Consider the following 42,234-nt stretch of genomic DNA (forward strand, 5'->3'; position numbering starts at 1 on the left):
ACTGACAGAATAACCCTTTTTTAATAATTCACTGACGATTTCACGCGGCTTTAGATAAGTCCACCTAATAGATGAATTCATTGGATTGCCTGCTGTATGCTGTTGAAGAATATCTAAAAAGTCTTGATCTATTCCACTGTATTCAGGGGTAGAGGTCTTTTTTTTCGACCGCCTCCAGGTTGTCTGATTCCTGTTATATCCAGTTCTAATTCGGTGAGTTCTTTTTTTCCTTGGCGGATAGTTTTTGGGTCACACTCTAATAAAGCTGAAATATAGTTAACGCCACCATGAGATAATTTTTCACTTTCAATGGCGGCATACCGTCGCTTATTTTTTTCACAAAGTGAGTCATAAAATTTCTTCATCGACTTTTCGATATTTTTTTTATAAGGAAATGACATAAGACAACCACTGAGTAATAAATTAAGATAACCTTAATTTAGGGGAGATATTTCATTATTCAAGCTTGGCTGCTTCAGGATGTTATTTCGTGCACATTCCTTAGTAAGCAAAAGTAATTGTTCATCTTATGACTGTGAATTTGTTGCTTTAGCTCAGCACCTTAACATTCAGCTTATTACACAAGACAAAAAGGTTTTACGAGAATTCTCATCTGTTGCAATTTCTGCAGTAGATTTTATTGGATTGAAATAGTCCACTACAATATACAGCCACCTTATGCAAAGTTGCATGGCAATATTGGTCATGTAAATAATTTAATTGATCAGGGCGTTATAAGGCAATTCTGGCAACAAGACTATATTGCCTGTTTTTTTTGTCGTATGATGTGTAAAGCCCTTGTTTTCCAAATATGTTTTCATGGATTCGATCCATCGAAGGGTTACCACATAAAATTACGGATGTATTTTCCGTGCTATACATTGAAAAATACTGGTAGTATCCTGCATTTCTTATTTCTGTCGCCAATAGCTAGCGATAGTTGAGCCTGATATATTATGCCAGATACTAAACATTGCACCTGGCAGTGCAGCAGCAACAGAAAAATATTTCATTGCTAAAGCAACGCTTAAACCTGAATTCTGCATACCCACTTCAATACTGACGGTACGACAGATAGCAGTGTCATATTTTAATAAGCGAGGTATAAAATACCCTACCCCCATCCCGAGCATATTATGCAACACAACAGCAGCCAAAACAGCCCAGCTTAAACTAGCAAAATTATGCTGATTTAATGCCACAATAATCGCAATGATCAAGGCTATCGCTACACTGGAAAATAGCGGAAATAATCCTTGTACCCGTATTAAATATCGTCCTAAAAATGAATTAATTGCCGTTCCTGTTACCACAGGCAGAAAGACTATCAATAAAATACTACGCATCATATCGGTGACTGGTACAGCAACACTCTGACTCAGATAAATATAGCTTAATAAAGGCATGGCAATAACAGCACACAAGGTTGATGCCATAGTCATTAATATAGATAAGGCAACATTGCCCTTAGCTAAATAACAGATGACATTTGAAGCCGCTCCTCCGGCACTACAACCGACAAGTACCAGGCCGATTGTATGCGCTTCAGACAATTGCAAAGCATTAGCCAGTAGGTATGCAAACAAAGGCATAAAGATAAATTGTATGCTGATGGTTAATAAAATAATCAGCGGTTGCTTAAGTGCCTGTTTAAAGTGTTGCCAGGTTAAGGTCATGCCCATGAAAAACATGACCAATGCCAATAAGGGAATTATCGTTCCTTTGACATGAGTAAATGGTGCAGGATTGAAGTAAGCTATCAATGATAATAGCAATGCACCGATAGGGAAAAAAATAACGCCCCTGTTGCTCATTTATAACTACCAGGGCATGGATGTGCCATCATATTTTATGAAACTTCCAGTTTGAGATAGATCGAATCGCTCAATCTGCTGACGCATACCGCTAATACTTTCATCAACCTCAATCAAACCATTGGGACCACCCATATCAGTTCTAACCCAGCCTGGGTGGAAAATGAGCACTCCCGTTCCCTGCTTTGCAAAATCAAAAGCAAGGCTTTTCATAACGGCATTTAAAGCAGCCTTACTGGAACGATATAAATAGCTACCGCCACTACCATTATCAGCCATACTACCCATTAAACTGCTAATGGCAACAAATATTCCTCGTTGACTTGAGGCTAGATGATCAGCAAACACTTCAGCGAGCTTTATAGCACTTAATACATTTGTATCCAGCGTTTCTTGCCAAACTTGATAATCTAATTCGCCGAAAGCATGACGGTCCCCATAAATACCTGCATTTGACACTAATACATCAATTGTCACTTGCTGTAATTCTGCGGCTACAGCTTCAATTTGCTGATGATTGCGCACATCCAGAGTAAGTATGCGCATTGATGCATATTGATTGGCAAGCGTATTTAATTCTTCTGCATTTTCTGGCTGAAGACAACAGGCAAGCACTTGCCAGCCTGCCTGCGCATATTGTTGGCTAAATTCTAAACCCAGGCCACGGTTAGCTCCGGTGATTAATACTGTTTTCATTTGTGATTAAAAAGTTGATGTGTCTATAAATAATGATTTCTGGGGGAACGGGCGGCTCGCCCGTTACATGGGCAAGCTGCCCATGCCCCCACTATTTCTTCTAGGCCGGAGTATCAAGTCGGCAATACTGCTAACTTAAAACTGTGAGCCAAAGCTAAATTGAAATGCTTGTAAATCGTCGCCCTCTTTATCATTCAGAGGAATCGCATAACTGATCTGTAAAGCACCAAAGGGTGATAACCATTTGGCAGCTATCCCAGTTGAATACCTGAAATCGGAAAATGAAAAACTAGGGTTAACATCTGTAAAAATATCGTTACCATCAGCATCAGTAGTTTTTTCTATATAATTTCCTTGCACCGTTCCTATGTCAAAAAATGCCATTATACGAATTGACTCGACATCACTCATAAATGGTACAGGAAAAATCAGCTCGGTATTACCTAAGATCTTGATGTTACCACCATAGGGCCGTGGTTCATTACCATCAAGACAAGTGTTATTACAATGATCGCGTGGACCCAGCGTATTATCACGCCATCCTCGCACTGAATTCACACCACCTGCGAAATAGTTTTCAAAGAAAGGCAAATTCTCAGTGTCACCAAAGCCATCCCCATAAGCGCCCGAAACCATAAGCTTTAAAACTAGATCTTTTGCCACACTAAAGTAATGTTGATCTTTGGCGCTAATTTTATAGTAGGTTAAATCACTACCTGGAATAGTTACTAAAGCAGAAAGTCGCTGCTGACTCCCTTCAGTTGGAAAAATTGCTTTATCTAAGGTATCGCGTACCCAGCCGATAGCAAAAGGAAAGGTTAGAAATTCATCCCCATTTCGTTCTATCCAGACGGGTAATTCAGGCGGGGCAAAATCGCCTTGTTTTAGAGTTGTATGTTTTACATCGAAACCAAAATTAAAGCGCTGGTTTTCATTAATTGGGAAACCAAAATTGATACCACCACTAATCACATCGGTTAAATAGTTTGAAATATTCGCAGCTTGAGCATCCGTTTTCTTATATAAAAAGTTATAGCCGAGACTTACTCCATCACGAGTGAAATATGGATTGGTAAACCCCAGGCTATAAAGTGTAGATACATCACTTTTATTGAAGTTAACACTAACTCGTTTACCCGATCCAAAAATATTATCCTGAGTAACACTGGCATTGTAGATTACCCCCTGCGTTTGTGAATAACCGATACCTGCCATCAAGTTACCTGACGATTTTTCCGTTACCGAAAAATTCAAGTCCAGTTGATCACGGGTTCCCGGAACTTTAGGCGTTTCTATGCCAATATTCTCAAAATAGCCAAGGCGATTCAAGCGTGCTTTAGAGCGTTCAATATTAACAGATGATGCCCATGCCCCTTCCATTTGTCTCATCTCACGACGTAAAACTGCATCTCGTGTTTTGGTATTACCCTGCATAGTAATTCGCCTGACATAGGCACGATTAGCGGGGTCAATAAAAAATGTCATATCGACTATTTTAGTATCAGTATGGATTTCAGGCACCATATTCACATTGGCAAATGCATAGCCCTCTTCACCTAAACGATCTGAAATTGCTTTGGAGGTGAGTGTTGCATTTTTACGTGAAAAGATTTCTGTTGGACCGACTTTCAGTAAAGCAATAAGCTCTTCAGGGTTGACCACTAAATTACCGCTGAGCTTAACACTACCTAAAGTAAATAAATGGCCTTCTTCAATATTTACCACAAGGTAGATATCTTTTTTATCAGGTGTAATTGATACCTGAGTAGATTTAATTGTAAAGTTTATATATCCGCGATCCAGATAATAAGAACGTAACCGTTCCAGATCAGCTGATAGTTTTTGCTTAGAATATTGATCGTCTTTGGTATAAAAAGACAACCAGCCTGAAGTACTTAACTCAAAATTCTTAACTAAATCTTTTTCAGAATAAACATTGTTACCAATAATATTTATGGATTTTATTTTCGCGACCTCACCTTCAGAGATTTTAATAGTCAGGCTGACTCTATTTCTCTCTAGCGGCAAAACACTGGTATCTATTTTTAAGCTATATTTACCCTGGCTAAAGTACTGACGCATTAATTCCTGCTCAACTTTATCAAGGATTTGTCGATTAAATACCTTACCTTTTGCCAGTCCAATACTGGTCAAGGCAGTTAACAAATCTTCGGTACTTAAATCATCATTTCCTTCTATCTCAATTTCTGCAATTGAAGGACGTTCCTGAACATCAATCAATAAAATATCACCTTCACGGCTCATTGAAATATCCTGGAAGAAACCTGTTTTGAATAAAGCTCTAATAGCAGGTGCTATATTTTTATTGAGAAGTTTTTCACCAATATTAACCGGTAAGTAATTAAAAACCGTTCCAACTGATATACGCTGTAATCCCGTTACACGTATGTCTTGCACAATAAACCCTTGTTCTTCACTGTGTACAACAGAAGAAATTGGCAACAAAAGCAAAAATAAAGGGAGTAAAATTTTAAATTTCATGTACTAGTTAATAGCAGAAGTAAATCTGTAAAAAACAAAAATCTGGCTCAATTCAAAGAGCGTGAACAAAGTATCAACATAATCCCCCTTCTTAGCTAAGGAGGGGTTAGGGGAGATTTGGTATATTAAAACTAATCACGCAATATCAATGACTATGTTTTTATACGATCCCCCCTCAATCCCCCCTTCTCAAGGGGGGAGGCTAAAAGCAGAGCCTCTTAGTCTGCTTTTAAATTGCAGGCTGAAGAGACTATGAAAGTATTCAACAAAATCCCCCTCCTTAGTTAAGGAGGGGTTAGGGGAGGTTTGGTATATTAAAACTAATCACACAATATCAATGACTATGTTTTTATACGATCCCCCCTCAATCCCCCCTTCTCAAGGGGGGAAGCTAAGAGCAGGTACTTTCACAGCCTCTTTAGTCTCTTTTAAATATGCAGGCTGAAGACCTGCGCCCCATCTGTATTTCGCAACCATCACTACACGAAGTACACTAATGTAAAATTATTTTATGTACGTTGCTAAGCATTTTTAATGGGAAATGCTAAAACATCGTCTATCTTATCGGTTTCACTGATGATCATTAATATCCTGTCTAAACCGATGGCAATACCTGAACAATCAGGCAGGCCGCTATGCAAAGCCGCTAAAAACCGCTCATCTGCTGAAACTTTTTCAGCACCAATCTTCTGCCTTAATTTGATTTCCTGATCAAAGCGCTTTTTTTGCTGTTGCATATCCGTTAATTCATAATAGCCATTACCTAACTCAATTCCTTGAATAAACACCTCAACTCTTTCAGTAACCAACGGATTTTCAAGATTCAAACGAGCTAACGAAGGCAGACAGGCTGGGTATTCATAAACCATGCATATACCAGCTATACCTAAATGTTGCTGAACAATATGGCTAAATAAAAAATCCAGCCAGGTTGTATGATTATCACCACACACCTCTTCGGCTTCTGGGAAACCAAGCCTTACAGCAGCTGTCTGATATTTTCTGCGCTCAAACTGTAATGCATTTAAACCTGTATATTGATGAAAAACATCAACATAGCAAATACGCTGGGCTTTTTCTGAAAAAAATTTGGCAGGTAAAATATGACTGAACAGTAATTCTACATCGTCCATTAATTGCTGCAAATTAAAATCAAGTCGATACCATTCCAGCATACTAAATTCAGGATTATGATAACGCCCTGACTCACTCTTTCTAAATGCCTTGGTGATTTGGTATATGGAACCTGTATTTGCTGCTAATAAGCGTTTCATTGCAAACTCTGGTGAAGTTTGCAGATATAAACTATCTTGGTTATCAGGTAACTGACTAGTAGAAAAAAATTCTAAATAGGGATCAGTACCAACCGCCTGGCAAAGTATAGGGGTTTCCACTTCCAGAACATTTTGCGCATAAAAAAAACTTCTAATTTCATGCAATAACTTAGCCCGCAGATGGATAAGCTCCAATGAGCAACTGGGTTGCCAGCTCGGTATCAATGTATTCGCCTCTGCAATGCAGTAGATTGATATCTAGGCTTTAGCCCGTGAGACATATTCACCTGTACGCGTATCAACCTTCACGATTTCCCCAATTTGTACAAATAAAGGTACACGTACTACTGCACCCGTCTCTAGTGTTGCTGGTTTACCACCACCGCCAGAAGTATCGCCTTTAAGTCCCGGATCAGTTTCTGAAATTTCCAGTTCTACAAAATTAGGCGGAGTTACACTAATTGGTGCATTATTCCATAAAGTCAGAATACACATCGCCTGATCTTTTAACCATTTTTTTGCTTCAGCAACTGCAGTCTCATCGGCTTGATACTGATCAAATGATTCAGGATGCATAAAATGGTAAAACTCACCATCATTGTACAAATACTGCATATCTAATTCGACTACATCAGCGGCCTCAAGAGACTCACCAGACTTGAAGGTCTTTTCTAATACACGTCCATTTTTCAGATTTCTTAACTTAACCCGGTTAAATGCCTGGCCTTTTCCGGGTTTAACAATCTCATTCTCGATAATAGAACAGGGATCGCCATCTAGCATTAACTTCATTCCCCCTTTGAATTCATTTGTACTATAACTCGCCATTTATATCTCTATTGATTGTATGATTAAAATCTTTGTTATACTTCGCACGGCCACGGCTGTAGTATTCTTGTAACCCTGCTCAAGCGAAGTATATTATACCTTGCATCTATTGATTTCTGCAGAATAATGCTTATTTAAATTATGACAACTCACTTATCTAGCTGGCAAAAAGATTTAGCATCAGCCTTCACTAATCCAGAAGATTTACTTCAGTATTTAAAGATAAATTCAAAGCAGTTTTCAAGCCCTGCCAGGCATGACTTTTCTATGCGTGTACCTTTAAGTTATGCAGCTTGCATGCAAAAATCGGATCTAGATGACCCGTTACTTAAACAAGTATTGCCCATTGCTAATGAGCTTGTTAACCCCGATGAATTTCAAAATGACCCCGTGGGTGATTTATCCGCATTAACGGAAAACTGCATTATTCATAAATATCAGGGTCGAGTTTTAATAATCATTACTGGTGGCTGTGCAATTAATTGCCGTTTTTGTTTTAGACGCAATTTTCCTTATGCTGAAGTACAATTAAACAGCCAAAAAGAGATCACTGCATTAGAGTATATACGTAAGAATAAAAGCATTAATGAGGTTATTCTTAGTGGTGGAGATCCTTTACTCATAAGTGACCACAAGCTTAAGGATTTCATTCAGAAATTATCTGATATTACACATCTTAAGCGCATACGAATTCATACACGCTTACCTATCGTCCTGCCCGCACGGATAACACCTGAACTTATTGATATTTTCAAAAGCTCATCTGTGCCCATAGTTATAGTGACCCATTGCAATCATGCTAATGAACTGAGTAAACAAGTGATGGCTGCATGTCAGGCATTAAATCAGAAAAATATTACTTTATTAAACCAATCGGTATTATTAAAAGGCGTTAATGATCATGCGCAAATATTACAATCTTTAAGTGAGCAGCTTTTTTCAGCAGGGATTTTGCCTTATTATCTGCACTTATTAGATAAAGCGAAAGGAACAGCACATTTTGAAGTTAGTGAAAACGATGCGGTAAAGATTCATCAATCACTACAGCATATTTTACCAGGCTATTTAGTACCAAAACTAGTCAAAGAACAGCCAGGAAAAGCTGCAAAAACATTGATAATCTAAAAGGAACAGCACCCGATGCTGAGATTGTAGCCCGTATGAAGCTAGCGGAATACGCGGAAGTGAGAACACCCTTTTCCTGTATTATGCAAGCTCCATAGAGGCTACATTAGAACTAGGCTAATCGTAACTGAGCTAAGGAAGCAAATGCTTTGTCATTATTGATATCAGGAGTGATAATTAATTCCAGCACTGTGACTGCAGGAAGATCAACAGTAAAATCTTGAGTTTCGCTGGTTGCACCATCAGGGCTGAAGTTCCACTGTTGACGAACGATTTCTTCAAATGACTGGCCATTGTCTGATGAACAACGCACTTTATATTCTTGTGTTCGTTCGCTGCTTGCTTCTAGGAAGCTTAGCCAGATACGGGTTAATTTCTGAGGCCGGGCAAACAATAAACGAATTATTTGAGTGCCGGGCTCAGCTGCACGCCAACCTGAAGTCTGGTCCGCTAATAATGCAAATTCAATAGGATAAGCAACATCTTCCGAGCTAATCTCTACCTCTGCGATTTCCTCAAGATTAAGCCAGTCAAACTCTGGAGATTTTGTTGCATTATTATCTGGGGTGATAATTCTCTTACGCATAAAACTTACCTTGGTAGTTGATCTATACCTCCGAAAAAGCCACTTATAATTTACTGAAAGTAACTTAGGAAAAACATAGGGAGGTTAGATAGAACGGTGTTTATATCAAACGCATGTAAATTAAGCTGTACTAGCCAAAGCCCTTAAGACATCAGTACGACTAATGATACCGACTAAATCTTGATCCCTATAAACTGGAAAACTTCGGATTGCTGAATTCTGAAATTTTTCAGCTAAATCGACAATGCTCATTTCTGCTTCTACCTTAACAACGCCAGAAGTCATGTATTCTGTCACATTACCAGCACTACTCTGGTTATAAGCAACCTCTAAGACCATTTTAAGCGCATCTTTCTCGGAAAACATACCAATTACTTTACCATGCTCATCAAAAACTGGTGCACCTGTAATTTTATGATCCAGTATTTTTTTTATTGCATCAATGCCAGTCATTTCTTTAGTTAATTTAACTAAATGCGTGGTCATATAATCCGCTACTGTAATTTTTGCTAACATAGTTTTCTCCTTAATTGTTACACTTCAATGATATCAAACATGCTACTGTCTAAATAAATCCATTTAGCCTGCTTCAGCCTCGGCTTCCATTTTCTTTCTTTTGTCACATTTTTCTACACAAATACAATCTCCAGCACCTGCTCCACCGCAAGAACCTTTAATTGCATTACGACCAAAAATAACCCCTATTGCCATCACGACAATTACAATTAGCATAAATGCGAATGTGACTAAAAAATAAATCATTGTTTTACCTTTGTCAGTTCAGAAAATAAAGGTGTTGCACGCTCTTCAAAGCCTTGATCTGTTTTGATAATAAAAAGCACAGCCAGTTCTTGTTGTTCAGCAATTTTATACCCCTCTTCCTCACCTAATACCAGTAAGGCTGTTGCCCAGGCATCGGCTTTCATCGTAGTATCGCCTAAAACAGTAACAGATGCTAGTTTATGCTTAACAGGGTAACCTGTTCTTGGGTCTATTGTATGTGAAAAGTATTTTCCATCCTGTTCAAAAAAAATTCGGTAATCACCTGAAGTTGCCATAGCTATGTCAGTGATTGGCAGAATTCTTTGCAATTCACGTGTTTCCATATTTGGCTTTTCAACAGCAATCTGCCAGTCTTTACCCTGTAAATTTTTTCCTTTTAGATACAGTTCTCCACCAATCTCTACCATATAATTGGTTAAACCCTGTGCATCCAGTAAATTGGCAACTTCATCAACAGCAAAGCCTTTAGCCAGCGAAGATAAATCTATATAGACACCTGACTGGGTTTTGCTCAGTGTTAATAAGCGTGTCGTAAGTTTTAACTTGTCATAACCTGCATTAGCCAAGGCTTGTTGAATTGCTTCATCCGTTGGCACCTGATTTTGTATCTTGTCGGGACCAAAGCCCCACAAATTGACTAATGGACCCACTGTTATGTCATAGGCTCCACCCGTTAATACACTGATTTCTTGCGCTGTTGATATAAGTTTAAATAATTCAGGCGAAATAAATTGTGATCCTGTGCTCTTTGAATTATTAATTAAAGACAGCTCAGAATCCGGAATATAAGTCGACATCCGTTGATTTATTTCAGTCAGACGTCTGTTAATCAGTTTTTCTAGTCTATATACTTTTACACCTTCAGGTAGTTGACTCGCTTTAATACTAAAACTGGTCCCCATTGTAGGGCCTGAAAAGTTAAATGGATATTTTTCAACGCTGCTATTATTTACACAGCCTGATAACAAAAAAACGAGAATTAAGGTCAAACTTAATCCTCGTTTAGGAATTTTATTTTGCATTTTAATTTGGGTTTTTAATGGTTCAACCATATAAATTCTTAGTTAAAATTACAGGGTGGGCTTAAATATCCCACCCTGTAACGACTATTTAACCACCGAAGTCATCAAGCATGATATTTTCTGGTTCTACACCATTTTCTATCAACATATTAATAACAGCAGAGTTCATCATTGGAGGTCCACACATGTAGAATTCACAATCTTCTGGCGCTGGATGGTTTTTAATAAACTCTTCCAGCAAGATGTTATGAATAAACCCTGTATAACCTTCCCAATTATCCTCTGGTAGTGGATCAGACAAGCCCACATGCCATTCAAAGTTATCATTCTCAGCCGCTAGCATATCAAAATCTTCTACATAGAACATTTCGCGCTTACTACGCGCTCCATACCAGAAAGTAATCTTACGATCAGTTTTCAAAGTACGTAACTGGTTGAATAGGTGTGAGCGCATAGGTGCCATACCTGCTCCACCACCGATAAAGACCATTTCTGCATCGGTCTTTTTCGCGTAGAACTCACCATAAGGTCCTGATATGATACATTTATCACCTGGCTTCAGGTTAAAAATATATGACGACATAATACCCGGCGGTACTGAGTCTGGCGCACCTGGTGGCGGTGTTGCAATACGCACATTGAGCATGATTTCTTTTTCTTCAGGATAAGAAGCCATTGAATACGCACGCAATGCATCTTCTTTTACATCAGAAGTATAACGCCATAAATCAAACTTATCCCAGTCACCACGGAATTCTTCTTCTATATCAAAATCAGAATATTTAGCTATATGTGGTGGACATTCAATTTGAATATATCCCCCAGCCTCATAGTCAATCGTTTCACCATTAGGCAACTCTAACACTAATTCTTTAATAAAAGTCGCAACGTTATTGTTTGATTTAACCGTACATTCCCATTTTTTAACGCCAAAGACACTGTCTTCAACTTCAATGTTCATGTCGTGTTTAATCGCAACCTGACAAGCTAAACGCTCACCTTCTGCTGCTTCACGTTTAGTAATATGCCCTAATTCAGTCGGTAAAATCTCGCCACCACCTGAATGGATTTTTACTTTACATTGCGCACAAGTACCACCCCCACCACAGGCTGAAGGTACAAATAAACCAAAATCGGCTAGTGCGGTTAATAATTTCCCACCAACTGGTACATGAATCTTTTTCTCATCATTGATAAGAATTTCAACATCCCCAGAGGCAACTAATTTACTCTTGGCACCGATGATAATAAACACCAGTGCAATCACGATCACCGTGAAAATAATAATTCCTAATGCAATCTCTAGCATTACGATACCTTCCTAAAGTTGGATTCCGGAGAAAGCCATGAAGCCAAGTGACATCAGACCCGCGCTAATAAATGTAATTCCTAGACCCTCAAGGCCTTTAGGAATATCGCTGTATTTCAGTTTTTCACGAACGCCCGCCATCACTGTGATAGCTAACATCCAGCCAAAACCACTACCAACACCGTAGACAACACTTTGGGTAAAGTCATAGTCACGTTCAATCATGAACAAACTACCACCCAGAATCGCACAGTTTACTGTGATCAATGGTAAAAATACGCCTAGTGCATGGTACAAAGCAGGAAAAAATTTATCTAAAACCATTTCCAGAATCTGTACTAATGCAGCAATCATACCGATACAGCTTAATAAGGCTAAAAAGCTTAGATCAACACCCGTAATACCCATCCACGACAATGCGTCTTCTTTTAGTAAAGTATGATAGATAAGGTTATTGACAGGGACAGTAATCACCTGCACAACCATCACCGCAATACCCAATCCTATTGCTGTCGAAACCTTTTTCGACACCGCAAGGAAAGTACACATTCCCAAAAAGAACGCTAGGGCAAGGTTTTCAATGAAAACTGCTTTTATAAATAAACTAATATATTCTTCCATTAGTGATGTCCTCCTTCACCATGAGAGATCGCCATAATTTTAAAATCAGCGGCTTCATTTTGCTCCGGTTTCCATTGACGGAAAACCCAGATAATAATACCGATAATAAAAAATGCACTCGGTGGTAATAGCATTAAACCATTAGGATCATACCAGCCACCATCTTTAGTTAAGGTAAAAACATCAATACCGAGTAATTTACCTGAACCAAATAACTCTCTAAAAAATGCAACTATGACCAAGATTAAGCTATAACCTAAACCATTACCGATACCATCTATGAAACTCGCCATTGGCGAGTTTTTCATAGCATAAGCTTCAGCACGTCCCATCACGATACAGTTAGTGATAATCAAACCTACAAAAACAGATAGTTGTTTACTGATATCATAAACAAACGCTTTTAAGACTTGATCCACTACGATAACCAGTGAAGCAATAATCGTCATTTGTACAATGATACGAATACTACCTGGAATATGGTTACGAATTGAACTAATCGCAGCACTTGAACAGGCGGTTACCGCTGTTAATGCGACAGCCATAATCAGTGATGTTGACATTTGCGATGTAACCGCTAATGCCGAACAGATCCCCAATACTTGTAAAGTAATCGGGTTATTATTGACCAGTGGATCGATCAAAGTTTTCTTTGTTTCGTTATTCATAACGGCACTCATAATAACCTCCTACCCCTTAGTTTTTACTTTATCTAAATAAGCCGAAAAACCTTCTTGACTCATCCAGAATTTAACAAGATTAGTAACACCGACACTAGTCAGTGTCGCCCCTGCCAGACCATCAACCTGGAACTCTGATCCTGCTTTCGAGTTATCAACCAGCCCTTTAATTAACCCTAAAGCAACTGTGCCATCTTCACTATAGACTTTTTTGCCTTTCCATAGTGCACGCCAGTTAGGATTTACGATCTCGGCACCTAGTCCAGGTGTTTCTCCCTGGTCGTAAAAGTTAATGCTCTGTACTGTTTGACCGTCTGCGTCTAAAGCAAGAAAGCCATACATAGTCGACCATAAACCATAGCCATGTACCGGTAAGATAATAGATTTAATAGTCTCGCTATCTTTCACCAGATAAACTTTGGCAATCTTAGCGCGTTTTTTTATGCTAGCAATATCCTGAGCTCTGCTTAACACAACATTTTGCGCTGGATCTTTTGCAGCTTTACGTTGATCATAAGCTTCTATATCACCGTCAACATAATCCCCAGTCGCAACATCCACTAACTTAGCTTCGATTTGCTCAGCGAATGCAGTATGGATATCAGTACCCTCTTGAAGCAAACCAGCAACATCAAGAATATTCTTCTTCATATCCATCGCTTTGTTTTCAATTTGCAGTGGTCTTAGTGCAACCGCTGCCAGGGAAACCAGAATCGCACAAACAAAACACAGCGATAAAGCTACTGCAATAGTTTTTTCCAGACTATCGTTACTTAAGGCTAAGACTTTATCTCTATACTTGGCAAATTTCTGATAATGTTCACAATTATCAAGCTTTTCACAAAGAGGCCCCATAAACTTACATATTTTATTTTCGTTAGGCATGACGTTTCATCCTTCTCTTAATATTTGCCTGAACGACAAAATAATCAATCACAGGCGCAAACATATTAGCGAATAGAATTGATAGCATCATACCTTCAGGGAAGGCAGGATTAACAACACGTACTAATACAACCATGACACCGATTAAAGCCCCAAATATCCAACGACCTGTATTAGTCATTGCAGCAGAGACTGGATCAGTTGCCATATACACCATACCAAAAGCAAAACCACCCAGGGTCAAATGCCAATAAAAAGGCATTGCAAACATGGGATTAGTATCACTACCAATCATGTTAAACAATAATGAAGTTACTACCATACCACCCAACACACCGCCCATAATACGGTAAGACGCAATTTTGGTATAAAGTAGGAAGCAAGCCCCTAGTAAAATAGCTAAAGTAGATGTTTCGCCAATCGATCCTGGCATAAAGCCCATGAAAGTCTGAAACCAGCCATAACCCGCTTCATGAACAGCATCTAGTCCACCTTGAGCAGCTAAACCTAATGGAGTAGCCATGGTGTAACCATCTACACCAACCCAGGCAGTATCACCTGAAATAGCAGCAGGATAAGCAAAGAAAAGAAATGCACGACCCGTTAATGCTGGGTTAAGAAAGTTTTTACCTGTACCGCCAAAAACCTCTTTACCAATCACAATACCGAATGAAATACCTAATGCAACCTGCCATAAAGGCAAATCAGGTGGCAAAATCAAGGTATATAACATAGAAGAAACCAGAAAACCTTCGTTTACTTCATGTCCACGTACCGTGGCAAATAATACTTCCCATACACCACCTACAGCCAATGTGACCAGGTAGATAGGTAAGAAAAATAAAGCACCGTAAACAAAGTTAGAAATGGGGTTCATCGGGCTATAACCAAACAGCGACATAGGAATGCTACGCCAGTCTTGCGCCTGTTCTAAACCTATTGCCTGCAATGCTAAATTCGCTTGATAACCAGAGTTATACATTGCCATTAGAATACAGAAAAATGTCGCAATAACCACAAAAGTCATGGTACGTTTCAGATCATTTCCATCACGTACGTGCGTTGTGCCTCGCGTTACATCTGCGGGTGTATAAATAAAAGTATCTACCATCTCATAGAGACCGTAATACTTCTCCAGCTTGCCGCCTTTAATAAAGATCGGCTCAATACTATCTAATACCTGTCTAGCATTCATTAGCCTTCCTTCTCGATTTTAGTTAAATTCGCGCGTAACACAGGGGCAAAATCATGCTTACCTGGATCAACAAATGTAAATAAGGAAACATCTTCTTCATCTAACTCCAGACATCCTAATAATTGCGCTTGATCTGTATCGCCTACTACCATCGCTTTTAATAATGGTGTGGCTAAAATATCAAGTGGCATCACGGATTCAAATACGCCAACAGGAACAATCGCTCTGTTCGAGCCATTCTTGTCTGTTGATAATGGAAATAAACGTCCTGAAGCACGGTCACGGCTTGAAGTATATACATTCATCGCTGAATATTTATCCTTACCAGCAACTATCCAGCCAAATAATTCACGATCACGGCCTTCGCGCAGTACAGAAACCTGATTACTATAGCAACCTAAAAATGCAGCCCAACCTGTTGCTTCACGTCCATATAATACAGAGCCAGAAATAACCCTGTTTTCATCGTCATTTAACTGATCTTGTACTAATTCATCAGTGTTAGCACCAGAACGCGTACGGATTAATCGCGGTTCTTTTACGGCAGGACCGGCTAATGAAACGACACGCTCTACATTAAGTTTACCTGTTGTAAACAATGCACCAATGGCAATAACGGCTTGATAATCCAAGTGCCAGACGGTTTTATCAACGCTAACAGGGTCGATTAAATGAATATGTGTGCTTGGTAATCCAGCCGGGTGAGCCCCGGAAAATTCAGCAACTTCAACAGATGCTGTATTACCTGCAGGAATATCCGCACCAGTAGCTTTACAAAGATAAGTTTTACCAGCGCTTAACTTAGCAATGACAGCTAAACCGTTAGTAAAATCATCGCTACGGTCATTAATGATAACTGCTGGATCAGCGGCTAATGGACGCGTATCAATAGCAGTCACAAAAAGTGAACGTGGCGTAGTATCAATAGCCGGCACTTTTCCATAAGGGCGCGTTCTGAATGATGTCCATAGTCCTGATGCAACTAGATTTGCAGTCACCTGCTCAGCTGTTAAATCAGATATTTCTGTAGCTGAGTATGACTGGAATGACTCTTGTTGCTTACCTTTTAGTTCAATCACAACGGATTGTAAAACCCGTCTCTCCCCACGATGAATTGTTTTTACTGTTCCTGCTCCAGGTGCAGTAAAAATAACGCCAGGATTCTTTTTATCTTCAAAAAGAGCCTGACCTAATTTTACTTTATCACCCTCAGCAACCAGCATCTTAGGCTTCATGCCCACATAATCCATCCCTAAGATGGCAACAGATGAAACCTGATTACCCTCTTCAATGGTCTGTTTGGGTGCTCCCGTAATCGGAAGATCCAAACTTTCTTTTATAGTAAATTGCATAGTAAATAAGCCTGTTGTCCAGACAAGTTGAGGTTCACCCCCCTTAATTTTCTACACTACCGAAAACAAGAGGCACTTCAATACGAAAAACCTCGATATTATCCCATAAAAAACAGGCTTTCTCAATCAGAGTTCGGAGCCAAAACAGGACAAATACTTATTTTTTTACCATGAAGCACATGAAGATACTGAAGCAAAGATTACACAGGGAAACAAGCGGCTCGCCCGTTTACATGAGCAAGCTGCCCACGCCCCCAAAACATTACTCAGAAAAAACCTCCTGCAAATCAATTTTTAAATCGGAAAAAACCTGGGGGCTTGCATAATCTTCTTCTGCAAACATTGCGATTAATTGGTATTTCTCCGTTTCAACATCCAGCATAAACTGATGTACCGCTTTTTCATATGGGTAAACCATCCAGTACTCCTTAACCCCGCTTTCCTGATATAGCGCGTATTTAATCTGCATTTCTTTTTTTGAGTTACCTGGAGAGAGAATTTCAATAATCCAGTCAGGAGCTCCCAGGCATCCTTGCTCGGTTAATTTTTCCGGGTCACAAATAACAGATAAATCTGGTTGAACTACCGTATAAATATCCTGATCTGCCTTTATAGATTTATGCTGATCATATAAACGCACATCAAAAGGGGCATAAAATAATTTACAAGGCTTTTTATAGAAAAATTGATATAAGACACCACCTAAATTAGTGACGATACTTTGGTGCTTAACATTCGGTGCTGGCGACATTAACATCACCTTACCCCTGATTAACTCAACTGCTTTATCCAGTTGCCAGGTTAAATAATCAGCATAGCTATAGGTAGCTTCTGAATCTAATTGAGATAATTGCGTAATTTTCATGATTTAACTCCAATTCTTATAAAAGCATGGGTAACACCAATAGCCGTATCAAGGGTGGAATAGCGTTGCGTTTTCCACCATAAGTTTAATCTATGCCTTCCAGCTAACGCCCAATACAACTACCAGTTGTATTGATTTAGTTAATTTTCCAGTACGGTTACACCATATATTGGTTTTTGTGCAACATCTAGATAGGCATGGTTTAATCCAATATTTCGACGTCACAATAAAATCTCGAAAAATGCTAATCTAGTCTACACAAGCGGACTAAAGTCCGCTCTACAGTGTTTGTAACCTTTTTATAAAATCTCTAACTTGGCATAGGACAACATCAGCCACTTCATTCCTGCTGTCGCAAAATTGATCTGTACTCGTTCTTGCGCACCATCGCCATCGACTTGCAAGACTACACCTTCTCCAAATTTCTCATGCCTTACGTGCTGCCCTAATTTATAGCGCCCGCTAGTACCTACAATCGTCCTTTTAGGTGCTTTTGGGCTACTCACAGGTTTACTGACATTTGCACGCACACGAATTTCCTGTAATTGTTCAGCAGGAATTTCTTTTAAAAATCGCGAAGGACGTGGATAATTTTCTTTACCGTATAAGCGCCTGGATTCTGCATAACTTATATATAACAACTTCATTGCGCGAGTCATACCGACATAACACAGACGACGTTCTTCTTCTAAGCGACCAATATCATCAACTGACTGCTGAGAAGGAAATAAACCTTCTTCTAGCCCAACCATAAAGACTATTGGAAACTCTAGGCCTTTCGCTGAATGCAAGGTCATTAATTGCACACAATCTTCAAAATCATCAGCCTGTGCATCACCGGATTCTAAAGCAGCATGTGCCAGGAATAAATCTAGCTCAGAAAAGTTTTCTTCATTATCTTCATCATAATCAAACTGGCGGGCGGCATTGACTAACTCTTCCAGGTTTTCTACCCTTACTTCGCCTTTCTCTCCTTTTTCTTTTTTATGAAATTCAATTAAGCCGCTTTTCTCGATAGCGTTTTTAACTTGCTCATATAATTCCAGCTCACTTGCCTGCTCCCCCAGGCTATTAATAAGCTGTATAAAGCCTTTTAAAGCATTTTCAGCGCGTGGCGTAAAATGGCCCGCTTTCATTAATTCCAACATTGCCTGCCATAAGCTAATCTGCCTTTCTCTGGCGAGCTGACGAATATCATCCAGCGTTTTTGCACCAACTCCGCGAGTAGGCGTATTTATAATCCGCTCAAAAGCAGAGTCATTGCCTTTATGCATCATTAGAAATAGATAGGCCAGAGCATTTTTAATTTCCATTCGATCAAAAAAGCGTAAACCGCCATAGACTCGATAAGGTGTACCTGTTGCCATTAGTTTTTCTTCAAACTGGCGAGATTGTGCATTTGAACGATATAGAATAGCGACATCAGAGCGTAAATTACCCTCGGCAACCCATTTACGAATACGCTCGACTACAAAATAAGCTTCATCTTGTTCATTAAAGGCAGTGTACAAAGAAATTAAATCACCATCACCACTATCAGTTCTTAGCTCTTTACCCATACGCCCTTCATTACATGCGATTAAAGCATTAGAGGCTTTAAGAATATTTCCGGTAGATCGGTAGTTTTGTTCTAGGCGAATCAATAAGTGATTAGGGTAATGCTTTTGAAAATTGAACATATTTTCAATTTTCGCTCCACGCCAGCCGTAAATTGACTGGTCATCGTCTCCTACGACAAATAAATTATCCTGCCCCTCTGTAAGCAATCGCAGCCAGGCGTATTGAACTGTATTTGTATCCTGAAACTCATCAACATGCACATGCTTAAATCGTGATCGGTAAAATTCGAGCAATTCTGCATTATCACGCAGGGTTTCATGAGCTCTTAAAAGTAATTCCGCAAAATCAACTAGCCCAGAACGGGCGCATAAATCTTCATAGGCACGATATATTTCCAGCATTTTTTGTTGATATAAATCGCCACTCTCCTGAATATGTCCAGCACGAATACCTTCATCTTTTTGCGCATTGATAAACCAGACTACCTGCTTGGGAGGCCAGCGAGTATCATCAATACTCATAGCTTTCATCAGGCGCTTTATTAAACGTAACTGATCATCCGAATCAATCACCTGAAAAGTATCGGGTAACTTTGCCTCTTTATTATGCTGACGTAATAAACGGTGCGCCAAACCATGAAAAGTACCAATCCACATTGATCGTGCAGAAATATTTAATAAGTCCTCTACACGCCCGCGCATTTCTTTTGCAGCTTTATTGGTAAACGTAACAGCGAGAATATTGTGCGGCGAGATCTGCTCAATTTTAATCAACCAGGCTATGCGATGTACTAACACACGAGTTTTACCACTACCAGCACCTGCTAAAACCAGCATAGACCTTGCTGGTGCAGAAACTGCTTCACGCTGTGCATCATTTAAAGAATTAATAATTGCCGTTACATCCATTTTTTAACCTATTTTGCCCTCGTCTAAAAGCTAACTGTAGGGCTTAATTTAAACCATGCTCTACTGTATGCTAAGGGGTATATGAAGAAATACTTTTTACTTAGATGAATCAGTTGCTCACAATTTCTAACGCAAACTTTTAACCGCTCAACACTTGTTTAAATCATCCTTTAATCCTGAGTTAGAGAGACGACAAACAAAATCGCTATTATACCTGAACAACAAATTGACTTTAGGTGATTGTCAGATAAAAACAAACTAATTTACGGTAGTTTTGTGATCTTATTTAGGCGCGAATGTAGTTAAATAGCACACAAAACAACTACACCACACTTGCTATAGTATCTATATTTACACCTTTTTTCATCATATACTTGCACAATTTTTATTGCCCTGTATATTTGTAAAGGTTAAATCATGATGATTAAGTCATCTCTTTTCAATATCATATAATAATAAAGAATAGGTAAAACCATGAGCTTTGATTTTAAACGTATGCTTAAATTTGAAATTAATGTTGGCACAAAAGAAAAACAAATACGTCTTTATGCAGGCTGTGCCGCATTATTTATCTCTCTATTTCTAGCTTCTGTACCTTTATTACTTATCGGTTTAATTTTAGTTGCTACTGGCTATACAGCTTGGTGTCCTGTTTATTCAGGACTGGATAAATCAACCGTAAAATCAGAATAGAATCCTTTAAATCTTTGATCAAAAGATGTATTTTGCAGAGCAGACTTTAGTTCGTTACAGGATAGAATCATTGCGCACTAAAATTCGCTCTTGCTCCCTCCACATATAGTTATTAATACACGTTATCATTAAGTAATTTCGCCCGAAACCTACTTTAATAACGATTAAAAAACGTCTTTACTTCCCTGCCAAAACAAATCAGTATTATCAACCTAGGAGCAAGTATTATTGAATTCTCGTTCCTTACTATACAGAATAATCTTTGTCATTTCCTGAATAGATAAGCTTTTCAATCTCTTTTTTATTCATTAAAATACACTCACGCTGAAAATCCTGGAAACGGAGCTTAAGCGAAGTGAAGATTTTTAGTCCGTGATAGCGATAGGGCCGGGTGTTTTCTCGAAGCGTCTTTTTGCGTAGAGAAAATACAAGGCATTCCGACATCGCGTCAAGCCATTTGAGGTAACTAAATAAAAACCCCTCTAGGGTTTTTATAAGTGGACGCAGGGCGAATCAGGGCATCGCAGATTTTAATCAGTCCCGTTAAGCTTTTGCCGCGAACTTGGGCTTGGACGCCCAAAATGAGCTTTCGCAAAAGTAGGGACTCCCCGAGTCTTGCTTTTTACTTTCACCATTACTCATGCGCAAGAAGATCAGCGCGTCAGTCATGTCGTTGTGGTCTGGTTAAAAGAACCAGGTAATGAGCAAATGCGTGAGAAGTTTATTGCTGCCAGTCGAGCATTGGAAACTTTACCTGGCGTTTTATCTCGTCATGTCAGTGCCGTTATTTCCAGTGACCGTCCTAAAATAGATGATACCTTTGATGTTGCCGTAACAGTCACATTTAAAAATGCTGCCGCCCTTAAAAGCTATATGAAAAGTCAGAAACATAAGGATATGTTAAGCAAGCAACTTAAGCCTTTGGTTAATAGAATCGTAGTTTATAACTTTGGTAACCTTTAAACAGTCAATATGACAATATTTTCCAACACAGTTAATTATTTAGATGGCGGCACCTTGCTACAGGCCTTTTTTTGCTTATGATGATACATATGAAGGAAGACGACCTGCTGTCTTAATCTGCCATGCCTGGGGTGGGCGTGATGAGTTTGTTAATGATAAAGCAAAACAATTAGCTGAACTGGGTTATGTTGCTTTTGCTCTGGATATGTATGGGCAAGGGGTTTTAGGGACTAACCCTGAAGAAAATGCAGCGTTAATGCAACCCTTTTTAGAAGACCGAAATTTATTACAAAAACGTATTGATGCTGCACTTTATGCGGTTAGGTTATTACCCTGGTTGATGATTCTAAAGTGGCTGCTATCGGTTTTTGTTTTGGTGGCCTCTGTGCATTAGATCTTGCTCGCATGGGTGCCGATATTAAAGGCGTCGTCAGTTTTCATGGCTTATTGAATGCACCAGAAAAAAATTCAACTAAACCTGTGCTTGCTAAAGTTTTAGCGCTGCATGGGTCTGATGACCCAATGGCATCCGATAAACAGCTTAAAGATTTTTGCCAGGAAATGACTGATTTGCAGGTAGACTGGCAATTACACAGTTATGGTAATACTGTGCATGCTTTTACTAATCCTGTTGCTAACAACCCTGATTTTGGTACTGTTTATAATGCTGTCGCGGATAAACGTTCATGGCAAAGCATGAAAGCCTTTCTTGAAGAAATATTTACCTAAAATTCAAGCTGCTTATGTACTACTCTTAGCGATTACTTTTGCAAAGCAGTCTCTTCACATTCCCGTATTGCGCAAGCTTCATACGGGCTACAACTGAGTATTGGGTTTTATTAAACTTTGATTCCTGGGCTAGTTAAAAACATTTTGAGAAATTTTCGATACGCCATGGCAAAGTGTCGCTACAATAACAGATCTTACTCTGTTAAAAACGAGAGCTTAAAATGAGTTTTAAATTAAAATTAGTGAAATTAGCAATCAAGTGGACCCCTAAAAAATTGATTGTATGGGTGTCAAACATTGTTCTTAAAGATATTGCAGAATTAACAGGCTTTAGTTTCGACCTCGATACACGAAAATTCTATGTACAAATACAACTTGTTGGCGAATCAGAAACGATTGATGTCTGGGTTGAAGATTTTGCTATTATTACTGCTGGCAATTCGTACAAATTTATTATTCGAGAAGCTCGATCAAACCGGGTCTGGCTAGGAAATATACTATCCCGTATTACTGGAAAAGAGTGGGAAATCCCAGTGATACCTCCAATCGAACCTCATATTGAGTTTATCGCTGAGCTACTTAAAGAAGAAAACCCAAAGACAGTCGACCAGCTTAATTAATAAATAAACTGCGTTCTTAGAATGAGGTTAATCATTGCGTAAAGCCAGTTCTATTCAGTAAATAAATCATCGTTTGTTATTTCACTGGCTTTAGGTTCTTTTAAGCCAAAATGTTGATAGGTTTTCCCTGTGACAACACGTCCTCTAGGAGTTCGCATAATAAAACCCTGTTGAATCAGGTACGGCTCCAGTACATCTTCTATAGTTCCACGTTCTTCGCTTATAGCTGCCGCCAGGGTATCCAGACCAACAGGACCACCGTCGAAATTGTCGATAATAATTTTTAACAAGCGCCTATCCAGTTGATCAAACCCACAGTGATCAACTTTTAACATACTCAGGGCCTGTTGCGAGACAGCTTGATTAATAGTGCCATCACCCTTCACTTCAGCATAATCACGTACCCGTCTTAATAAACGGTTAGCAATACGAGGCGTTCCGCGTGAACGTTTCGCTATTTCATGCGCTCCTTTATTATCAATCTTTATAGCCAGAACTTTTGCTGAACGAGTGACGATAAGAGTCAATTCATCAACCGTATAAAATTCTAGCCGTTGTATAATGCCAAATCTATCACGTAATGGTGAGGTTAAAAGCCCTGCCCTTGTTGTTGCCCCGACTAAGGTGAATGGAGGTAAATCCAGTTTAATTGAACGTGCTGCAGGACCTTCTCCGATCATAATATCGATCTGGTAATCTTCCATTGCAGGGTAGAGGATTTCTTCAACCACTGGGCTTAAGCGGTGAATCTCATCAATAAACAAGACATCATGCGCTTCCAGATTGGTTAATAAGGCAGCTAAATCACCTGCTTTATCCAGTACAGGGCCAGATGTCTGGCGTAAATTAACATTCATTTCATTAGCGATGATATTAGCCAATGTGGTTTTTCCTAAACCAGGTGGGCCAAAAATCAATACATGATCCAGTGCTTCTTTACGTGCTACCGTGGCCTGAATAAAAACCTCCATCTGATCACATAAAGCCTCTTGCCCAATATAATCTTGTAGAGTTTTTGGCCTGATTGCGCGGTCTTGACGTTCTTCGTCAAGCTGGCCACTAGCACTGATAATTCGATCGGTTTCAATCATCCTGGAAACCGTGTAGCGGGCTATACTCACCCATCAGGCGACTAATACTTAGGGGAATTATATGTAACATTCAGATGTTTATAGTTCTTTATAGCGATTAACTGCGTTTTTTAGGATCATTCATCTAGCCCGAGTATACACCTGTTGATAAGTATCTATCCCCACGGTCACATATAATCGCAACTATTGTTGCATTGTCTACTTCCTGAGCAAGTTTTAGTGCTGCTGCAACCGCCCCACCCGAGGAAACACCAGCAAAAATTCCTTCTTTCGTCGCTAAATCGCGCATGGTATTCTCTGCGCTTGCCTGATCGATATTAATGATTTTATCAACCCTTGAGGCTTGATAGATTTTTGGTAAATACTCTTGCGGCCAGCGACGTATGCCAGGAATTTTGGCACCTTCTTCAGGCTGCACTCCGACAATCTGAATGTCGGGGTTTTGTTCTTTTAAAAATCGGGAAGTCCCCATAATGGTACCTGTCGTACCCATGGCACTTACAAAATGGGTTACTTGGCCCTGGGTATCTTGCCAGATTTCGGGGCCAGTTCCTTCATAATGCGCTAGTGGATTATCAGGGTTTGCAAATTGATCTAATACGCGTCCCTTTCCTTCTGCTTCCATTTTTCTGGCTAAATCTATCGCAGCTTCCATACTACCTTCTGCAGGTGTCAGAATAAGATCAGCACCATAGGCTTTCATCGATGCTCGACGTTCTTCACTCATATTATCAGGCATAATCAGGGTTAATTGATATCCCTTAATTGCCGCAGCCATTGCTAAAGCAATCCCGGTATTACCACTAGTTGCTTCGATCAAACGGTCCCCCGGCTTAATCTCTCCACGTGCTTCGGCATGTTGAATCATGCTGATTGCAGGGCGGTCTTTTACAGAACCAGCCGGATTATTTCCTTCTAGTTTCACTAAAATCGTATTTGATTCTGATGCAACTAAACGTTGCAATCTAACTAATGGAGTGTTGCCTATAAAGGCTTCTATAGTGGAGTAAGTCATGGATAGTATGGGTAGAGCGGACTTTAGTCCGCCATGAACGTTGTAAATGGTGGGGAGTAATCCAGGCAATTATACTGTTTACCTGTAAACAGTATAAAGAACTTGAAAAGTATACTTTAAGATTTTTTAAAGTTATTGGGTTTTCTCTGTATCCAAATAAATAGGCGGACTAAAGTCCGCTCTACATAAGCTATCCTGGTTACGTACAACTCTCAGCCAAAGTAAAATTAAGCTTTAAACATCAGTATGTTAAAAAACACGTCATTCCCGAAGTCTACCCAGTCAAGCGTGGGCACAAGCTTTATCGGGAATCTATGTTTAACCAACGAGATTCCTGCTAAAAGCATACAGGAATGACGAGCTATGGCTGGGAGTCATGAGTAATCAGGTAAGCTATTAACGGGTAAACATTTTAACCAGACCCGTTAGTTTAGACACTTGACCATCAGTTAGTTGATCCCAGGAAAATTGCCATTTCCAGTTCCCTTCTACAGTTCCGGGTATATTCATTCGATCTTCACTACCTAATTCTAAAATATCCTGCATTGGTACTATTGCAAGATTAGCAACCGAAGAAAATGCTGTGCCAATCAATAAATAAGGCATCGAAGCCTGAGAGAAACCTAAGTATTGATAAATACGCTGTTTATCATGATCATTTAATGAATTAAACCAGCCTAGGGTTGTATCATTATCATGAGTCCCGGTATAAACAACACAATTTTGGTCATAATTATGTGGCAAGTAAGGATTAGAATCCGTGTCGCCAAAGGCAAACTGTAATATCTTCATTCCTGGTAGATTAAATGCCGTTCTCAGTGCATTCACTTCTTCAGTTATAATCCCCAGATCTTCAGCTATTAATGGGATATTCCCCAGCTCTTTCTCGAGAGCCGCTAAGAGTGCTTTACCCGGTGCAACTACCCACTGTCCATTAATTGCAGTGTCTTCATTGGCTGGAATTTCCCAGGCCGCTTCAAAACCACGAAAATGATCAATACGCAAAATATCAAACATTTCTAACTGGCTGCGCATACGATCGTTCCACCAGGAAAAACCAGTTCTTTGTAAATATTTCCAGTTATAATGCGGGTTTCCCCAGCGCTGTCCTGTTGCTGAAAAATAATCGGGTGGTACACCAGCAACAACTTCCATTTCGCCTGATTTATCCAGTTTAAATACTTTACGATTAGCCCAGACATCAGCGCTATCATAAGATACAAAAATAGGAATATCACCGAATAACAGAACACTTTTGCTATTCGCATACTCTTTAAGTGCCATCCATTGTCGATAAAAAATAAATTGCTCGAACTGAATAACTTCAATTATAGAAGCTAGTATTTTCCGTGCTTCTTTAATGGCAGCAGGCTTGCGCTCTTTAAAATGATCTGGCCATTGATTCCAGCATTGCTGAGAAAATTCAGTACGCAATGCGACAAATAAGGAGTAATCATCTAACCAGCTAGCTTTATCAGAACAAAAACTTAAAAATTCCTGTTTTTCTTCTAGACTAGCCAGATTTTCAAAGCCTGTATAGGCTTTGGCAATTAAGCAATCACGATTATACGTGTCTTCGCTCCTACATTCATCATATTGCTCTGCCTCCTGTAACCAGCCTTTCTCCTTTAGTTGATCCAGAGAAATAAGTGCAGGATTGCCAGCGTGCGCCGATAAACATTGATAAGGAGAACCATCACCATGAGGAACACCTAAAGGTAGAGTTTGCCATACTTTTATCCCTGCATTATGCAGAAAATCAACAAAGTTATAGGCTTCTTTGCCCATATCACCTGGTCCATCTTCATTTGGTAAAGAAGTAATATGTAACAATACCCCGGCACGCCGTTGCGCTAATAAAGTATCATCCTTTATTTCCATTCTATTTAATCTGTACCTTTACGCATTGTGCCACCCATTGCTGGGTCACCAGAACCTTGTGTAAACGACAAGGATAAATAAGCAGGTGGCTCTTCACCTAATAAACAATATAAATTTGATAGGTTCAAACGAAATTGTTTTTCAAAACTACTGACCGCCTCACCAGGATTGTAATCTCCAAACCACCAGAACCAGTCAGATCCTTCACAAACAGCCAGCTGAAGCTCTGCTTCTTTAAGCTGAGATTTTGATAACCGTCCCCTTTGCAGCACTTTATCAAAACAATTTTTAGCATCCCCCAACATATCCCAGCCGCGGTTTTTATCTATATCACCAATCCAGGTTGAGAAAGTACCATAGACCCAGCTACCAGCCATAAGTTTGTCCAAAGGCTTGATTTCCACCTTTTGCGCTAAACACTCTGAAAATGTTGTTAATTCTATATCAGGATGTTCAGCTAATCCCTTATAAAAAGCCGATAAAAAATGATAGCCATTATCAGGAAAATATTCCCAGGCATTCTCACCATCCATAATAATAGAGACGACACTACCTTCCGCTTCATGCTCCGCTATATTTTCCAAGTGCTGAATCATATCATTAACAGCATCATCAGCATGCCACTTGGAGTAATTAAAACCGATTAAATCAGATAGTCCATCATCACGAAAAAAACAGGGGATATCTGTACCATCAACCTGAAAAGGGTGATGAATTTCAGAACTATGATCTGTATCAGAGATAGAAAAACTATTAAGCAGGACTTGGCCACCTGTTGCGACCCATGTGAAACCAGCCTCGCCTATTACTTTCAGTGTTGCTTCACTGACAGCACCTTCTGATGGCCAACAGCCCTGAGGAGTGAAATCAAAAAACCGTTTAAAAGTAGCAATGCCCTGTTCAATATGCCAATTAACCCGTTCCTTGCCTCCCGGATAGCTATCCAGCACAGGAAGCGGAGCATCGGGCATCGCTTCATGTGCAGATTTTATATCTAGCATTAAAGGCAATATAGGATGTGCATAAGGCGTGACAGAAAGTTCAATACGCCCAGCTTGAGCTAAAGTCTTATAACGTAGAATAACTTTGGATAACAATTCTTCAATGACTTCTACTATTTCAATACGTTCATGTAAAGTGTAATTCGAACCTTTTGCAATTAATCGTTGTATTCTGGCATCGGATAGCTTAACCGTTTCCCCCATCCAGATAAGATGATACCAGACCAGCATATCTGCAATAAATTGACAATTAATATATTTGGGTGCATCACCATGACCCTGCACCCATTCCGCCATATGCACTAAATGACTAAATGCTGGATAACGGTCAATTTGTCTCTCTCTGTTAGCCCGCAGGCAATTATTGATCAGCTCTAACCTTTCTTCTACATCAAGAGGGTATGCCGGCATGACCAGCGCTGATAATAAAGTATCTTTAATTTCAACGCCGTCGTGCAAATAACAATTAAGCTGCTTTGCATAGTCTTCAATCTGCTCTAAAAGTATAGGTGCAAAATTAACCACTGCCTTTGCATCAGGCTCATTTTCAAGATGAGCTACCATATCCACATAGTCTTTAATGACATGTAAATAGGTCCAGGGTAATTGAAACTCGCCTGTCTGCCGGTCACGATATTCTGGCTGATGCATATGCCAGCACAAGACCAGTTTGATTTTTTTATTACCTGACATAATGTCTTTTTTAGCCCAACATATCTGGAGTCACCAAGACAACACCACCCGGGCTAACATGAAAACGTTTTTCATCATCTTCCCTGCTTTCACCTATAACAGTTCCTTCTGGAATCTGACAGCCTTTTTCAATAATTGCCTTCTTAATACGACAATGTCGAGCCACATTAACCTCAGGTAAAAGTAAAGAATCAGTCACAGTGGTATAGGAATTAACTCGTACCTGTGAAAACACCAATGAATGTCTGATAGTAGCCCCCGATATAACACAACCACCAGATACCATTGAATCAATCGCTTCACCCCTACGATCGTCATCATCAAAGACGAATTTTGCCGGTGGTGTTTGCGCTTGATGCGTCCAGATAGGCCAGACTTGATCATACAAATTCAGATCAGGCTTTACGCCAATCAGTTCCATATTAGCAGACCAATAAGCATCTATAGTACCTACATCACGCCAGTAGCTTTGCTCGCCACTTTGCAAGTCCAGGAATGGATAGGCATTAACATTATAATTTTCAATGACTGCTGGAATAATGTCATGACCAAAATCATGGGTAGAGTCTGGTGTATCCGCATCTTTTATTAATTGTTCAAATAAAAAGTCAGTATTGAAAATATATATTCCCATAGACGCTAGAGATCTGTCCGCTTTATTTGGCATAGTCGGTGGGTTGTCAGGTTTTTCAACAAAAGCACTGACACGCCTGTTTTCATTAACTGCCATAACACCAAAGTCTTTAGCTTCATCTAAAGAAACTTCCAGGCAACCAATGGTTAAATCAGCTCCCTGCTCCACATGATCAGCTAACATTGCACCATAATCCATTTTATAGATATGATCACCGGCCAGGACAATAATATGCTCAGGCGCTCGGGCGCGTAAAATATCAATATTCTGAAAAATAGCGTCTGCCGTTCCCAAGTACCATGACTCGTCACTTAAGCGTTGTTGCGCAGGCATAATATCAACATACTCACCAAACTCACCACGCATAAACCCCCAGCCTTGCTGTAGATGTCGAATCAGTGAATCAGATTTGTACTGAGTTAAAACACCTACTTTGCGAATCCCTGAATTAATACAATTCGATAGAGGAAAGTCAATAATTCGGAATTTCCCACCAAAAGGGACTGCGGGCTTGGCACGCCAATCAGTCATGTTTTTTAAACGTGATCCGCGTCCACCAGCTAGAATTAAAGCTATTGTGTTTCGTGTTAAATGACTAACAAAACGGTCATGGTGCTGTGGGTCTGAATTTGACATTGATATCCTCTTTTATTTCTTTTTATTAAATTTGGCTATTACTTTTTGTCTATTATTTGGTACTATTATTTCAACGAACGTATTCTATCACACTGAGGCATTGTAATATGAAGAAGCCAGTAAAAAAAAATCAGCTTAATTCTGATTTAATAAAAATAACTGAAGCCAAGCATCACGACCCTTTTTCAGTACTGGGGCTACATACCAATAACAGCAAAACAACAATAACAGCCTATTTACCCAATGCTGAAACAGTTAGCATTGCTGGTCAGAAAGTTGCAATGCAACGTATAGCAGGTTCAGATTTTTTTCAAACAGATAATATTCCCAAGGGGCTAGAGAGATATTATCAATTTGAAATTACCGATAAATCGGGCCACTATTTTAAACAATACGACCCCTATTCTTTTGGCACTCAACTTCCCGAATTTGATCAGCATTTATTTGATGAAGGTAAACACTGGCATATCTATAAAAAATTAGGTGCACATTTACATAATGTAGAAGGTGTTGAAGGAGTTCTTTTTTCAGTATGGGCACCAAACGCCGGACGAGTCAGCGTTGTTAACGAATTTAATAACTGGGATGGTCGCTGTTATCCGATGCGCAGTCTAGGTGGCAGTGGTATCTGGGAAATTTTCATTCCCGGACTGACTACTGGTTGCCTATATAAATTTGAAATCCTTAACCGTGACACCCAGCAAATTGGTGTAAAAACAGATCCTTATGGGCAACAGTTTGAATTTCGTCCACAAACAGCATCACGGGTAGTTAATGAAGAGCAATATAAATGGCAAGATAAGGAATGGATTGATAGGCGCACTTCCCACAACTGGCTAAATGAAGCCATGTCAATTTATGAGGTCCATCTGGGTTCCTGGAAACGTGATGAGCTAGGTAACTTTTTAAGTTATCGTGAATTGGCTCATCAATTGGTCGAGTATGTGGAATATCTTGGTTTCACACACATAGAGCTATTACCTATCACGGAACACCCGCTAGATGCATCCTGGGGTTATCAAACCACGGGGTATTTTGCACCGTCAAGCCGCCATGGTGATGCCGATGATTTCCGCTACTTTATGGACTATTGCCATCAGCATAATATCGGTGTCATTCTTGACTGGGTACCGGCTCATTTCCCCAAAGATGATTTCGCTTTAGCACGTTTTGATGGCAGTTCGCTCTATGAACATGAAGATCCACGTAAAGGTGAACATCGTGACTGGGGAACCTTGATCTATAATTATGATCGTAACGAAGTGAAAAACTTCCTCTTGTCTAGTGCTTATTTCTGGATAGAAGAATTTCATATAGATGGCTTACGTGTAGATGCCGTTGCCTCCATGCTATATCTGGATTATTCACGTGAAGAGAATGACTGGTTACCTAATATGTACGGTGGCAATGAAAATCTTGAAGCTATCGACTTTTTACGAGAATTAAATACCATCACTCACGAACAACATCCTGGCACTGTTGTTATTGCCGAAGAATCCACTTCCTGGCCTCAAGTAACACGCCCAACATGGACCGGTGGCTTAGGCTTTTCCATGAAGTGGAACATGGGCTGGATGCACGACATGCTATCGTATATGCAACAAGATCCAGTGCATCGCCGCCATCATCATGATCAACTAACCTTTGGTATGCTCTATGCTTTTACTGAAAACTTTGTACTGCCTTTTTCACATGACGAAGTAGTACATGGCAAAGGCTCAATGTTGAGCAAAATGCCTGGTGATGATTGGCAAAAATTTGCTAATTTACGCTTGCTATATACCTTTATGTTTACCTATCCAGGTAAAAAATTACTCTTTATGGGCTGTGAATTTGCACAAGGAACAGAGTGGAACTTTAACCAGGCACTAGACTGGTATGTTCTGGATTATTCATTTCATAAGGGCATGCTAACACTGGTCAAAGATTTGAATAAAATGTATGTCAAGCACCCTGCTCTATTTCAACATGATTTTGATAACCAGGGCTTTGAGTGGATCGATTGCCACGATATGGAGCAGTCCATTATCAGCTATGCACGTAAAACTAAAAATGAAACCTTAATTGTCATTTTGAATTTCACCCCTGTACCACGTGAAAATTATCGTATTGGCGTACCTGAGCCGGGCTCATATATAGAAATTTTTAACTCAGATTCAGAGTATTATGCGGGTAGCAACACTGGTAATGGCCAAGTATTTACCGAAGAAACCCCCTGGATGAATCAGGATCAGTCAATTAATATAACAATTCCTCCCTTAGCTGGCATTGTATTAAAGCGATAAATATGAAAAAAATACTTTTTGTCAGTAGTGAAGTGCAGCCTCTCATTAAAACGGGGGGGCTTGCTGATGTTGCGGGTAGTCTACCCATTGCTTTAGCTGAATTGGAACAGGATGTACGTATCATTATACCTAAATATCAAGCGCTCAAACTTGATGGAGAGGTAAAATATCGTTGCTCTCTACGCATTAATAATTATGATATTAATATTTTAGAGACACGGTTACCTGGCACTGATGTTATTGTATGGCTAGTGGATTGCCCAGAATTTTTTGATGTACCTGGCAACCCTTATACCGACGAATTTGGTAGTGCCTGGGCTAATAGTGCAGCACGTTTCTCCTTATTTTGTCGAGTTGCAGTCGAGACTTCTCAAAACCGCGCTCATCTGGATTGGAAAGCCGACATCGTTCACTGTAACGACTGGCAAAGTGGTCTGGTTCCCGCATTATTAACCTTAGAGTCACACCGTCCATCTACCGTATTTACTATACATAATATGGCGTACCAGGGTTTATTTTCTGAAACCGACTATTTTGATCTAAACTTACCGGGGCAATTATGGAACCCTGGTGCATTAGAGTTTCATAGTCTACTTTCCTTTATCAAAGGAGGGATAGCCTGTGCAGACCATATAACAACAGTAAGTCCTAACTATGCTCTGGAAATCCAGACTGCAGAATATGGCTATGGCCTAGAGGGGTTATTACACCACCGGCATCATGAGCTTAACGGCATTATTAATGGCATAGATATAGATGTATGGAACCCAGAAACTGATACTCGTATTGCACAGAACTATGGTATTGATAGCCTGGCTAAAAAAGCAGGAAACAAAGCCGCTTTACAACAACATTTTTCACTTCCCGTTGAACCTGCCATTCCAATGATTGGCTTGATTGGTCGTCTGGTTGACCAAAAAGGCATAGATTTGGTTATTGACTGTCTGGATAGTCTGACTAATTACCCAATACAATTTGTGCTATTAGGATCCGGTGAAAAAGGATTTGAACACCGACTTAAAAATTTAAGTTACCTATACCCTGATAAAGTTGCGGTATCCATTGGCTATAATGAAGACCTGGCTCATTTAATTGAAGCGGGTGCAGACATGTTCTTGATGCCATCGCGTTTTGAGCCCTGTGGACTCAATCAATTATACAGTCAGCGTTATGGCACCTTGCCTATCGTCAGAAAAACGGGCGGTTTAGCAGATACAGTTGTAGACGCCTTACCGCATAACATTGCGGATAAAACTGCCTCTGGTTTTGTATTTGAAGAAGCATCAGTTGGTGCTATGCTGGAAACAATCAAACGCGCAATATTGCTCTATGCAAATAAAAGAACCTGGCAGCAGCTACAAAAGAATGCCATGCGTAAAGATTTTTCCTGGCGCCAAAGTGCTCAGCAATATCTGGATTTGTACAATACCCTGTAAAGAGTTAGTTATAAGCCGCCAAAAACACCCCCTCCCCCTGAGCTATTGCTGGTCAGGGGGAGAGGGAGTTGCTGATACATCAATACTCCCCGGTTCGCACCAGCTCTTCTAATTTACGTGTCGCTACGTTACATTCATCTAATGAATTTAAAACTCGCTGCTGGGCTCTTAAATCTTCACCTAACTTATCTCGAATACGAATGGCATAAGCATTAAGTTCAACACAGGCATCTAACATCTCTTGTTCAGCATCAGATAACACACTACTTTCTTCATCCATAGTCAGAATCATGACCTCACTTACAATGCTATTTTGCCGCCTGAATATTGCTTCTGCATCAACTCTGATTTGAGTGATTTTATATAAGCCAAGTGGGTCTTTAACTGCTGCACAGCTAGACAAAAACATAAAGCTTACAACTAATAATGATTTGTTAATGACTTTCTGGTTAAATAGCTGCATATTTCTTTAAGATAAAACTAATATTATGACTCTAACAAGCAAACCCATTGTACTCTGTTTATCAGGACACGACCCTAGTGGTGGCGCTGGTATACAGGCCGATATTGAAACAATCGTTAGTCATCAATGTCATGCTGCTAGTGTCATCACTGCTTTAACTGAACAAGATACCAAAAATGTAAAGAAAATGCAGCCTCAACCGGCCTCTGAAATTATTTCACAGGCAATGTGCATTTTAGAAGATTTACCTGTAAAAGCCATTAAAATTGGCCTGATAGGTCATGTGGAAACAGCTAAAGCTATCAGCACTATTTTAAACGAATATTCCACTTTACCTGTTATCCTGGATCCTGTGCTTGCTGCAGGCGGTGGAGCAGTCTTATCTAATGAAGCCCTCATTGATTCAGTTGTTGAATTATTGCTACCTAGGACGACCATACTTACACCTAACAGCATTGAAGCTCGCCAGTTAGCTAAATCGGATGACCTTCAGTTATCCGGCACTAAATTATTAGAATTAGGCTGTGAATATGTACTAATCACTGGAGCACATGAGCAAAGTGATGCTGTCAGTAACCAGCTTTTCTATAAAGGAAAATGCATAGAAACTTATACCTGGGACAGATTGCCGCATAACTATCATGGCTCTGGGTGTACTCTAGCCTCAAGCATTGCTGCCTTAATTGCCCATGGACTAGAGGTGGAAACCTGTATGCTGGAAGCGCAGGAATACACTTGGAATAGTTTAAATGCTGGCTACCAGGTAGGTAAAGGGCAACATATTCCTAATCGACTCTTCTGGATGCAAGAGCATTCCTGAGTTTTCTCAATATTTTTAGCCTATGCGTTTTCCTAAATCTGGCCTTTACGCCATCACCAAAACTGAAGACAAAACTACTGATCAGGTTATTTCTGATGTCAGCGAGGCTATAAAGGGCGGCATAAAAGTCCTGCAATATAGAGACAAACAACCCGCCGATGCAATCTATTTAGCTGGAGCCTTAAAAGAGCTATGTAAGACACATAATATTCCGTTGATTATCAATGATGATATTAAGCTAGCAAAACATATTGGTGCTGACGGTGTACATATTGGTAAGGATGATGGTCAAATCAGTTATGCACGTGAAATATTAGGCTTACAGGCTATTATTGGCGTTTCCTGCTATGACAGTGTAGAGCAGGCAGTACTAGCGCAAAACCTTGCAGCTGATTATGTTGCCTTTGGGCGTTTTTTTTCCTCCAGTTCCAAGCCCCAGGCTGCTATAGCACATATATCCAGCTTACAGCAGGCTAAAACTATTATAAATATCCCTATCGTAGCGATTGGTGGCATATTACCTGATAATGGCGCTGAATTACTTGATGCAGGTGCTGATCTATTAGCCGTTATCGGAGGAGTTTTTAACACGACTCCCTATCAATCGACTCTGGCTTACCAGGCATTGTTCAAATGAATAAGCTTTTATTACTTGCCTTATGCTTATCTCTGGTCGCTTGTAACTACCCAGGTATGCAACAACGTCTGGCAACAGGTAAAGACTTAAGCTTCCAGCGCAGTAAAGGCAACTGCCTTGCCTGCCATGTTATTGAGGATGGTGAAGACCCAGGCAATATCGGCCCTGCCTTGGTCAACATACAGGAAAAGTATCGTTCCAGACAACAACTCAAGGACATTATCTGGGATGCCACCCAGTTTAATGCCAACGCTTAAAATCAGGGAAACGGAGCCTAAGCGGAGTGATGATTTTTAGTCCCTGGTAGGCGACAGGGCAATTCGCTGATCCGAAGTGCGCTAGTAGCGCGCGAGGGAGGCAAGAATTGCATTCCGAATAGCCGTCCAGCCATTTGAGGTAGTCTTAACGGAGCAGGGTTTTGTGCGTAGTTGAGACGGACGCAGGGCGACCAGGGCATCTCCCATTCGTTGCGTAGGCGAATGAATGTTGGTGACAGGAGTCCCAGAATGTTGTGAGGTAGCATGGCGCGCCTGTACCAGCATGCCTCCCTTTGGCAGAAATAAAAGTCTAACTACGGAAGAACTAAACCTTGTCCTTGATTATATCTGGTCGATAGATAGCCCAGCACGGTAGTTGCTGTTCTTTATTCTAAATATCAGGAACGTTTATTAGTACAATCCTACTCCATATATCCATAGCCACCACCGCCAGGTGTTTTAATAATTAAGCTATCGCCTGCTTGCATGTTAATTTCGGCGCAACCACCTAATTCAACCACATCTCCGTTATAACGCAGTATTGAATTATGCCCTGTGCTGCCCGCTAAACCACCGCGCAAACCAAAGCCAGGCTTTAAGCGGTGACTGGATAAAATACTTACGGTCATAGAATCTAAAAATCTTATTTTTCTAATCACACCATTACCACCATGATGCTTGCCATTACCACCACTATTTTTACGTATGCAGAATTCTTCTAATACTACTGGAAAACGCCATTCTAAAACTTCCGGATCAGTAATTCTGGAATTAGTCATATGAGTATGAACTGCATCACATCCGTCAAAATCAGCACTAGCGCCTGCACCACCGCAGATAGTTTCGTAATACTGGCAATAATCCTCATTGCCAAAGGTTACATTATTCATGGTCCCTTGTGAAGCTGCTAAAACACCTAAAGCACCATACAAACAATCAACAATATATTGAGAGGTTTCCACATTACCCGCCACTACCGCAGCAGGATACTCTGGATTTAGTATTGGGTTTTTTGGAATAATGATTTTTATAGGTTGCAAACAGCCTGCGTTTAAAGGAATATCGTCTTTAACTAAAGTGCGAAAAACATATAATACCGCGGCCTTACAAACAGCAGCAGGCGCATTGAAGTTGCTAGATAATTGCTTACTCGTCCCAGTGAAGTCAATAGTTGCTGTTCTTTGTTTTTGATTTATTTTTATAGAAACGACAATTGTAACTACTCAGCGTAATTTACAGTTGGATAAAATTATAAAGAAAAATCTTAGCTATTGTTGCTTTCAATGGAAACACTGATGATAAACATGGCAAAACCACCTAAAATAAACCTCGATACACCAGCATTGTGTATTTCAGCTACTCAATAATTGGGAAACTTCAGCTAAAGATATTTATTCCGCGCTCAAATTACTGTAATCCAAAAGGTTTATGAAATTACAAATTTATGATTCTAAATCTTGACTATAAACTCTTAGCATGAGAGTATAGAGGTGACTAAAATTAATCTGCCCACTTCACTCAACCATGACCAAAACTGTCACCTCTACGCTCACTCTATCTGGCCGCAAATTTTCTAAAAAAGAACTCATTGGCATTCAACAAACCATCAAAACATTTCCAAACCTGAGCCTGACCGAATTGGCTCAGACTATTTGTGAGCACCTGAGCTGGACAACGGCACAGAGCCGCAATAAGCATAATGCGTGTCTTGATGCCTTAGAAAAACTCGAAAAACTGGGATTAGTCGAGTTGCCGAGCAAACGTCCGCAAAAAAAGCGGGAAAGCAAGAAAGTTGTCTGGACTGAACAGTCACAGGCGAAGCCAGATATAGATAGCTCATTGGCAGAACTGGGCAGCATCACGCTCAAAGTGGTCACGGATAAAGCTGAGGTCACTTTGTGGAATGAATATGTCGATCGGCATCACTACCTGAGCTATAAACATCCTATTGGTGCAGCACTCAAGTATTTTATTATGTCGGATCATCCGCAACCACAGGTTCTGGGCTGTTTGTTGTTTTCAGCCTCTGTCTGGCATCTGGCTGATCGTGATCAGTGGATAGAGTGGGATAAAAAAGATCGTGAAAAGCGTTTAAATCTCGTCATCAACAATAACCGCTTCCTGATTTTTCCCTGGATCAATGTACCTAACCTGGCGAGTAAGGCACTTGCTCTGGTTACGAAACAAATCCGTAATGACTGGCAGACGGCACACGGATATCGTCCGGTATTGATCGAGACCTTTGTCGATGATAGTCAATACCTGGGAACTTGCTATCAGGCAGCGAACTGGGAATGTATCGGTAAGAGCAGTGGCAAAGACTGGCAGGACAAAGTAGATGAGAACAATAGATCAGGCAGTGTTAAGTCAATCTGGGTCACACCCCTGCACAAGCATTTCAGAGCGATTTTAAAAAATCAGCAACCCGCTAAAGCTCAGGTCGATCTAGATGAGTCCTTTGTGAATTTATGGGGCAAAGTGGTGATGATCATATCAGATGTTGCCCAGGAATTTGATGCAAAATGGCAGAAGCGCAAACGTGTTATTGACTCATTATTATTGGTTTTTTTGATTTTTCGGTTGGTATTTTCTAAAAACAGTCAGGGCTATGGGACGACCATTGAGGAGTTCTGGCACAATTGCCTCAGAATGAAGTTCCCTTTACCTCAAAAGAAACCCATTTCTGCCTCGTCTTTTTCGGATGCCCGTAAAAAACTGGATGAAAATATCTTTAAGGTTTTAAACCAGCGCATCATTGCAGCCCACGACACACTGGCTGAGCCGGATAATCAGTCTCAGCGCTGGCTCAATCATCGACTATTTGCAGTGGACGGTAGTAAACTCAACCTACCACGTGAACTCATTGATCATCATTACCGGACGCCTTCAAAAGATGCCTATTACCCACAAGGATTACTAAGCTGCCTCTACCAGCTAAAATCAAAGATCCCTTATGATTTTGATCTGGTGAATCATGGCAATGAAAGACAGTGCGCACTGGCGCATTTAAAAAACCTCACGACAGGTGATGTCGTGGTTTACGATCGCGGCTACTTTTCCTACGCCATGTTGTATTATCATATGCAAATGGGCGTGCATCCCGTTTTTCGCCTGCAGAAAAACACCTTTAAGGCGATTGATGATTTTAGAAACAGCACACAGACCGATCAAATTATCACACTCTTACCCACTAAAGAGACTCAGCGTGACATTCGCAAACAATATCCGGATATCCAGTTCAAAGCGCTCACCATCAGACTGATTAAATATACACTGGAGGGCAAGACCTACTGTATCGGCACAACATTGCTTGACGAACGATACACGATTGACGCATTAAAAGAGGTCTATCACGCCCGCTGGGGAATTGAAGAGCTGTATAAAATCAGTAAAAATATGATTGTGGTCGATGACTTCCATGGCCGAAGTGAGCGTACCGTAAAACAGGAATTGTTTGCCCATTTTGTACTGATCACCATGAGTAGACTCTGTACCAATGAATCTGAAAACTTATTAAATAGTCTGTTAAATCTGCAACCAGACGAAATGGATCCGAAACAAACAATACAGGCAAACTTTAAAAATAGCCTGGCAACCATGTCGAGGCATCTGGAAGATATCATGTTTGTTCCGGCACGCTGTATCAAAAAAGTGATGGATGACATTGTCAGCTCTATTTCACGAAATCATCAAAAGCTCAGACCGGGTCGATCCTATATTAGGAAATCCAAAAAGCCTGTGAACAAATGGCGGGGGTGTGAATCGACGGCCTAATGTAGAGTTGAAATGGGTAAAGTGATTTCTCATGCGATTGCATTCGTGCATTGCCGCGATAGACAGCAACGGGTCTGGGCTCATAATGATAATAGCTGGCAAATTCTAATAACTGTGGATTAAAGCGTATGCTATCGCCTTGTCGCTCCAGTACGGCACTTTTGAGGTTGTCATATAAAAGAACCTTCAGAGCACCTGATCTCGGGGAATTTACTTTGATCCCAGTTTAAAGATCATCCTTAAATTAGTTCGCGGAAACTTTGTTTCTGTGCTATTGAGTTCATCGCATAATTTTTGTATCGCGACATCATAACTTCGATTGGCCAAATGATGTAATTTCACCGTTAATGTGCCTTGCTCATGATCTGGAATCAGGTCTGCCTCACTACTATAAATTGCCCGTAACAGACTACGAACTTCATCAGGACGCGAGAGCGTTTCTCGCAACAAATTGGCCATTGCCGTTTCAGCTCGATAGGCAATCATTTTGATCGTATCAATGAAATGTTTACTTTTGGTGCTGAGTTGCTGAAATTGCTCCTCTTCGGGTAAGTCTTTCACTTTAAGGTAATGTGGCGTTTGTTTGCGCTTTTCTTTGAGTGTTTTAATTTGCACCTGAAAGGCTTCTATTTCTTCCTGGCAGATTGTCTTTTTTTGCAAGAAGGGCTCGACTTTATCGGGCTCAATAGGCGCATCCAGCGTTAATGTTGCAAACCTGGCAAGCAGACGATTTAGTTTTCCCTGGCTGGATCTTATTTGGCTATCCAGTCGACGATATTCTGGATTAACCACCTTTACGGACTCGGAAACAGGTTCTATACAATAGTCCACCAGCTTATCTAATCCAAAGTGTTCACGGCAATACTTGAAGAAGTTCTCCTGAGACCATCGGGCAAACATGGCAACGGCTAGCGGGATCATTTCTGAGCGATAGTCGGTTCCAATAATGCTGGTCTGGTGTCCCTTTTGAGAAAGTTTACGTATTTCACGTACCCAGAGTCCATTACTTAAACAGTGGCCTCGTTCAGCGAGGTTAAGTTGTGTTTGCTCGCCAGAAGAGAGCGTGACCGCATAGGGTAAAAACTCTTCTTCCGGCCAGTTTTCTCCCGGATATTTATGATAGGTTAAACAGGCGACGCGCTGTGCTTTCATGCGTTTAAAAAAAGGCGGACTGTAAGACTCTCTGTCACACACCAGTGTAAACCGATGCAATAGCGGATCGGACTTTAGTTCTTCGGCATTAACAAAAGTGGGAAGCCTTTTTTCGAGTTGCGGCAGAATGTCATTTTCAATGACCTTGATCATGCCCGGATCGACTGCTTTGTTAATGACCATGAAGGGCTGTCCATCCATCGCATTGACCCAGTAATCCGTGGTTGCCCGCAAACAGAGTTTTTGTCGGGCAACGTGGTGACGCGGAAGTTTGGTTTGTTGTCCATTGTAAACCCGGACATGACCATCAATATAAAGGATACTTGCCTGTTCTGGTGCGCTCTGCATCCATTCTTTACAGAGTGCTTCACTCCATTGCTGTGGACCTTCATCTTGTGTGAGTTGTTTGATTTTACTCCGCAGGGTGCGGACTTCTGGAATGCGATCCAGACCAATCAGTTTGCCCCATTCTCCTGGCGCACTATAGCGCAGAGATTCAATGGACTTTACCCGAACAAGTGCGATAAAGGCCAGTATGATGAGCAGGCTGTCTAATCCATAATAGCCTTTGCTGAGTTTAAAAAAGTTTTCGCTGTATTTTAGTAACCCAGTCACTAATAAAGCGGGCAATGCGAATAAAACACCGCCTTTAGGAACATCTTGCAGGGCTTGAAAATCAGGGACAACCGGTTCCTCTAATTGCCCAATACTGGCAGCCAGGCGAGCATCGACATTCCGAGTTCCCATCCCCATAGGCGCTGCATTATCTTGCCCACTGCGCTCACTTTTAGTGCTTAATATTCTTTTTTTTTATGTTGTGCAAGCGACCCGTACGAATTGCTTTGCTGAAGGTATCGCGTTTTATGCCTAACTGATCGGCCACATCACAGGGTTCTTGCCCTTCGTTTAAATATTGCTGGGCTTTCAGTAATACATCATCTGTCAAAACAGCCGTTCCTCGCGTTTTTTTCTCAGCATAAAATCCTTGTACACCCTCCTCCTGATAGAGTTTAACTGCACGTTTAACACTGATGGGCGTTACACCAAAAGCACGGACGATATCCATTTGTTTGACATAACCGTTGATATAGAACTGTGCGGTAATCATTTTGAACGAAGCAGCATCATTCTCGTTATGTGTAAAAACGGGTAAAGAACCATAGAAATAGGTCACACTGCCATCTCGCTTTTCAAAAGCTAAATCATGGGTTACTTCTGTCGAACCCTCTGGAAACATAGGAAGTTGTCGCTGAGCCATTAGTTTTTTCCGGCAAGTGTAGTCTCGGTTAGTCTACGAATAATGTAAAAAGGGTATCATTACAAAATCAGAGGGATATGAAAAGAGTTACTTGAATTTCATGGGCAAAAAGTTTGTTATTCGTTGATTTTAATGTAATTTAATACTTAACTGGGGGGATTTATGTAAAGGTAGAGGTCAGGTGCTCTGAA

Annotated in this window: 37 protein-coding genes and 3 pseudogenes; 11 read left to right on the plus strand and 29 right to left on the minus strand. The window is 40.3% G+C overall.

Annotation, left to right across the window (positions count from 1 at the left end):
* Window positions 1–128: 128 nt before the first annotated feature.
* The 6 genes from CDZ78_RS00130 to efp all read right to left on the minus strand — a co-directional run bounded on the left by CDZ78_RS00130 (window position 129) and on the right by efp (window position 7,114).
* Window positions 129–401, minus strand: a complete 273-nt coding sequence (locus CDZ78_RS00130; protein ID WP_087868120.1) for a hypothetical protein — start codon at window positions 399–401, stop codon at window positions 129–131.
* Window positions 402–911: 510 nt separating this feature from the next.
* Entirely contained in the window at window positions 912–1,814 is a 903-nt protein-coding gene (locus CDZ78_RS00140; RefSeq protein ID WP_087868121.1) for a bile acid:sodium symporter family protein, read from the minus strand.
* A gap of 6 nt (window positions 1,815–1,820) precedes the next feature.
* On the minus strand, window positions 1,821–2,510 hold the full coding sequence (locus tag CDZ78_RS00145; protein WP_087868122.1) for an SDR family oxidoreductase: 690 nt from the start codon (window positions 2,508–2,510) through the stop codon (window positions 1,821–1,823).
* Window positions 2,511–2,645: 135 nt separating this feature from the next.
* Window positions 2,646–5,012 carry an outer membrane protein assembly factor BamA gene (gene bamA, locus CDZ78_RS00150; protein WP_087868123.1) on the minus strand — a complete coding sequence of 789 codons (2,367 nt, stop codon included), beginning with the start codon at window positions 5,010–5,012 and terminating at the stop codon, window positions 2,646–2,648.
* A 521-nt stretch (window positions 5,013–5,533) separates the two neighbouring features.
* Window positions 5,534–6,511, minus strand: coding sequence for an EF-P lysine aminoacylase EpmA (gene epmA / locus CDZ78_RS00155; RefSeq protein ID WP_087868124.1), 978 nt, complete (start codon window positions 6,509–6,511; stop codon window positions 5,534–5,536).
* A gap of 33 nt (window positions 6,512–6,544) precedes the next feature.
* Window positions 6,545–7,114 (minus strand): elongation factor P, encoded by a 570-nt coding sequence (gene efp / locus CDZ78_RS00160; RefSeq protein WP_087868125.1) that lies wholly within the window; start codon window positions 7,112–7,114, stop codon window positions 6,545–6,547.
* A 141-nt stretch (window positions 7,115–7,255) separates the two neighbouring features.
* Between efp and epmB the strand changes: the two genes are divergently transcribed.
* Complete coding sequence (gene epmB, locus CDZ78_RS00165; protein WP_087868126.1) at window positions 7,256–8,239, plus strand: EF-P beta-lysylation protein EpmB; 984 nt, start codon at window positions 7,256–7,258, stop codon at window positions 8,237–8,239.
* Between the two features lie 112 nt (window positions 8,240–8,351).
* On the opposite strand, the gene CDZ78_RS00170 is transcribed toward epmB, so the two are convergent.
* The 12 genes from CDZ78_RS00170 to uvrD form a co-directional block, all read right to left on the minus strand.
* Entirely contained in the window at window positions 8,352–8,825 is a 474-nt protein-coding gene (locus CDZ78_RS00170; protein WP_087868127.1) for a discoidin domain-containing protein, read from the minus strand.
* Between the two features lie 120 nt (window positions 8,826–8,945).
* A complete protein-coding gene (locus CDZ78_RS00175) occupies window positions 8,946–9,341 on the minus strand; it encodes a CBS domain-containing protein (RefSeq protein WP_087868128.1) in 396 nt (131 codons plus the stop codon).
* 63 nt (window positions 9,342–9,404) lie between these two features.
* Complete coding sequence (gene nqrM, locus CDZ78_RS00180) at window positions 9,405–9,587, minus strand: (Na+)-NQR maturation NqrM (RefSeq protein ID WP_087868129.1); 183 nt, start codon at window positions 9,585–9,587, stop codon at window positions 9,405–9,407.
* Window positions 9,584–10,630, minus strand: a complete 1,047-nt coding sequence (locus CDZ78_RS00185) for an FAD:protein FMN transferase (RefSeq protein ID WP_087868156.1) — start codon at window positions 10,628–10,630, stop codon at window positions 9,584–9,586. The genes nqrM and CDZ78_RS00185 overlap by 4 nt, the downstream gene beginning before the upstream one ends.
* Before the next feature lie 88 nt (window positions 10,631–10,718).
* Window positions 10,719–11,939: an NADH:ubiquinone reductase (Na(+)-transporting) subunit F gene (nqrF, locus tag CDZ78_RS00190; protein WP_087868130.1), complete on the minus strand. Its 1,221-nt coding sequence runs from the start codon at window positions 11,937–11,939 to the stop codon at window positions 10,719–10,721.
* 12 nt (window positions 11,940–11,951) lie between these two features.
* Window positions 11,952–12,560 (minus strand): NADH:ubiquinone reductase (Na(+)-transporting) subunit E, encoded by a 609-nt coding sequence (gene nqrE / locus CDZ78_RS00195; protein ID WP_087868131.1) that lies wholly within the window; start codon window positions 12,558–12,560, stop codon window positions 11,952–11,954.
* Window positions 12,560–13,240: an NADH:ubiquinone reductase (Na(+)-transporting) subunit D gene (locus CDZ78_RS00200; RefSeq protein ID WP_087868132.1), complete on the minus strand. Its 681-nt coding sequence runs from the start codon at window positions 13,238–13,240 to the stop codon at window positions 12,560–12,562. Before CDZ78_RS00200 ends, nqrE begins: the two co-directional genes overlap by 1 nt.
* Before the next feature lie 9 nt (window positions 13,241–13,249).
* Window positions 13,250–14,125: a Na(+)-translocating NADH-quinone reductase subunit C gene (locus tag CDZ78_RS00205; protein ID WP_087868133.1), complete on the minus strand. Its 876-nt coding sequence runs from the start codon at window positions 14,123–14,125 to the stop codon at window positions 13,250–13,252.
* Window positions 14,118–15,320: an NADH:ubiquinone reductase (Na(+)-transporting) subunit B gene (locus tag CDZ78_RS00210; protein WP_087868134.1), complete on the minus strand. Its 1,203-nt coding sequence runs from the start codon at window positions 15,318–15,320 to the stop codon at window positions 14,118–14,120. The genes CDZ78_RS00205 and CDZ78_RS00210 overlap by 8 nt, the downstream gene beginning before the upstream one ends.
* Window positions 15,320–16,672, minus strand: coding sequence for a Na(+)-translocating NADH-quinone reductase subunit A (locus CDZ78_RS00215; RefSeq protein WP_087868135.1), 1,353 nt, complete (start codon window positions 16,670–16,672; stop codon window positions 15,320–15,322). The genes CDZ78_RS00210 and CDZ78_RS00215 overlap by 1 nt, the downstream gene beginning before the upstream one ends.
* 262 nt (window positions 16,673–16,934) lie before the next feature.
* Window positions 16,935–17,540, minus strand: coding sequence for a Uma2 family endonuclease (locus CDZ78_RS00220; RefSeq protein WP_087868136.1), 606 nt, complete (start codon window positions 17,538–17,540; stop codon window positions 16,935–16,937).
* A 296-nt stretch (window positions 17,541–17,836) separates the two neighbouring features.
* Window positions 17,837–20,005, minus strand: coding sequence for a DNA helicase II (gene uvrD, locus CDZ78_RS00225; protein WP_087868137.1), 2,169 nt, complete (start codon window positions 20,003–20,005; stop codon window positions 17,837–17,839).
* Between the two features lie 474 nt (window positions 20,006–20,479).
* Between uvrD and CDZ78_RS00230 the strand changes: the two genes are divergently transcribed.
* The 4 genes and pseudogenes from CDZ78_RS00230 to CDZ78_RS00245 all read left to right on the plus strand — a co-directional run bounded on the left by CDZ78_RS00230 (window position 20,480) and on the right by CDZ78_RS00245 (window position 23,010).
* The gene (locus CDZ78_RS00230; RefSeq protein ID WP_087868138.1) at window positions 20,480–20,698 is read left to right on the plus strand and encodes a YgaP family membrane protein; all 219 of its coding nucleotides are present in this window, start codon (window positions 20,480–20,482) and stop codon (window positions 20,696–20,698) included.
* Window positions 20,699–21,313: 615 nt separating this feature from the next.
* Window positions 21,314–21,661, plus strand: coding sequence for a Dabb family protein (locus tag CDZ78_RS00235; protein ID WP_087868139.1), 348 nt, complete (start codon window positions 21,314–21,316; stop codon window positions 21,659–21,661).
* Window positions 21,662–21,670: 9 nt separating this feature from the next.
* Window positions 21,671–22,390 (plus strand): annotated as a pseudogene (locus tag CDZ78_RS00240) (dienelactone hydrolase family protein).
* A 221-nt stretch (window positions 22,391–22,611) separates the two neighbouring features.
* Window positions 22,612–23,010: a hypothetical protein gene (locus tag CDZ78_RS00245; protein ID WP_087868140.1), complete on the plus strand. Its 399-nt coding sequence runs from the start codon at window positions 22,612–22,614 to the stop codon at window positions 23,008–23,010.
* A gap of 50 nt (window positions 23,011–23,060) precedes the next feature.
* Here CDZ78_RS00245 and ruvB read toward each other — a convergent pair whose 3' ends face one another.
* The 5 genes from ruvB to glgC all read right to left on the minus strand — a co-directional run bounded on the left by ruvB (window position 23,061) and on the right by glgC (window position 29,961).
* Complete coding sequence (ruvB, locus tag CDZ78_RS00250; protein ID WP_087868141.1) at window positions 23,061–24,101, minus strand: Holliday junction branch migration DNA helicase RuvB; 1,041 nt, start codon at window positions 24,099–24,101, stop codon at window positions 23,061–23,063.
* A gap of 124 nt (window positions 24,102–24,225) precedes the next feature.
* Window positions 24,226–25,116: a cysteine synthase CysM gene (gene cysM, locus CDZ78_RS00255; protein WP_087868142.1), complete on the minus strand. Its 891-nt coding sequence runs from the start codon at window positions 25,114–25,116 to the stop codon at window positions 24,226–24,228.
* Window positions 25,117–25,512: 396 nt separating this feature from the next.
* Window positions 25,513–26,997 (minus strand): 4-alpha-glucanotransferase, encoded by a 1,485-nt coding sequence (gene malQ, locus CDZ78_RS00260; RefSeq protein WP_087868143.1) that lies wholly within the window; start codon window positions 26,995–26,997, stop codon window positions 25,513–25,515.
* Window positions 26,998–27,002: 5 nt separating this feature from the next.
* Window positions 27,003–28,691 carry a glycoside hydrolase family 57 protein gene (locus CDZ78_RS00265; RefSeq protein ID WP_087868144.1) on the minus strand — a complete coding sequence of 563 codons (1,689 nt, stop codon included), beginning with the start codon at window positions 28,689–28,691 and terminating at the stop codon, window positions 27,003–27,005.
* Between the two features lie 10 nt (window positions 28,692–28,701).
* Window positions 28,702–29,961 carry a glucose-1-phosphate adenylyltransferase gene (gene glgC, locus CDZ78_RS00270; protein ID WP_087868145.1) on the minus strand — a complete coding sequence of 420 codons (1,260 nt, stop codon included), beginning with the start codon at window positions 29,959–29,961 and terminating at the stop codon, window positions 28,702–28,704.
* A 107-nt stretch (window positions 29,962–30,068) separates the two neighbouring features.
* Here glgC and glgB point away from each other — a divergent pair, with 107 nt between their 5' ends.
* Window positions 30,069–32,246 carry a 1,4-alpha-glucan branching protein GlgB gene (glgB, locus tag CDZ78_RS00275; RefSeq protein ID WP_087868146.1) on the plus strand — a complete coding sequence of 726 codons (2,178 nt, stop codon included), beginning with the start codon at window positions 30,069–30,071 and terminating at the stop codon, window positions 32,244–32,246.
* A gap of 2 nt (window positions 32,247–32,248) precedes the next feature.
* Complete coding sequence (glgA, locus tag CDZ78_RS00280; RefSeq protein ID WP_087868147.1) at window positions 32,249–33,682, plus strand: glycogen synthase GlgA; 1,434 nt, start codon at window positions 32,249–32,251, stop codon at window positions 33,680–33,682.
* 79 nt (window positions 33,683–33,761) lie between these two features.
* Here glgA and CDZ78_RS00285 read toward each other — a convergent pair whose 3' ends face one another.
* Window positions 33,762–34,145, minus strand: coding sequence for a hypothetical protein (locus CDZ78_RS00285; RefSeq protein ID WP_087868148.1), 384 nt, complete (start codon window positions 34,143–34,145; stop codon window positions 33,762–33,764).
* Between the two features lie 25 nt (window positions 34,146–34,170).
* Here CDZ78_RS00285 and thiD point away from each other — a divergent pair, with 25 nt between their 5' ends.
* Genes thiD through CDZ78_RS00300 form a run of 3 tightly spaced genes read left to right on the plus strand, consistent with a single transcriptional unit; the run spans window position 34,171 to window position 35,859 of the window.
* Entirely contained in the window at window positions 34,171–34,965 is a 795-nt protein-coding gene (gene thiD / locus CDZ78_RS00290; protein ID WP_087868149.1) for a bifunctional hydroxymethylpyrimidine kinase/phosphomethylpyrimidine kinase, read from the plus strand.
* Window positions 34,966–34,987: 22 nt separating this feature from the next.
* Window positions 34,988–35,602 (plus strand): thiamine phosphate synthase, encoded by a 615-nt coding sequence (thiE, locus tag CDZ78_RS00295; RefSeq protein WP_087868150.1) that lies wholly within the window; start codon window positions 34,988–34,990, stop codon window positions 35,600–35,602.
* Window positions 35,599–35,859, plus strand: coding sequence for a cytochrome c family protein (locus CDZ78_RS00300; RefSeq protein WP_087868151.1), 261 nt, complete (start codon window positions 35,599–35,601; stop codon window positions 35,857–35,859). The genes thiE and CDZ78_RS00300 overlap by 4 nt, the downstream gene beginning before the upstream one ends.
* 81 nt (window positions 35,860–35,940) lie before the next feature.
* Here the strand turns inward: CDZ78_RS00300 and CDZ78_RS21575 are convergent, their stop codons facing one another.
* Both CDZ78_RS21575 and CDZ78_RS00305 read right to left on the minus strand, forming a co-directional pair.
* Window positions 35,941–36,144, minus strand: coding sequence for a hypothetical protein (locus tag CDZ78_RS21575; protein ID WP_167374128.1), 204 nt, complete (start codon window positions 36,142–36,144; stop codon window positions 35,941–35,943).
* Window positions 36,145–36,281: 137 nt separating this feature from the next.
* A pseudogene (locus tag CDZ78_RS00305) lies at window positions 36,282–37,073 on the minus strand (hydantoinase B/oxoprolinase family protein); the annotation flags it as partial.
* Window positions 37,074–37,383: 310 nt separating this feature from the next.
* Between CDZ78_RS00305 and CDZ78_RS00310 the strand changes: the two are divergent.
* Complete coding sequence (locus CDZ78_RS00310) at window positions 37,384–39,633, plus strand: IS4 family transposase (RefSeq protein WP_087868153.1); 2,250 nt, start codon at window positions 37,384–37,386, stop codon at window positions 39,631–39,633.
* Between the two features lie 43 nt (window positions 39,634–39,676).
* On the opposite strand, the pseudogene CDZ78_RS22780 reads toward CDZ78_RS00310, so the two are convergent.
* The 3 genes and pseudogenes from CDZ78_RS22780 to CDZ78_RS00320 all read right to left on the minus strand — a co-directional run.
* Window positions 39,677–39,829 (minus strand): annotated as a pseudogene (locus CDZ78_RS22780) (IS21 family transposase); the annotation flags it as partial.
* A 14-nt stretch (window positions 39,830–39,843) separates the two neighbouring features.
* Window positions 39,844–41,538, minus strand: a complete 1,695-nt coding sequence (locus CDZ78_RS00315; protein WP_087868154.1) for a putative transposase — start codon at window positions 41,536–41,538, stop codon at window positions 39,844–39,846.
* Window positions 41,539–41,572: 34 nt separating this feature from the next.
* Window positions 41,573–42,043, minus strand: a complete 471-nt coding sequence (locus tag CDZ78_RS00320; protein WP_087868155.1) for a helix-turn-helix domain-containing protein — start codon at window positions 42,041–42,043, stop codon at window positions 41,573–41,575.
* Between the last annotated feature and the right edge of the window lie 191 nt (window positions 42,044–42,234).

The organism is Bathymodiolus platifrons methanotrophic gill symbiont (assembly GCF_002189065.1).
Lineage (GTDB): Bacteria > Pseudomonadota > Gammaproteobacteria > Methylococcales > Methylomonadaceae > Methyloprofundus.

Bases quoted from the DNA above. Each gene is read 5' to 3' on its own strand.
- CDZ78_RS00130 (WP_087868120.1), bottom strand. From the start codon at position 401: ATGTCATTTCCTTATAAAAAAAATATCGAAAAGTCGATGAAGAAATTT.
- CDZ78_RS00140 (WP_087868121.1), bottom strand. From the start codon at position 1,814: ATGAGCAACAGGGGCGTTATTTTTTTCCCTATCGGTGCATTGCTATTA.
- CDZ78_RS00145 (WP_087868122.1), bottom strand. From the start codon at position 2,510: ATGAAAACAGTATTAATCACCGGAGCTAACCGTGGCCTGGGTTTAGAA.
- bamA (WP_087868123.1), bottom strand. From the start codon at position 5,012: ATGAAATTTAAAATTTTACTCCCTTTATTTTTGCTTTTGTTGCCAATT.
- efp (WP_087868125.1), bottom strand. From the start codon at position 7,114: ATGGCGAGTTATAGTACAAATGAATTCAAAGGGGGAATGAAGTTAATG.
- epmB (WP_087868126.1), top strand. From the start codon at position 7,256: ATGACAACTCACTTATCTAGCTGGCAAAAAGATTTAGCATCAGCCTTC.
- CDZ78_RS00170 (WP_087868127.1), bottom strand. From the start codon at position 8,825: ATGCGTAAGAGAATTATCACCCCAGATAATAATGCAACAAAATCTCCA.
- CDZ78_RS00175 (WP_087868128.1), bottom strand. From the start codon at position 9,341: ATGTTAGCAAAAATTACAGTAGCGGATTATATGACCACGCATTTAGTT.
- nqrM (WP_087868129.1), bottom strand. From the start codon at position 9,587: ATGATTTATTTTTTAGTCACATTCGCATTTATGCTAATTGTAATTGTC.
- CDZ78_RS00185 (WP_087868156.1), bottom strand. From the start codon at position 10,630: ATGCAAAATAAAATTCCTAAACGAGGATTAAGTTTGACCTTAATTCTC.
- nqrF (WP_087868130.1), bottom strand. From the start codon at position 11,939: ATGCTAGAGATTGCATTAGGAATTATTATTTTCACGGTGATCGTGATT.
- nqrE (WP_087868131.1), bottom strand. From the start codon at position 12,560: ATGGAAGAATATATTAGTTTATTTATAAAAGCAGTTTTCATTGAAAAC.
- CDZ78_RS00200 (WP_087868132.1), bottom strand. From the start codon at position 13,240: ATGAGTGCCGTTATGAATAACGAAACAAAGAAAACTTTGATCGATCCA.
- CDZ78_RS00205 (WP_087868133.1), bottom strand. From the start codon at position 14,125: ATGCCTAACGAAAATAAAATATGTAAGTTTATGGGGCCTCTTTGTGAA.
- CDZ78_RS00210 (WP_087868134.1), bottom strand. From the start codon at position 15,320: ATGAATGCTAGACAGGTATTAGATAGTATTGAGCCGATCTTTATTAAA.
- CDZ78_RS00215 (WP_087868135.1), bottom strand. From the start codon at position 16,672: ATGCAATTTACTATAAAAGAAAGTTTGGATCTTCCGATTACGGGAGCA.
- uvrD (WP_087868137.1), bottom strand. From the start codon at position 20,005: ATGGATGTAACGGCAATTATTAATTCTTTAAATGATGCACAGCGTGAA.
- CDZ78_RS00230 (WP_087868138.1), top strand. From the start codon at position 20,480: ATGAGCTTTGATTTTAAACGTATGCTTAAATTTGAAATTAATGTTGGC.
- CDZ78_RS00245 (WP_087868140.1), top strand. From the start codon at position 22,612: ATGAGTTTTAAATTAAAATTAGTGAAATTAGCAATCAAGTGGACCCCT.
- ruvB (WP_087868141.1), bottom strand. From the start codon at position 24,101: ATGATTGAAACCGATCGAATTATCAGTGCTAGTGGCCAGCTTGACGAA.
- cysM (WP_087868142.1), bottom strand. From the start codon at position 25,116: ATGACTTACTCCACTATAGAAGCCTTTATAGGCAACACTCCATTAGTT.
- malQ (WP_087868143.1), bottom strand. From the start codon at position 26,997: ATGGAAATAAAGGATGATACTTTATTAGCGCAACGGCGTGCCGGGGTA.
- CDZ78_RS00265 (WP_087868144.1), bottom strand. From the start codon at position 28,691: ATGTCAGGTAATAAAAAAATCAAACTGGTCTTGTGCTGGCATATGCAT.
- glgC (WP_087868145.1), bottom strand. From the start codon at position 29,961: ATGTCAAATTCAGACCCACAGCACCATGACCGTTTTGTTAGTCATTTA.
- glgB (WP_087868146.1), top strand. From the start codon at position 30,069: ATGAAGAAGCCAGTAAAAAAAAATCAGCTTAATTCTGATTTAATAAAA.
- glgA (WP_087868147.1), top strand. From the start codon at position 32,249: ATGAAAAAAATACTTTTTGTCAGTAGTGAAGTGCAGCCTCTCATTAAA.
- CDZ78_RS00285 (WP_087868148.1), bottom strand. From the start codon at position 34,145: ATGCAGCTATTTAACCAGAAAGTCATTAACAAATCATTATTAGTTGTA.
- thiD (WP_087868149.1), top strand. From the start codon at position 34,171: ATGACTCTAACAAGCAAACCCATTGTACTCTGTTTATCAGGACACGAC.
- thiE (WP_087868150.1), top strand. From the start codon at position 34,988: ATGCGTTTTCCTAAATCTGGCCTTTACGCCATCACCAAAACTGAAGAC.
- CDZ78_RS00300 (WP_087868151.1), top strand. From the start codon at position 35,599: ATGAATAAGCTTTTATTACTTGCCTTATGCTTATCTCTGGTCGCTTGT.
- CDZ78_RS21575 (WP_167374128.1), bottom strand. From the start codon at position 36,144: ATGCTGGTACAGGCGCGCCATGCTACCTCACAACATTCTGGGACTCCT.
- CDZ78_RS00310 (WP_087868153.1), top strand. From the start codon at position 37,384: ATGACCAAAACTGTCACCTCTACGCTCACTCTATCTGGCCGCAAATTT.
- CDZ78_RS00315 (WP_087868154.1), bottom strand. From the start codon at position 41,538: ATGGGGATGGGAACTCGGAATGTCGATGCTCGCCTGGCTGCCAGTATT.
- CDZ78_RS00320 (WP_087868155.1), bottom strand. From the start codon at position 42,043: ATGGCTCAGCGACAACTTCCTATGTTTCCAGAGGGTTCGACAGAAGTA.